This window comes from Microbacterium sp. M3, from assembly GCF_033548675.1.
In the GTDB taxonomy this organism is placed as follows: domain Bacteria; phylum Actinomycetota; class Actinomycetes; order Actinomycetales; family Microbacteriaceae; genus Microbacterium; species Microbacterium arthrosphaerae.
In genome coordinates, this window is sequence record NZ_JAWTZT010000002.1 from 169817 (window position 1) to 225958 (window position 56142).

Genomic DNA, 56142 nt, shown 5'->3' on the forward strand with positions numbered 1-56142 from the left:
CGGCAAGCGGTACAACCGCGACACGCTGGCCGTGCACTACAAGGGCAAGAACATCGCCGAGGTGCTCGAGATGCCGATCGCCGAGGCGGCCGAGTTCTTCGAGCCCATCCAGGCGATCCACCGCTACCTCAAGACGCTCGTCGACGTCGGCCTCGGCTACGTCCGGCTGGGGCAGTCGGCCACGACGCTGTCGGGCGGCGAGGCGCAGCGGGTCAAGCTCGCCACCGAGCTGCAGCGCCGCACCAACGGCCGCTCGATCTACGTCCTCGACGAGCCCACGACGGGCCTCCACTTCGAGGACGTCCGCAAGCTGCTCGAGGTGCTGAACGGCCTCGTCGACAAGGGCAACACGGTGATCGTGATCGAGCACAACCTCGACGTCATCAAGTCGTCCGACTGGGTGATCGATCTCGGGCCCGAGGGCGGCTCGGGCGGCGGTCAGGTCATCGCGACCGGCACCCCGGAACAGGTGGCCCGGGTCGAGGCCAGCCACACCGGCGCGTTCCTCGGCGAGGTGCTGGGCCTGCGGCCCGCCTCGCACACCGTCGCCCACGACGCCGACGACGCCGAGCCGGTCGAAGTGCGCAAGGCCGGCTGAGCGGCATGCCACGGTCGGCTCCCACCGTCCCGTACAAGCCGCGGCCGGGTGAGATCCCGACCAACCCCGGCGTGTACCGGTTCCGCGATGCGAACGGGCGCGTGCTGTACGTCGGCAAGGCGAAGAACCTGCGGGCGCGCCTGTCGAACTACTTCGCGCCGCTGCGCACGCTGCACGAGCGCACGCGGCGGATGGTCACGACGGCCGCGTCGGTGGAGTGGACGGTCGTCGCGACCGACGTCGACTCGCTGCAGCTCGAGTACCAGTGGATCAAGGAGTTCGACCCGCCGTTCAACGTCCGCTACCGCGACGACAAGTCGTATCCCTTCATGGCGATCACCCTCGCCGACGAGGCGCCGCGGGTCATCGTGACCCGCAACCGCCGGATCCCGGGGGCGAAGTACTTCGGGCCGTATCCGAAGGTGTGGGCCGTCCACGACACGATCGACCTGATGATCAAGGTCTTCCCGATCCGCACCTGCAGCGACTCGTCCTACAAGAAGGCGATGGCCAGCGGGCGGCCGTGCTTCCCGGGGCAGATCGGCCGGTGCGGAGGGCCCTGCTCGATGAAGGTGACCATCGAGGAGCATCGCGCGATCGTCGAGGACTTCATCGCCTTCATGGCCGGCGGCGACCAGCGGTTCACGAAGCAGCTGACGGCGCGCATGCGCGAGGCGTCGGCGGCGATGGACTACGAGGCCGCGGCGGTCTACCGCGACCGGCTGCAGGCGATCGACGCGGTGCTGAACAAGAGCGCGCTGGTGCTCGCCGCCGACACCGACGCCGATCTCTTCGGCATCGCCGAGGACGAGCTGGCGGCCGCCGTCCAGCACTTCGTCATCCGCGGCGGCCGGGTGCGGGGCGTGCGCGCGACCACGATCGAGAAGGAGCTCGACATCTCGGGCGGCGACCTCGTCGACCAGGTGCTGCAGCGCACCTACGGCAACGCGGCCGGCGCCGACATCCCGCGACAGGTGCTCGTGCCGGCGATGCCCGACGACGCCGCCGACCTCGAGCAGTGGCTCCGTGATCGCCGAGGCAAGTCGGTGACGATCCAGATCGCCCAGCGCGGGCGCAAGGCCGATCTCATGCGCACGGCCAGCCTCAACGCGCAGCAGGCGCTCATGCTCCACAAGACGCGCCGCACGAGCGACTACGTCGCGCGCACGCAGGCGCTCATCGACCTGCAGGAGGCCCTCGACCTCGCCGAGGCGCCGCTGCGCATCGAGTGCTTCGACGTCTCTCACCTGAGCGGCACGAACGTCGTGGCGTCGATGGTCGTCTTCGAGGACGGTCTGCCGCGCAAGGACCAGTACCGCTCGTTCGGCGTCGCCGAGACCACCGACGACACCGATTCGCTGTACCAGGTGCTCATGCGCCGTCTGGCGTACCTCGATCGTCCGGAAGAGCAGGACGATCCGGTGACGGATGCCGCATCCGCCGCCGCGGCCGACGGTGACGGCGGTCGGCGCGCCGGCACCGACGAGGAGCCCGTCGTCACGACCCGCAAGCGGCCCCGCTTCGCATATCGGCCGCAGCTCCTCGTCGTGGACGGCGGGAAGCCGCAGGTCGAGGCCGCGGCGCGCGCCCTGAGCGACGCCGGCCACGAGGAGATCGCGCTGTGCGGCATCGCCAAGCGCCTCGAGGAGGTGTGGCTGCCGGGGGAGGAGTACCCCGTCATCCTGCCGCGCACGTCCGAGGCCCTTTACCTGCTGCAGCGCCTGCGCGACGAGGCGCACCGCTTCGCGATCACGCACCAGCGCCGGCGCCGGCGCCGCGACATCCAGAGCGTGCTGGCCGAGGTGCCGGGGCTCGGCGAGGCTCGCATCAAGGCGCTCCTCCGCCACTTCGGATCGGTGTCGGCCCTGCGCAAGGCCACCCCGGAGGAGATCACAGAGCTCCCCGGCGTCGGCCCCAAGCTCGCCGCGGCGATCCATGCGCATCTCGCCGGGCCCGCGGGCGCGACCGACCCCTCGGACGACCTCGAACCCGCGTCCGAGCCGCAGCGCGAGCAGGCCGCTGCGTCGAGTGGGTAGGCTGGGCTCGACGGGGGTGGTCATGGCTGAGGCGACGCGTCACGACGTCGGGGAAATGCTGATCGTCACGGGGATGTCGGGCGCCGGCCGATCGACCGCGGCGAACGCGCTGGAAGACCTCGACTGGTACGTCGTCGACAACCTGCCGCCGCAGATGCTCAAGCCGCTGCTCGATCTCACCGAGCTCGGCGGGGGAGTGCTGCCCCGTGTCGCGGTCGTCGTCGACGTGCGCGGCCGCGACCTCTTCTCCGACCTCCCCGAGGCGATGCGGGCGCTCCGCGAGCGCCGGCAGATCCGGCTGCTGTTCCTGGATGCCTCGGACGAGGTGCTCGTGCGCCGCTTCGAGGCGGTCCGCCGCCCGCACCCGCTGCAGGGCGACGGGACGATCCTCGACGGCATCCGTCGTGAGCGCGCGCGCCTCGCGGCCGTCCGCGAGAGCGCGGACATGATCATCGACACGTCGGTGTACAACATCCATCAGCTGGCGACGAAGGTCGCCGACCTGTTCACCGAGGTGGGGGCCGCCCGGCACACGGTCACGCTGCAGAGCTTCGGGTTCAAGTACGGGCTGCCGCCCGACGCCGATGTCGTCGCCGACATGCGGTTCCTCCCGAATCCGTTCTGGGACGAGCGGCTGCGGACGTTCACGGGCGAGGACGCCGAAGTCCGCGACTACGTGCTCGAGCAGCAGGGCGCGCGCGAGTTCCTCGACGCCTACAGTCAGGCGCTCCGGCCCGTCCTCGAGGGGTACCAGCGCGAGAACAAGAGCCACTCGGTGGTGGCGGTGGGCTGCACCGGCGGCAAGCACCGGTCGGTCGTGATGGTCCGCGAGCTCGCGGAGCGGCTCGCCACCGTGCCCGGCGTGGCGGTCCGCGTCAGTCACCGCGACCTCGGCCGGGAGTGAAGGGCTCGACGGCGGAACCGGGCCGGGTAGGCTTGACGGTCGTTCCCGAAACACCTCGTAAGGAGACCCGTGTCGCTGACCGCTGACGTGAAGGCCGAGCTGATCACCGTGCGAGACCCGCGCCCGACGGCGCGGGTGGCCGAGCTCACGTCGCTGCTGCGATTCTCGGGAGGCCTGCACTCGATCGCCAATCGCGTCGCGGTCGAGGCCGAGCTCGACTCCGACATCCTCGCGCGCCGCACCGCGCGCGATCTGGTGGAGCTCTACGGCGTCCGGCCCGAGCTCGTGCACGTGCAGGGCTCGGGCGCCCGCAGCGGCAGCCACTATGCCGTGCGCGTCATCGAGGGCGGCGAGACCCTCGCCCGCCAGACCGGTCTCCTCGACCAGCGGCGCCGTCCCGTGCGCGGCCTCCCGAACAAGCTCACCACCGGCTCCCGCGGCGACCTCGCCGCGATCTGGCGCGGCGCGTTCCTGGCTGCGGGCACCCTCAGCGACCCCGGCCGCTCGGCGGCGCTCGAGATCACCTGCCCGTCGTCCGAGGCGGCGATGGCGCTCGTCGGCGCCGCTCACCGTCTCGGCATCGCGGGCAAGGCGCGCGAGGTCCGCGGCATCCCGCGCGTCGTCGTGCGCGAGGGCGAGGCGATCCGCGCCGCCCTCGCCGCGATGGGCGCCGTCCGTGCCGCCTCCGAGTGGGACCAGATGCGCCAGCGCCGCGAGGTCCGGGCCGGCGTCAACCGCCTCGTGAACTTCGACGACGCCAACCTCCGCCGCTCGGCGCAGGCGGCTGTCGCCGCGTGCGCGCGCGTCGAGCGCGCGCTCGAGATCCTCGGCGACGAGGTGCCGGAGCACCTGCGTCAGGCCGGCGACCTGCGCCTCGCGCACCGCGACGCCAGCCTCGACGAGCTCGGACACCACGCCGACCCGCCGCTCACGAAGGACGCCGTCGCGGGCCGCATCCGCCGGCTGCTGGCGATGGCCGACAAGAAAGCCGAGGCCGAGGGTCTCCCGGGTACCGAGTCGGCCGTTCCGGCCGGTATCGAGGACTGATTCCGGCCGACGGATGCCGCGGCCCCCGGCATCCTTCTTCCATACGTCATATCGGGAAGCAACCCCGTCGCGAGCGCGTTGCCGCTCAGTAGGATGAATCCGTCACCCTCGCTGCGCCGGCGATTCGGCGCGCGCCGACAGGAAGAAGAGAACATGGCGACTTACTCCTTGCCCGACCTCCCCTACGACTACGCCGCGCTCGAGCCGCACATCAGCGGCAAGATCATGGAGCTGCATCACAGCAAGCACCACCAGGCGTACGTCACCGGTGCGAACACCGCTCTGGAGCAGCTCGCCGAGGCGCGCGAGTCCGGCAACCTGGCGAACGTCAACAAGCTCGAGAAGGACCTCGCGTTCAACCTCGGCGGTCACGTCAACCACTCCATCTTCTGGACCAACCTCTCTCCCGAGGGCGGTGGCGAGCCCGAGGGCGAGCTCCGCGCCGCGATCGACGAGTTCTTCGGCGGGTTCGACAAGTTCCAGGCGCACTTCACCGCCGCCGCCACCGGCATCCAGGGCTCCGGCTGGGCCGTCCTCAGCTGGGACCCGATCGGCGAGCAGCTCATCATCCAGCAGCTCTTCGACCAGCAGTCGAACACCGCGCAGGGCACGGTGCCGATCTTCCAGCTCGACATGTGGGAGCACGCCTTCTACCTCGACTACCTCAACGTCAAGGCCGACTACGTCAAGGCCGCGTGGAACATCGCGAACTGGCAGAACGTCGCCCAGCGCCTCGACGCCGCCCGCCAGAAGACCTCGGGCCTGCTGGTACTGTCCTAAGTGAGCGCGGCCGTCCCGGCGGACTGCCCGCCGGGACGCCGTTGTCCACGTTCGAATCGCAACAACCGCGCACTCGCGCACGACACATCTCAGGAGACACTCCGTGGCTGTCAAGATCGGCATCAACGGCTTCGGCCGAATCGGACGCAATTACCTCCGCGCGGCTCTCGCGCAGGGCGCGGACCTCGACATCGTGGCGGTGAACGACCTCACCGACAACAAGACGCTGGCACACCTGCTGAAGTACGACTCGATCCTCGGTCGCCTCGACCAGGAGGTCTCGTACACGGAGGACTCGATCACCGTCGGCGGCAAGACCATCAAGGTCTTCGAGGAGCGCGACCCCGCGAACCTCCCGTGGGGCGAGCTCGGCGTCGACATCGTCATCGAGTCGACCGGCCGCTTCACCAAGGCCGCCGACGCCGGCAAGCACATCGCCGGTGGCGCGAAGAAGGTCCTCATCTCGGCTCCCGCCAGCGGCGAGGACGGCACGTTCGTGATCGGCGCCAACGCCGACACCTACGACCCCGAGACGCAGCACATCATCTCGAACGCGTCCTGCACCACGAACTGCCTCGCGCCGCTCGCCAAGGTGCTGAACGACGAGTTCGGCATCGTCAAGGGCCTCATGACGACGGTCCACGCGTACACCGCCGACCAGAACCTGCAGGACGGCCCGCACAGCGACCTGCGTCGCGCCCGTGCCGCCGCCCTCAACATCGTGCCCACGTCGACCGGTGCCGCCAAGGCGATCGGCCTCGTGCTGCCCGAGCTCAAGGGCAAGCTCGACGGCTTCGCGCTGCGCGTGCCGGTGCCCACCGGCTCCGCCACCGACCTCACGGTCGAGCTCGAGCGCGAGGTGACCGTCGACGAGATCAAGGCCGCCTACAAGGCCGCCGCCGAGGGCCCGCTCAAGGGCATCCTCAAGTACACCGAGGACGAGATCGTCTCGAGCGACATCGTCACCGACGACCACTCCTGCATCTTCGACGCCGGCCTCACGCGCGTCATCGGCAACCAGGTCAAGGTCGTCGGCTGGTACGACAACGAGTGGGGCTACTCGAACCGCCTCGTCGACCTCACCGAGATCGTCGCCTCGAAGCTCTGAGATCCACCATGGCTCTGCGCACCCTCGACACGCTGGGTTCGCTGGCCGGCAAGCGCGTCATCGTCCGTGCTGACCTGAACGTTCCTCTCAAGGACCAGGTCATCACGGACGATGGCCGTGTGCGGGCCACGCTCCCCACGCTCAACGCCCTCATCAACCAGGGCGCCCGCGTCATCGTCTGCTCCCACCTCGGCCGCCCCGACGGCGCGCCCGACGAGAAGTACAGCCTCGCGCCGGTCGCGCAGCGTCTGTCGGAGCTCCTCGGCAAGCCGGTCGCCTTCGCGCGCGACACGGTGGGGGAGTCGGCCCACGAGGCCGTCGCCGCGCTGGCGGACGGTGACGTCGCCATCATCGAGAACCTGCGGTTCAATCCGGGCGAGACCGCGAAGGACGACGCCGCGCGTCGCGCCTTCGCGGAGGAGCTCGCGGCCCTGGGCGACGTCCTGGTGTCGGACGGGTTCGGCGTCGTCCACCGCAAGCAGGCCTCGGTGTACGAGCTCGCCGAGATCCTGCCGTCGGCGGCCGGGTTCCTCATCGAGAAGGAGGTCGACGTGCTCGACCGCCTCACCGAGAACCCCGAGCGTCCGTACGCGGTCGTGCTCGGCGGGTCGAAGGTCAGCGACAAGCTGGGCGTCATCGAGCACCTGCTCCCGCGCGTCGACCGGCTGCTGGTCGGCGGCGGCATGATGTTCACCTTCCTCGCCGCCGAGGGGCACAAGGTCGGCTCGAGCCTGCTCGAGCAGGACCAGCTCGACCGGGTCAAGGGGTATATCGCGACGGCGAAGGAGCGCGGCGTCGAGCTCGTGCTGCCCGTCGACGCGGTCGTCGCCGCCTCGTTCGCCGCCGATGCCGAGCACGTGGTGGCCCCGGCATCCGCCCTCGAAGACACCGCGTTCGGCGCGGCGGGCCTCGGGCTCGACATCGGCCCCGAGACGGCGGCGATCTTCGCCGACGTCATCCGCGGCTCGAAGACGGTGTTCTGGAACGGCCCCATGGGCGTCTTCGAGATGCCGGCGTTCGCCGCCGGCACCAAGGCCGTCGCCCAGGCTCTCACCGAGGCCGACGGACTGACGGTCGTCGGCGGCGGCGACTCGGCCGCTGCCGTGCGCCAGCTCGGATTCGCCGACGACGCCTTCGGTCACATCTCGACCGGCGGCGGCGCCAGCCTCGAGTTCCTCGAGGGCAAGAAGCTCCCCGGACTGGAGGTCCTCGGATGGCAGTGAGCAGCCGTACCCCGCTCATCGCGGGCAACTGGAAGATGAACCTCGACCACCTGCAGGCGGTCGCGTTCGTGCAGAAGCTGCACTGGACCCTGAAGGACGCCAAGCACGAGGACGGCTCCGTCGAGGTCGCGGTGTTCCCGCCGTTCACAGACCTGCGCACGGTGCAGACCCTGCTCGACGCCGACAAGATCCCGTTCGCGCTCGGCGCGCAGGACGTCTCGTCGCACGACTCGGGTGCCTACACCGGCGAGGTCTCGGGCGCGTTCCTCGCGAAGCTCGACAACCGCTACGTCATCATCGGCCACTCGGAGCGTCGTCAGTACCACGCCGAGACCGACGAGGTCGTGGCGGCCAAGGCGAAGGCGGCCCTCAAGCACGGCCTCGCACCGGTGATCTGCGTCGGCGAGACGCTGGAGCAGCGCGAGGAGTCCGGCCCTACCGCGGTGTCGGTCGCTCAGCTGGAGGTGGCGCTGGAGGGCGTGCCCGCGGGTGCCGACTTCGTCGTGGCCTACGAGCCGGTCTGGGCGATCGGAACCGGCCAGGTCGCGTCGCCCGAGCAGGCCCAGGAGGTCTGCGCCGCGCTCCGCGAGGTCATCGCCGACAAGCTCGGCGCGGATGCCGCAGCCCGCACCCGCATCCTGTACGGCGGCTCGGTGAAGGCGGCGAACATCGCCAGCTTCATGCGCGAGCCCGACGTCGACGGTGCGCTGGTCGGCGGCGCGAGCCTCGTCGTCGACGAGTTCGCGGCGATCATCCGCTACCAGAAGCACGTCGGCGTCTGACGGCGTCTCGTCTCGTCCCTCGCTCGACGACCGGGCAGCCGCGTGGTCGGGCGAGGGATGGCGAGTGAAATCGGCGCTACACGTATACTTGTCCCTTGTGCGATCGGTGAATGATCGCCGCGAAAGGCTTTCACGACTGTGCAGATCCTCGAGTTCGTCCTGCAGGTGCTCCTCGGCATCACGAGTCTCCTGCTGACCCTCCTCATCCTGCTCCACAAGGGGCGCGGCGGCGGCCTGTCCGACATGTTCGGCGGCGGCATGACCTCGGCGCTGGGCTCGTCAGGCCTGGCCGAGCGCAACCTCAACCGCTTCACCGTGGTCCTCGCGCTGGTCTGGTTCGCCTCCATCGTGGCCCTCGGGCTCATCACGAAGTTCCAGGCCCTCTGATGGCGACCGGAGGCAACGCGATCCGCGGCACCCGCGTCGGTGCCGGTCCGATGGGCGAGCAGGACCACGGGTTCCACGCCGACCGCATCGCGATCTCGTACTGGGATGCGCTGGGCAACGAGACCGTGCGCTACTTCGCTGCGGGCATCCCCGACGAGGAGATCCCCGAGACCATCGACTCGCCGCACTCGGGCCTTCCGGCCGGGCGCGACAAGGAGAACCCGCCGGCCGTCGCGAAGACCGAGCCCTACAAGACGCACCTCGCGTACGTGAAGGAGCGCCGCACCGAGGAAGAGGCCGAGACCCTCCTCGAAGACGCCCTCAAGCAGCTGCGCGAGCGCCGCGGTCAGGACTGACGCGGACCACGGACACACGAGAAGAGCGGATGCCTCGGCATCCGCTCTTCTCGTCTGTCCGGGGAGTCCGCCCGGCGGGGTTTCGACTCGCTTCGCTCGCTCAACCTTGACCCGACCCGCATCAACGCGGGCTTCGCTCGCATTGATCCGGCCACCGTCGCGGGCGGTTTCGTCTCGCTTCGCTCGCTCAACCTTGACCTGACCCGCATCAACGCGGGCTTCGCTCGCATTGATCCGGCCACCGTCGCGGGCGGTTTCGTCTCGCTTCGCTCGCTCAACCTTGACCCGACCCGCATCAACGCGGGCTTCGCTCGCATTGATCCGGCCGCCGTCGCGGGAGGTTTCGTCTCGCTTCGCTCGCTCAACCTTGACCCGACCCGCATCAACGCGGGCTTCGCTCGCATTGATCCGGCCGCCGTCACGGGAGGTTTCGTCTCGCTTCGCTCGCTCACCCTTGACCCGACCCGCATCAACGCGGGCTTCGCTCGCATTGATCCGGGTCGCGTCAATATTCCCGGTCGATGAGCTCGGGGGGGACCTGCGATGCGGCGGCCTGGTCGACGAAGAACGTCGTGCGCTTGCGCCCCTTGGCGCCGGCGGCGGGAACGCTCGCGTAGCTGGCACCCGCGAGCGCGAGACCGAGGGCTGACGCCTTGTCGCCGCCCGCCAGCACCAGCCAGACGCGCTTCGAGCTGTTGATCACCGGCCGGGTCATCGTGATGCGCTCCGGCGGCGGTTTGGGGGAGTCCCGCACCGCGACCACGGATCGATCGGTGATCTGGATCTCGGGCCGGTCGGGGAAGAGCGAGGCGATGTGCCCGTCGGGGCCCACACCGAGGAAGCAGACGTCGAACGACGGCCAGTCGCCCTCGGCGCCGGGGAAACGTGCCAGTTCCGCGGCGTACGCGGCGGCCGCGGCATCCAGATCCGCACCGTCGTCGCTCGCGAGCGTCGCGTGGATGTTGGCGTCGGGGATGTCGAGGCCGTCCAGGAGCGCCTCGCGCGCCTGACGGTCGTTGCGGTCGGCGTGGCCGCGGGGGACGAACCGCTCGTCGCTCCACCAGAAGTGGACGAGCGACCAGTCGATCTGCGCCGCCCGCGGGTTACGGGCGGCCGCGGCGAGCACGGCCGAGCCCATCGAGCCGCCGGTGAGCGAGATGTGCGCGAGCTTGCCCTCACCCACCCGCTTGGCGACCCGGCTCAGGAAGCGCGGCGCGACCGACTCTGCCAGCGCGGCGGGATCGGGACTGATGAGGACGCGCTTCTCTGCCCAGCCTTCAGGCATCCGCGCCATTCCCGTCCGTCAGCCGCGCCATGCTCATCGGGTCTGCGTCTCCTTCGCCGCCGGGGGGTCGAGCAGCTCCCAACCCTCGGTGATCACTCGACCATACAGGACGTCCGGATCCAGTCGACGGAGCTCCTCGGCGAGGCACTCGCGCAGCGTACGACGAGGGAACGCCAGCTCATGGCTCGGCTGACCGGGCTGCGTGAGGATCGCCGTTCCGGGCGACGGACGCTCCAGCAGCACCTCGCCGCCGGCGCGGACGAGCGCCACCGACTTGATGCCGTGCGGCCACTCCTCGGCATCCAGGTACGCCCAGTCGACGGGCACGTCCAGCGTGAGCCGCAGCCATGCCGCGAGCAGGGCGGTCGACGGCGAATCCGACGCCCCGCGGACACGGACGCCGATCACCGGCTCGTACGGCGGCTGGTCGAGGATCGCCGCCAGCTGCTCGCGCCACCGCGTCAGGCGCGTCCACGCGAGGTCGGTGTCGCCCGGCGCGTACTGCCCGCCGAGGTCGGCGACCCAGGCCGACGGGTCGGACTTGGTCGCGGCATCCGTGATCCGGCGCTGTGCGATCCGGCCGATCGACGTCTTGGAGATGTGGTCGGGCGTGCGGTTCGGCCACCACACCACGACGGGAGCGTCGGGAAGCAGCAGTCCGGTCACGAGGCTCTCGAGGTTCGAGCGTCCCGCATCGCCGAACGCGCGCAGGGTCACGACCTCGCTCGCGCCGGCGTCGCCGCCGACGCGGATCTGCGCGTCCAGACGCGACTCGGCGTCGTAGCCGTCGGGGATCATGAGCACGATGACGCGCATCGGGTGCTCGCGCGAGGCGTCGTTCGCCGCCTCGATGACCTCTTCGACGGCCCCCTCGCGGGTCAGGATCACGAGCGTCAGCACGCGGCCGAGAGCGACCGCGCCGCCCTCCTCGCGCACATTGACCAGTGCGCGGGAGATCTTGCTGACGGTGGTGTCGGGAAGATCGACGATCACGGGCGCCTCCAGGTCCGTCCATCGCGGGCGAGCATCTCGTCCGCCGAATCCGGGCCCCACGACCCGGGGGAGTACTGCTCGAGCGGGCCGCCCTGGGCCTCCCAGAACCGCTCGATCGGGTCGAGGATCTTCCACGACAGCTCGACTTCCTCGTGCCGCGGGAACAGCGGCGGGTCGCCGAGCAGCACATCGAGGATGAGTCGCTCGTAGGCCTCGGGGCTCGCCTCGGTGAAGGCGTGGCCGTAGCCGAAGTCCATCGTCACGTCGCGCACCTGCGCGCCGGCGCCCGGCACCTTCGAGCCGAAGCGGATCGTCACGCCCTCGTCGGGCTGCACGCGGATCACGAGCGCGTTCTGCCCCTGGCCGGAGGTCTGGCTGCGAGAGAACAGCAGCTCGGGCGCGCGCTTGAACACGACCGCGATCTCGGTGACTCGGCGACCCAGGCGCTTGCCGGTGCGGAGGTAGAACGGCACGCCGGCCCAGCGGCGCGTGTTGACCTCGAGCGTGACCGCGGCGTAGGTCTCGGTCGTCGAGCGCGGGTCCATGCCGTCCTCTTCGAGGAAGCCGAGCACCTTCTCGCCGCCCTGCCAGCCGCCGGCGTACTGCCCGCGGGCGGTGGAGCGGCCCAGGTCCTCCGGCAGCGTGACGGCCGCGAGCACCTTCTCCTTCTCGGCGCGGAGGTCCTTCGCGTCGAACGAGATCGGCTCCTCCATGGCGGTGAGCGCCATGAGCTGCAGCAGGTGGTTCTGGATGACGTCGCGGGCGGCGCCGACGCCGTCGTAGTAGCCCGCGCGACCACCCACCCCGATGTCCTCGGCCATCGTGATCTGCACGTGGTCGACGTAGTTGCGGTTCCAGATCGGCTCGTACAGCTCGTTGGCGAAGCGCAGCGCCAGGATGTTCTGGACCGTCTCCTTGCCGAGGTAGTGGTCGATGCGGAAGATCGAGTCCGTCGGGAACGCCGACCGCAGCACGTCGTTGAGCGCCCGCGCCGACTCCTGGTCGTGGCCGAACGGCTTCTCGATGACGACACGGCGCCAGCGGTCGGGCTGGTCGGCGGTGTCGTCCACCAGGCCCGACGACTTCAGCTGCTCGGCGACCAGCGGGAACGCCTTGGGCGGGATCGAGAGGTAGAAAGCGTGGTTGCCCATTGTGCCGCGCTCGGTGTCGAGGCGGTCCACCGTCTCTTTGAGACGGCGGAAGGCGTCGGGGTCGTCGAACTCGCCCGAGACGAACCGGATGCCCTGCAGCAGCTGCTGCCAGGTCTCATCGCGGAACTCGGTGCGGGCGTGCTGCCGCACCGCCTCGTAGACGACCTGGGAGAAGTCCTGGTCGTCCCAGTCGCGCCGTGCGAAGCCGACCAGCGCGAAGCCGGGAGGCAGCAGACCCCGGTTGGCCAGGTCGTAGACGGCGGGCATGAGCTTCTTGCGGGAGAGGTCTCCCGTGACGCCGAAGATGACGAGCGCGCTCGGACCGGCGATGCGGTTGAGGCGACGATCCTCGGGGTCGCGCAGCGGGTTCTGCCCGCGCGAGATCTCGACGGTCATGAGGGGATTGGACTCCTACTGGGCCGCTTCGAAGAGCGACAGCACTTCGATCTGGGGGTCGGTCAGGGTGAGGGTCACCACGGGACGGCCGTGGCCTTGCGCGAGCACGGCCGCGTCGCCGGCGGCCTGCGCCTGGATGAGCTGGCCGAAGGTGAACGGGCGGTCGGGGATCTCGAGGTCGACGTCGGTCTGCTCGAGGATCTGCAGGAACACGCCGTTCGCGGGGCCGCCCTTGTGGTACTGGCCCGTCGAGTGGAGGAACCGCGGGCCCCAGCCGAACGTGGTGGGCCGGCCGGAGTCGGCGGCGACGAGCTCGCGGAGCCCCGACAGCTGCGGCAGCTCGAGGCGGTTGACGTACGCGTGGATCGCCACGTAGCCGTCGGCATCCAGGCGCGACCAGAGGGCGTCGAGCACGCCGGCGACGGTCCCGGAGGCGGCGAGCGACGGGTCCGAGACGCGCACTTCCACGCCCTCGACCGCGAACGCCGGCTCGGTCAGCTCGGGACGCGCCTCGAGCAGCCCGCGGGCGGCGACCTTCGCCGACTCCACGTCGGGCTGGTCGAACGGGTTGATGCCGAGCATGCGTCCGGCGATGGCGGTCGCGTACTCCCACACGACGAACTGCGCGCCGAGCGAGCCGCTGACGAGCACCTCGCCCTCGTGGTGCTCGAACAGGTGGAACTGCTTCGCCTCGTCGACCAGACGCACGATCTGCAGATCGGCGGGCTTCGCGTCGATCTCGGGCGAGACCGGGAGGAGGACGACGGGAAGGATGCCGGTGCCGCCCTTGCCGGTGGACTCGGCGACGAGCTGCTCGATCCAGTCGGGCAGGCCCACGATGTGGGTGCCGTCGGTGACGAGCCCGAGCTTGTCCTTGCGGGGCTCGCCGCCGGCGATCGCCGCGGCCAGCACGAGCGCCGGGTTGTCGGGGCTGTCGATCGCCACCTCGAGCGACGAGGCCTCGGCCTCGTCCAGGAGCTCCGCGATGTCGGCTCCCGCGAGACCGGCGGGAACGAGCCCGAACGCGGTGAGCGCCGAGTAGCGCCCGCCCACGGTGGGGTCGGCGTTGAACACGGTGTAGCCGTCGGCGCGCGCGGCCTCGTCCAGCGGCGAGCCCGGGTCGGTGACGACCACGATGCGCTCCACGGGGTCGATGCCCAGGTCGCGGAATGCGGCCTCGAACGCCCGCTTGGCCGAGTCGGTCTCGACGGTCGATCCCGACTTCGACGAGACCACGAGCGCGGTGCGCGTCAGGTCGCCGCTCTCGGCGTCGCCGTCGATGGCGGCGAGCACCTGGCCGGGAGCGGTCGAGTCGAGGATCACCAGCGGCACGCCGGCGGTCTGCGTGATGACCTCGGGGGCCAGTGACGAGCCGCCCATCCCCGCGAGCACGATCCGCGTGACGCCGCGTGCGGCGAGGCGCTCGCGGAGGGCGAGGATCTCGGGCACCAGCGGTCGCGAGACGCTCACGGCCTCGACCCAGCCGAGGCGCTGAGACGCCTCGGCCTCGGCCGCGGGACCCCACAGGGTCTCGTCACCGGCGGTCACGCCCGACGCCACGAGGCTCGCCACCAGCTGGGGAAGCGTCGCCTCGACGACCGACTTGACGCGACCGCTCAGGTGGATGTCGAAGCTCATCGGGTCGCCTGGAGGGCGTCCTCGAGCGCCGTCTTCACGGTGCCCTGCAGGTCGTGCCACGAGGCGATGAACTTCTCGACGCCCTCGTCCTCCAGCACCTGGGTGACGTCGGCGAAGTCGACGCCGACGGCGGCGAGGTCGGCGAAGACCTTGTGTGCGGCCTCGTACGTGCCGGTGACGGTGTCGCCGGCGATCTGGCCGTGGTCGAAGGTGGCCTGCAGCGTCTTCTCGGGCATCGTGTTCACGGTTCCCGGGGCGACGAGCTCGGTCACGTAGAGCGTGTCGGGGAGGTTCGGGTCCTTGACGCCCGTCGAGGCCCACAGCGGGCGCTGGACGTGAGCGCCGGCCTCCGTCAGCGCCTTCGCGCGGTCGGTCGCGAACTCCTTCTCGAACAGCTCGTACGCCAGACGGGCGTTGGCGACGCCGGCGAGCGACTTGAGGCCCTCGGCCTCGTCGGTGCCGATGGCGACCAGGCGCTTGTCGACCTCGGTGTCCACGCGCGAGACGAAGAACGACGCGACCGAGTGGATCTGCGAGAGGTCGTGACCGTTCGCCTGCGCCTGCTCCAGACCCGCGAGGAACGCCTCGATGACCTCGGCATAGCGCTCGAGGCTGAAGATGAGCGTCACGTTGACCGAGATGCCCTCGGCGAGCACCGCCGTGATCGCCGGCAGGCCCGCCTTCGTGGCGGGGATCTTGATGTGCACGTTCGGGCGGTCGACCGAGGCCCACAGCTGCTTCGCCTGCGCGATGGTGCCCTCGGTGTCGTGGGCGAGGTCGGGGGAGACCTCGATCGACACGCGGCCGTCCACGCCGCCGGTCGCGTCGTAGACCGGACGGAAGATGTCGGCCGCGTCGCGCACGTCGTCGGTGGTCGCCGCGAAGATCGCGTCGTCCACCGAGGCGCCCGCCTTCGCGAGCTCGGCGATCTGGTCGGCGTACGAGTGGCCGCCGCCGCCGATCGCGCCCTGGAAGATCGTCGGGTTCGTCGTGACGCCCGAGACGTTGCGCGTCGAGATGAGCTCGGTCAGGTTGCCCGAGGTGATGCGCTCGCGCGACAGGTCGTCGAGCCAGATGCTCACGCCCTCGGCGACCAGCTTCTCAGTGGGGGTGCTCATGCTGCCTTCTCCTCGTGCTTACTGTGCCGACGCGGCCGCGATGGTCTCGCGGGCAGCCTCGACGACGTGCTCGGCGGTGATGCCGAACTTCTGGAACAGGGTCTTGTAGTCGGCGGACGCGCCGAAGTGGTCGATGGCGACCGAGCGGCCGGCGTCGCCGACGATGCCGCGCCACGTGAGCGCGGAACCGGCCTCGACCGACACCCGGGCCTTGACGGCGGCGGGCAGCACCTTCTCGCGGTACTCCTCGTCCTGCTCGTCGAACCACTCCAGCGACGGAGCCGACACCACCCGGGCGTTCACGCCCTCGCCGGCGAGGGTCTCGCGGGCGGCGACCGCCAGCTGGACCTCGGAGCCGGTCGCGATGAGGATGACGTCGGGCGCGCCGCCCGGGGCCTCGGCGAGGATGTACGCGCCCTTGGCGACGCCGGCCGTCGAAGCGAAGACGTCGCCCGAGGCCTCGCCGTCGCCGCGCTCGAACACCGGGATGTTCTGGCGCGTCAGGGCGATGCCCGACGGCCCGCCCTGGCGGCGGACGATCTCGAGCCACGCGGCGGCGGTCTCGTTCGCGTCGGCCGGGCGCACCACCGTGAAGTTCGGGATGGCGCGCAGCGTCGCCAGCTGCTCGATCGGCTGGTGCGTGGGGCCGTCCTCGCCGAGGGCGACGGAGTCGTGCGTCCACACGAAGATCGACGGGATGTCCATCAGCGCCGCGAGACGCACGGCGGGCCGCATGTAGTCGCTGAAGATCAGGAACGTGCCGCCGAACGGACGCGTCGGCCCGTGCAGCTTGATGCCGTTGACGATCGCACCCATCGCGTGCTCGCGGATGCCGAAGTGCAGCACGCGGCCGTACGGGTCGCCCGACCACTCGTGGGTCGACCACTCCGCCGGGATGAACGACTTCGCGTCCTTGATGGTGGTGAGGTTCGACTCGGCGAGGTCCGCCGAACCGCCCCACAGCTCGGGGAGCTCGGCGGCCAGGGCGTTGATGACCAGGCCCGACGCGGCGCGCGTGGAGACGTCCTTGCCCGCCTCGAACGAGGGGAGGGCGGATGCCACGTCCCCGGGCAGCTCGCCGGCCTCGAGGCGGTCGAGCAGGGCCTTGCGCTCGGGGTTGGCCGCCGCCCACGCGTCGAACGACTCCTGCCACTGGGCACGCGCCTCGGCCGCGCGGTCGGCGAGCGCACGGGTGTGCGCGATGACGTCGTCGGCGACGGCGAAGGACTGCTCGGGGTCGAAGCCGAGCACCTTCTTCGTCGCGGCGAGCTCGTCGGCGCCGAGCGCGGAGCCGTGGATCTTGCCGGTGTTCTGCTTGCCGGGCGAGGGCCAGCCGATGATGGTGCGCAGGATGATGAGCGACGGCTTCGCCGTCTCGCCCTTCGCGGCCTCGATCGCCGCGAACAGCTCGGCGACGTCCTCGACGTACTCGCCGGTCTTCTTCCAGTCCACAACCTGCACGTGCCAGCCGTAGGACTCGTAGCGCTTCGCGACATCCTCGGTGAAGGCGACGTTGGTGTCGTCCTCGATCGAGATCTGGTTCGAGTCGTAGATCGCGACCAGGTTGCCGAGCTCCTGGTGGCCGGCCAGCGACGACGCCTCGGACGTCACGCCCTCCTGCAGGTCGCCGTCGCCGGCGATCACGTAGACGAAGTGGTCGAACGGCGAGGTGCCCGCGGCGGCGTCCGGATCGAACAGCCCGCGCTCGTAGCGCGCCGCGTAGGCGAAGCCGACGGCCGAGGCCAGACCCTGGCCGAGCGGTCCGGTGGTGATCTCGACGCCCTTGGTGTGCCCGTACTCGGGGTGACCCGGCGTCTTCGAGCCCCACGTGCGCAGCGCCTCGAGGTCGTCCAGCTCGAGGCCGAACCCGCCGAGGTAGAGCTGCACGTACTGGGTCAGCGACGAGTGGCCCGCCGAGAGGATGAACCGGTCGCGGCCCAGCCAGTCGGTGTCGGCGGGGTCATGACGCAGCACGCGCTGGTAGAGCAGGTACGCCGCCGGCGCCAGGCTCATCGCGGTGCCGGGGTGGCCGTTGCCGACCTTCTCCACAGCATCCGCCGCGAGCACGCGTGCGGTGTCCACCGCGCGCCGATCGATCTCTTCCCAACGCAGTTCCGACACCGGGCCGCCTTTCACAGAGGAGGTGCGCCCGAGAACGATGCCGGTTCGCGGCCCTTGTCCGGATGGAGAAGGGGGAATCGGCGGCGGGCGCGCGTGGTTTCAGCATAGCGAAGCGGTATGCCGCCGAGGCCATGCGGAGGTCTATGTGACAGAGTCTTGCGAAGCCCCGGTCGCCGTCGGTGACGTGCCGGTGTCGCGGGCGTCACGATCTGCTCACGCGGCCGCCGCCGCCGATGTGATCGGCTCCGGCTCGTCCCGCCGTCTCGCGGCGGCCGGCCGCGACACGCCGATGCCATAGACTTGGGGGGATTCTGTCGGCGGCGATTGCGGGGGCCATGGACATCACGAAGACGGCCGGGGCCGAGGCATCCGTCGACGAATCCCGACGGTCCCGTCAGAGCTTCGGCCGCACCGTCCGCGCCTACGTCGCGCTGATGAAGCCGCGGGTGCTCGAGCTGCTGCTCGTCACCACGGTGCCCGTGATGATCCTCGCGCAGGGCGGCTTCCCGGACGTCTGGCTGGTGATCGCCACCGTCATCGGCGGCACGGCCAGCGCCGGCTCCGCCGCGGCGTTCAACATGTACCTCGACCGCGACATCGACGCGCACATGCAGCGCACCGTGAACCGTCCTCTCGTGACGGGGGAGGTGTCGCCGCGGGGCGCGCTCATCTTCGCGTGGTCGCTCGCGGTCTTCTCGACGGTGTGGCTGTGGGTCACCACGAACTGGCTCGCCGCGACGCTGTCGGCCGCCGCCATCTTCTTCTACGTCGTGATCTACACGATGATCCTCAAGCGCCGCACCGAGCAGAACATCGTGTGGGGCGGCATCGCGGGCTGCTTCCCGGTGCTGATCGGCTGGACCGCCGTCACGGGCGCGCTCGCCTGGCCGCCGGTGATCCTCTTCGCCCTCGTGTTCCTGTGGACCCCGCCGCACTACTGGCCGCTGTCGATGAAGTACAAGGACCAGTACGAAGGGGTCGACGTGCCGATGCTCGGCGCGACCCGCGAGGGCTCGCAGGTGGGCCTCCAAGTCATCCTCTACGCGTGGGCCACGGTCGTGTGCTCGCTGCTGCTCATCCCCGTCGCCGGGATGGGGCTCGTGTACACGGTGTCGGCGGTCGTGTTCGGCGGCTGGTTCATCTACGAGTCGCACGTGCTCTACAACCGCGCGGTGCGCGGCACCGAGCCGCGGCCGATGCGTGTGTTCCACGCGTCGATCACCTACCTCACGCTGCTGTTCGTCGCGATCGCGGTCGACCCGCTGCTGCCCTTCTGAGCTCGCTGGCGGCGTTGGGCTGGCGCGCCACAAGGTCGGAGATCGACGCGGGCTCGGGCGCTCCGCGCCGCTTCCCTCCGACTTTGTGGAGATCTCCGACGTTGTGGCGCGTCGGTGAGGCTCCTCCACAGGCCGTGCGCTGAAGCGGTGCGGCACAGCGGGGAGCCCGAACTCGGCGGCTGGCGCGCCACGAGGTCGGAGATCGACGCGGGCTCGGGCGCTCCGGCGCTTTCCGCTCCGACATCGTGGAGATCTCCGACGTTGTGGCGCGTCGGTGAGCCTCCTCCACAGCGCCTAGGCCGACGCGACATTGCACAATGTGCCCGCCCGAGCCACGGCGGCATCGCGCCGCGGACCATTCTGAGGCGGTGTCGGATGACCGGAGCAGACGAGCGGCCGAGCGCGGGGAGCGCTCCGAGCGCGAGATCACCCTCGCGGTGCGAGCACGCGGCGGCGTGGCCCGCGCGTCGACGCTGCAGCGCGACGGGCACTCCCGTCACTATGTGCGACGCGCCCTCGAGCGGGGATCCCTCGTGCGGGTGGCGCGCGACTGGGTGGCGGTTTCGGATGCCGATGCCGATGTCGTCGCGGCGGCACGCGGCGGGGTGCTCCTCACGTGTGTGACTGCGGCGCGCCGCTTGGGGCTCTGGGTCCTCGCTGAGGATCGGCCCCACGTCGCGGTCAGCCCTCACGCGCGTGGGGGCCGGCCGGCCACGATGACGGTGCATTGGGCGGAACCGCTCGTGCCGCGGCATCCGGACGCCCTCGTCGACCCGATCGAGAACGTCCTCTCGCTCGTCGCCGGCTGTCAGCCGCGGGAGGCGGCGCTCGCGATCTGGGAGTCGGCGCTGCGGAAGGACCTGGTCGATCGGGACGAGCTCGCCCGCCTGCCGCTCGGCCCCGCGGCGCGGGCGCTGCGCGACCAGGCGCAGTCGTTCGCGGACTCGGGCCTCGAGACGATCTTCGCGGACCGACTGCGCTGGCTCGGCGTGCGGATCCTGGCCCAGGTGTGGATCCTCGGGCGACCCGTGGACCATCTCATCGGCGACCGGCTCGTGGTGCAGATCGACGGCGGGCACCACGTGGGTGCGCAGCGCGAGTCCGACATCGCCCACGACGCGCTGCTGCGGCTGCGCGGCTACACGGTGTTCCGCTTCGGCTACCACCAGCTGCTGTCGGACTGGCCGTTCGTGCAGTCCGTCATCATGCAGGCGGTCGCACAGGGGCTGCACCGTGCGTGATGACGCGTGGTCCGCACTGCCCTGCACGCCACGAAGTCGGAGATCTCCCGGGGGTCGGTGCGCAGGCGCTGCGGCGCTCCGATCGGCGGTCGATCTCCGACTTCGTGGCGGTGGATCGCGGTCAGCGGGCGGCGTCGGGCCGCTCGCTCGAGGCGGCGGCCGGCGCGGGGGTGTCGCTCGCGACCTCGATGTCGGGGTTCTCGGACTGCGCGGTGGGCTCGGCGGCGACGGCGGACGCCGCGGCGGCCGGAGAGGCCACGGCCGGGGCGGCCACGGCCGGAGCGGCGACGGCGTCGCGCTCGTCGGCGTCGGCGGCCCAGTCGATGGGCTCGACGACCTCGACCGGCGCGTGCGGACGGAGCGTCGAGAGGGCGGCGACAGCGAGGGTCAGCAGCACACCGAGGATGCCGGCGCCGATGAGGATCGAGCCGAGCTGGGCGATCGACTGGCCGACGTACACGTCGACACCGGTCGCGCTGCCGTCGGTCAGCGTCGTCGTCATGGTGCCGAGCTTGTCGGTGGTGATGTACCAGCCACCGGCGATCGTCGCCAGCGAGACGACGAGAAGGCCCCAGAACGGGATGCTGCTGATAAGGCGGGGACGGGTGGGCATGTGTGGATCACTCCTCCGGATGCGCGACCCGGGTGGTCGCGGCATCCACCCTCGCACCAGACCCCGTGCGGCGCCAATCCGGTTGCTATGGATCAGCTGTGCGCGACGCGCTCCGTCGCGACAGCGACCGGCGCCTTCAGCTGCAGCACCACGACGGTCATGGTGGCGGCCGCGAGGGCGGCGAGCACCATGTGCACGCCCACCGCGAGCTCGGGCAGGCCGTTGCGCGCCTGGTACAGGCCCACCGCGATCTGCACCAGCTCGACGGCGAGCAGGATCAGCGTCCAGCGCAGCAGGGCGGGTGCGGCCGCGCGGGCGCGCCAGCCCGCGATCAGCAGCACCACGGTGAGGGCGAAGAGGGCATACCCCGGCCACGCGTGGACGTGCTCGAGAACCCCGGCGTTGAACCCGTTGCGGCCCGCCTCGGCGTCGCCCGAGTGCGGGCCGGCGCCGGTGGTCAGCACGCCGAACGCGATGGTCAGCGCCATCGCGAGGCTCGTGACGTGGACGAGCACGGCGTGCCAGCGCGGCACGAGGAGTGCACAGGGCCCGGCAGGCTGCGACATCCGCACGAGGAACGCCGCGGTGACGCAGACCAGCGCCAGCGACGAGACGTAGTGGAACCCGACGATGAACGGGTTGAGCCCCGTGAGCACCGTGATGCCGCCCACGATCGCCTGCGCGGCGACACCGCCCACCACGACGACGGAGAGGACGTAGAGATCGCGCCGCTCCTTGCGGAGCTTCAGCACGAGGATCCACACCGCGAGCGCGATGAGGCCCACGACCCCGGTCATGAGCCGGTTGCCGAACTCGATGAGGGAGTGGATGCCCTCGTCGATCCCGGGAGTGGGCACCAGGGATTCGGGGGTGCACAGCGGCCAGGTCGGGCAGCCGAGACCGGAGCCCGTGAGCCGCACGGCGCCGCCGGTGCCGATGATCGTCACCTCGGCGATGAACGACAGCCATGCGAAGACGCGGATCCGCCGGTCGACGTGATCGGGCAGCCACGCCCAGAAGCGCTGCCAGACGCTCGCGTCGGTGGTCGTGGTCTGTTGCGCGGACATGCGGGTCTTCGCCTCCTGGCAGAGGCTCCGAGCGCCGCATATGACGGACGCGGCGCGCCCGTGCCGGGGTGGAACCTGTAGAATCGAGGGGTCGGTTGCGCGCGCACTCACGCGCTGCGCACCACTGACATTCTAGGCGCGATGGTCGGCGCCGCTTGAGAGGGCCCGAGAAGCGGCATCCCCCCTCCGGTATCTCCACCGGAGAATTCGGATGCCGGGACGGATCACACCGCCAGGACCCGGAGGAGAACGTGACGATGTCTGATGTGCTGATCGATCGCCCGGAGCTGGAAGGCCTGGGTGTCTACGAGTTCGGCTGGCACGATGCCGACGCCGCAGGTGCGAGCGCGAAGCGGGGTCTCAGCGACGCCGTGGTGCGCGACATCTCGGCGCTGAAGGCCGAGCCGGAATGGATGCTGAAGACGCGGCTGAAGGGCCTGCAGCTCTTCGAGCGCAAGCCGATGCCCACGTGGGGCGCCGATCTCAGCGAGATCGACTTCGACAACATCAAGTACTTCGTGCGGTCGACGGAGAAGCAGGCCGGCTCCTGGGAAGAGCTGCCCGAAGACATCCGCAACACGTACGAGAAGCTCGGCATCCCCGAGGCCGAGCGCCAGCGTCTGGTCGCGGGCGTCGCCGCGCAGTACGAGTCCGAGGTCGTGTACCACCAAATCCGCGAGGATCTGGAGCAGCAGGGCGTCATCTTCATGGACACCGACACCGCGCTGCGCGAGCACCCCGAGTTCTTCGAGGAGTACTTCGGCACCGTGATCCCCGCCGGCGACAACAAGTTCGCCGCGCTCAACACGGCGGTGTGGTCGGGCGGCTCGTTCGTCTACGTCCCGAAGGGCGTGCACGTCGAGATCCCGCTGCAGGCGTACTTCCGCATCAACACCGAGAACATGGGGCAGTTCGAGCGGACGCTGATCATCGCCGACGAGGACTCGTACGTCCACTACATCGAGGGCTGCACGGCGCCGATCTACAAGAGCGACTCGCTGCACTCGGCCGTCGTCGAGATCATCGTGAAGAAGAACGCCCGCGTGCGCTACACGACGATCCAGAACTGGTCGAACAACGTCTACAACCTCGTCACCAAGCGCGCCGTGGCGCACGAGGGCGCGACGATGGAGTGGATCGACGGCAACATCGGCTCGAAGGTCACGATGAAGTACCCGTCGATCTTCCTGATGGGCGAGCACGCCAAGGGCGAGACGCTCTCGGTCGCCTTCGCCGGTCCGGGCCAGCACCAGGACGCCGGCGCGAAGATGATCCACATGGCGCCGTACACGCAGTCGTCGATCGTCTCGAAGTCGATCGCCCGCGGCGGCGGTCGGGCCGGCTATCGCGGCGAGGTCCGCGTCGACGCCAACGCGCACCACTCCGCCAACACGGTCCGCTGTGACGCGCTGCTGGTCGACACAATCTCGCGCTCCGACACGTACCCGGCGATCGACATCCGCGTCGACGACGTGCAGCTCGGCCACGAGGCCACGGTCTCCAAGGTCAGCGAGGAGCAGCTCTTCTATCTGATGAGCCGCGGCCTCCCCGAGGACGAGGCCATGGCCATGATCGTGCGCGGCTTCATCGAGCCCATCGCCCGCGAGCTGCCCATGGAGTACGCGCTCGAACTCAACAAGCTCATCGAGATGGGCATGGAAGGATCCGTCGGCTAGATGAGCCCCACCACCGAGGCCCCCACCATTCCCGGCGCGAAGGGCCACTCCGATGGCGCCGGTGCATTCGTGCCCGTGCAGACCCGCTCCGAGCGTTCCTGGTCGTTCGACCCCGCCGCCTTCGAGGCGCCGACCGGCCGCGAGGTCAACTGGAAGCACACGCCCATCGCGAAGCTCCAGCCCCTCTTCGCCGACGAGGCCGGCCCCCACGGCGTGATCGAGGTCGACGTCGACGCGCCCGACAGCCTCGTGCAGGAGCGCCTCACCGCCGGCTCGGCGCCGCGCGGCGAGGTCTTCCGGCCCGAGGACCTGCCGAGCGCCATCGCCTGGAAGCAGGAGTCCGAGGCGCCGCTGCTGCGCATCCCGGCCGGCGTCGAGTACGCCGAGCCGATCGTCGTCTCGCTCACCGGCACCGGCGGCCTGGCGCACGCGCACGTGGTCGTCGAGGCGCAGCCGAACTCGCACGCGACGATCGTCTTCCGCCACACCGGCACGGCGCACCACGCGCAGAACGTCGAGATCATCGTGCGCGAGGGCGCCCATCTCACGCTCGTGTCGGTGCAGGAGTGGGACGACGACGCCGTGCACGCGGCATCCCATCAGGCACGCGTCGAGCGCGACGCGACCCTGCGGCACGTCGTGGTCAGCTTCGGCGGGGGAGTGGTCCGCGTCAACCCGAGCGTCGAGCTCGCGGGCACCGGATCGCGCGCCGAGCTCTACGGCCTCAGCTACTCCGATTCGGGTCAGCACCTCGAGAGCCAGGTGTACCTGCACCACAAGGGCGCCGAGACCTCCGGCGACGTTCTCTACAAGGGCGCCCTGCAGGGCGAGGCCGCGCGGAGCGTCTGGATCGGCGACGTCCTCATCGGACCGGATGCCGTGGGCACCGACTCGTACGAGGCCAACCGCAATCTCGTGCTCACCGACGGTGCGCGCGCCGAGTCGATCCCGAACCTCGAGATCGAGACGGGCGACATCCGAGGCGCCGGTCACGCGAGCGCGACCGGGCGCTTCGACGACGAGCAGCTGTTCTACCTGCAGGCGCGCGGCATCCGCGAGGATGAGGCGCGACGCCTCGTGGTCCTCGGCTTCCTGGCCGAGATCGTGCAGAAGATCGGTGTGGATGCCCTCGAGGCGGAGCTGTTCGCCGCGATCGAGGAAGAACTGGCGAAGGAGACCGGCCGATGACCGCGGAGCGTGTGTGCGCCCTGAGCGACCTCGTGCAGGACGAGGCCCGGCGGGTCGAGGTGGACGGCGTCGCGATCGCCGTCGTGCTCGACTCGAACGGCGAGGTCCATGCGATCGGCGACGTCTGCACGCACGGCGACATCTCGCTCTCGGAGGGCTTCGTCGACGGCGAGTCGCTCGAGTGCTGGGCGCACGGCTCGGCGTTCTCCCTCCGCACCGGCAAGCCCCTCAACCTCCCCGCGTACGAGCCGGTTCCGGTGTTCGCGGTCACCGTCGACGGCGATGACGTGCTCATCGACCCGGCCGTCAAGCTCGAAGTGAACTGAAGAAGGTACTGAACACATGTCTGTCCTCGAGATCCGCGACCTCCACGTGACGGTCGAGACGGATGCCGGCACCACCCCGATCCTCAACGGTGTGACGCTCACGATCCGCACCGGCGAGACCCACGCCATCATGGGCCCCAACGGCTCGGGCAAGTCGACGCTGGCGTACACGATCGCCGGTCACCCGAAGTACACCGTGACGAGCGGCTCCATCACCCTCGACGGTGAGGACGTCCTCGAGATGTCGGTCGACGAGCGGGCGCGCGCGGGACTCTTCCTCGCGATGCAGTACCCGGTCGAGATCCCCGGCGTCACGGTGACGAACTTCCTGCGCACCGCCAAGACCGCCGTCGACGGCGAGGCGCCCTCGATCCGCACCTGGACCAAGGACGTCAAGTCCTCGATGAAGAACCTGCGCATGGACCCGAAGTTCGCGCAGCGCAACGTCAACGAGGGCTTCTCGGGCGGCGAGAAGAAGCGCCACGAGATCCTGCAGCTCGAGCTGCTCAAGCCGCAGATCGCCGTGCTCGACGAGACCGACTCGGGCCTGGACGTCGACGCGCTGAAGATCGTGTCGGAGGGCGTCAACCGCGCCAAGGCCGAGACCGACCTCGGTGTGCTCCTCATCACGCACTACACCCGCATCCTGCGCTACATCGCGCCGGACTTCGTTCACGTGATGGTGAACGGGCGCATCGTCGAGGAGGGCGGCCCGGAGCTCGCCGACCGCCTCGAGGACGAGGGGTACGACCGCTTCCTGCCCGAGGGCGAAGAGGAGCCGGCCGACGCCCCCGTGGGCAGCGAAGCGTAGGATCGGCGTATGACGGCGACGCTCACCCCCGAGAAGTACGACGAGGTGACCGAGGCTCTCAAGGACGTCATGGACCCGGAGCTCGGGATCAACGTCGTCGACCTCGGCCTCATCTACGACCTCGCGTGGGACGACGAGAACGACGCGCTGGTCATCCACATGACCCTCACCTCCGCGGGGTGCCCGCTCACCGACGTGCTCGAGGAGCAGACCGCGCAGGCGCTGGACGAGGTCGTGGAGCGGTTCCGCATCAACTGGGTGTGGATGCCGCCGTGGGGTCCGGAGCGGATCACCGACGACGGGCGCGACATGATGCGCGCCCTCGGCTTCGCCATCTGACGCTTCATACGGGGACGCACAACGGCAGCGGCGCGACCTCGCTCGTTAGGCTTCTCGGGTGAGCGTCACCGTCACCCCGCTGCAGGCCCTTTCCATCGACGAGCTGCGTCAGCGTACGAGCACGAAGTGGCGGAAGTACGGGGAGGACGTCCTGCCCTTCTTCGTCGCCGAGACGGACTACGCGCTGGCGCCCGCGGTCACCCGCGTGCTGACGCGCGCGGTCGAGCTCGGCGACACCGGCTACACGCCGCCCGACCCGGGCGTGCGCGAGGCCTTCGTCGGCTTCGCGGGGCGGCGGTGGGGCTGGACCGTCGACCCGTCGCACGTGTCGTGGACCGGGGACGTGATGATGGGCGTCGTCGAGATCCTGCGGCGCGTCATCGAGCCCGGCGAACGCGTCGTGGTGATGCCCCCGGTGTACCCGCCGTTCTACGACACCGTGGAGGAGGCCGGCGGCGTCGTCGAGCGGGTGCCCCTCGTCGCGAGCGAGGCGGGCTGGGAGATCGACCTCCTCGGCGTGGAGGCGGCCCTCGCCGGCGGCGCCCGCGCGGTGCTGCTGTGCAATCCGCACAACCCGACCGGCACCGTGCACTCGGCCGAGACGCTCGCCGCGCTGGCAGACATCGCGCAGCGCTTCGAGGCCACCGTCGTCAGCGACGAGATCCACGGACCGCTCGCCTACGGGCAGACGCCGTTCACGCCGTTTCTCGCCGCCTCGGAATCCGCGCGACGCGTCGGATACGCGGTGACGAGCGCGAGCAAGACGTTCAACCTGGCCGGACTCAAGTGCGCGGTCATGGTCGGCGGTGGCGAGGCGCAGGCGAAGGTGCTGCGGGCACTGCCGGCGGAGGTCGAGTGGCGCACGGGGCTGTTCGGCGCACTGTCGAACGTCGCCGCCTACTCGCCGGAGAGCGACGAATGGCTCGAGAGCCTGCTGGCCGCCCTCGACGCCAACCGCCTTCTCCTGGCCGATCTGCTCGCCGAGCACGTGCCGCAGGCGCGCTATCTCCCGCCCGACGCGGGCTTCCTCGCGTGGGTCGACCTCTCCGCGTACGGGTGGGGCGACAATCCGGCCGTCAAGGTCCTGCGAGAGGCGAAGGTGGCGCTGCACCACGGACCGCTGTTCGGCACGGAGGGCCGCGGACACGTCCGCATCAACTTCGGCTGCGATCCCGGACTGCTGCGCGAGGCCGTGGAGCGGATCGGCGCTCTCGCCGGCGGCTGACCGCGCGAGCGCTGTCCGACGCCCTGACGACCTGCGGACGGGTTAGCCTGGCCGGATGACCTCCCGGAGCGCCGTCGACGCAGAAGCCTCGGGCGTCTGGGGAGCGCGGTTCGTCTGGGTGACGGTGGGCGCCGTCGCGCTCATCTTCCTCGCCGCGATCCAGTCGCTCGCCGTCACGACGGTGATGCCGGTCGTCAGCGCCGACCTCGACGGCGATCGCCTCTACGCGGTGGCCTTCGCCGGGACGCTGGCGACCAGCGTCATCGGCATGGTCGCGGTGGGGGCGTGGTGCGACCGTGGTGGAGTGCTCGCCCCGTTGACGACGTCGGTGGTGCTCTTCGTGGCCGGGCTGCTGATCGCCGGGCTCGCCCTCACCATGCCGATGCTGGTCGCGGGGCGGCTGGTGCAGGGGCTCGGCACCGGCGGCCAGACGGTGGCGCTGTACGTCGTGGTCGCACGGGTGTACCCGAGTGCGCTCCACGGGCGCGTGTTCGCCGCGTTCTCGGCCGCGTGGGTCGTGCCCTCGCTCATCGGGCCGTTCCTCGCCGGGGCGGTCACGGAGTTCCTGCACTGGCGCTGGGTCTTTCTCGGCGTGGCCGCGCTCACCGTGGTCGCGTTCGCCCTCGTGATCGCGCGACTCCACGGGCTGCCGCTGCGCACCGACGAGCCGGCCACGACGCGGATCGCCCCGCGCCTGGCGTGCGCGGTCGCCGTCGCGGTCGGCGCACTCGGCCTCAGCCTCGCCGGCGAGCTCGAGGGCTGGGCGTGGGCGGCGGTCGCGGCATCCGTCGTCGTCATCGCCCTCGCGTCGCGACCGCTGCTGCCGCGCGGCACGCTGCGGGCGGCGCGCGGCCTGCCGAGCGTCGTGCTGATGCGCGGTCTCATCGCCGGCGCACTGTTCGGAGCCGAGATCTACGTGCCGTACCTCCTGATCGACGGGTACGGGTTCTCGCCGACCTGGGCGGGACTCGGCCTCACTGCAGCTGCGCTCGCGTGGGCGGCCGCCGCCGACGTGCAGGGGCGCTACGGGGATCGCATCGGCAACACCCGCATCACGCTCGCAGGCACGGCGCTGCTGGTCGGGGCGCTCGTCGCGGCCGCCGCGACCGCGCTGCTCGGACTGCACCCGGCGGTGCTCGTCGCCGGGTGGGGGCTCGCGGGCGGCGGCATGGGCCTGATGTACCCGCGGCTCACCGTGCTCACCCTCGCGTACTCGACCCCGCAGAACCAGGGCTTCAACTCCTCGGCGCTGTCGATCTCGGACGCGGTCGGGTCGGCGTCGTCGATCGCGGTGATGGGGCTCGTCTTCACGGCCCTGGTGGGGACGGATGCCGGATTCCCGGCCGTGTTCGGCATCGCTGTGCTGCTGGCGGTCGGTGCCCTGATCCCCGGGCTGCGGCTCGGCCACGCGCACGAGGCGCCGCGAACGGAGCGGCAGGGGAGCGTCACACAATGACGGTCCCGATTTTGGGTCGACTGCGAGGTAAGCCTATCCTTACTGGGTGACCTCCTCGAGTGCCGTCAGCACGCGTCCCGCGTACCGCCCCTATGCCGCGACAGTGGCGGACGTGCACCGGCTCTCGCCCCACTTCGTGCGGGTCGCGTTCACCGGCCCCGACTTCGAGGTCTTCGGCACGGCCGGCCTCGACCAGCGACTCAAGCTCATCCTGCCGCTGGCGGATGGGACGCTCAGCGACATCGGCCAGCACGATCCCGATCGCATCGACGCCGGCGACTGGTACACGGCATGGCGAGAGATCCCGAGCGAGATCCGCAGCCCCCTGCGCACGTACACCGTCCGTCGCGTGGACCCGGCGGCGCGCCGCCTGCTGGTCGACTTCGTGGTCCACCACGACGCCGGACCGGCGGGCAGCTGGGCCGAGCGCGCAGCCGTGGGCCAGGAGATCGTCATCGTGGGACCGGACCAGCGCAGCGAGGGCTACCGACTCGGGCTCGACTGGCACCCCGGCACCGCCGGGCGCGTCATGCTCGCCGGTGACGAGACCGCCGCGCCGGCGATCGGGTCGATCCTGGAGTCGCTGGACGAGTCCTACGACGTGGACGCGTTCATCGAGGTGCCCACGGGCGCCGACGCCCTGGCGCTCGACGTGCCCGACTCGTTCCGGGTGACCTGGCTGCCGCGCGACGACCGCGACCACGGTGCTGCGCTCACCGAAGCGGTGACGGCGTGGACGGCGACCGCCGGCGACGTGCTGGCCCGCGCCGCGGCGCCCCGGCGCCAGGAGCTGAGCGACGTCGACGTCGACACCGATCTGCTGTGGGACAGCCCCGACGACTCGGAGGGGGAGTTCTACGCGTGGATCGCCGGTGAGGCGGCCACGATCAAGGGCCTGCGCCGCCACCTCGTGCAGGGTTGCGGGGTCGACCGCAAGCGCGTGGCCTTCATGGGGTACTGGCGGCTCGGTCAGTCCGAGCGACAGGAATGAGCACCGCTCGCGACCGGCGCGGGCTCCTCCTGATGCTCATCGCGATCGCGCTGCTGCTGATCATGGTCGTCGTGAGCCTCATGATCGGCGCGCGGCCGGTCGCTCCCGGGGTGGTGATCGAGGCGCTGCTGCGTCCGGACATGTCGCTCGCCGACCACAGCGTCGTCCTCACCCAGCGCATCCCGCGCACCGTCATCGGCATCCTCGCGGGGGCGTCGCTCGCGCTCGCGGGCACCCTCATGCAGGGCCTGACGCGCAACCCGCTCGCCGATCCCGGACTGCTCGGGGTCAACGCCGGCGCGTCGGTGGCGGTGCTCGCCGCCATCACACTGTGGGGCATCACCTCGCCGTCGGGCTTCGTGTGGTTCGCCTTCGCCGGTGCGGCGATCGCCTCGATCGTGGTGGCCGTGATCGGCACCCGGGGCCCCGACGGCTCGAGCCCGGCGAAGCTCGCCCTCACCGGAGCCGCGGTGACCGCCGGCCTCACGGCGGTCACGACCCTCGTGCTGACCACCTCCATCACCGCCTTCGACGTGTTCCGGTACTGGCAGGTGGGCGGCCTCACCACGCGCGGTCTCGACACCGTCGCCGTCGTCGTGCTGCCGATCGCCATCGGCGCCGTGATCGCCTTCGGCTCCGCCCGCGGCCTCGACCTCATCGCGCTCGGCGACGAGACGGCCACCGGCCTCGGCCACAGCGTGGCCCGCACGCGCACGCTCGGCATCGTCGCCACGGTGCTGCTCTGCGGCAGCGCCACCGCGATCGCCGGGCCGATCGTGTTCCTCGGCCTGCTCGTGCCCCACGCGCTCCGTGCGATCGTGGGCGGCGACTACCGCTGGCTCCTCGCCATCGGTGCGCCGGCCGGAGCGGTCGTGCTGCTCGCGGCCGACGTCCTCGGCCGTGTGATCGCCCCGCCCGGCGAGGTGCAGGCGGGTCTCGTCGTCGCGTTCGTCGGCGCCCCCGTGCTCATCTCGCTCGTCCTGCGGCCGGGGAGGGTGACGCTGTGACGGCTTCCGTGCTCGAGATCCGTGCGCGCGTGCGCCGCCGGCGGACCGTCGTCATCGCGGCGGTGCTGCTGGCGCTCGCGCTGATCGCGACGGTGTCGCTCTCGGTCGGGGACTACCCGATCGCGCCCGCAGACCTGTGGAACACCCTCTGGGGCGGCGGAGACCGGCTGCAGTCGTACGTCGTGTTCCAGGTGCGCGCACCGCGCCTGGTGATGGCCCTCGTCGTCGGTGCCGCACTCGGCGCGGCCGGCGCCCTGCTGCAGTCGCTGCTCGGCAATCCGCTGGCGAGCCCCGACCTGCTCGGCATCAGCGGCGGCGCGGGCGCTGCCGCCGTGTTCGGCATCCTCGTCCTGGGGATCGGCGGTCCGCTGCTGGCTGTCGCCGCGTTCGCGGGCGGGATCGTCGTCGCGGCCTTCCTGCTTCTGGCGGGGCGGCACCGTGCCGACGGCGGGTACCGGCTGATCCTCGCCGGCGTCGGGGTCGCCTTCCTCACGGTGGCGATCACGAACTACCTGATGGTCCGCGCCCAGGTGGAGCTCGCGCAGGCGGCGCTCATCTGGCTCACTGGCAGCCTCTCCTCGACGCCGTGGTGGAACGTCGCGACCGTCCTGGCGGTGGTGCTGCTCGCGGTCCCCGCGGTCGTCGTGTGCGCGCGCTGGCTCCCCATCACGCAGATGGGGGCGCAGACCGCGGCCTCGCTCGGTGTGCGCGCCTCGACCGTCCGCCTCGTCACCGTGCTCACCGCGGTCGTCCTGACCGCCGTCACCTGCGCGTTCGTCGGTCCGATCGCGTTCATCGCCCTCTGCGCACCGGCGATCGCGCGACCGCTGCTCGGGCATGGCGCGATCGGCGTGGGCACCAGTGCAGCGATCGGCGCCGCGCTGTTGGCCGCGGCGGACCTGATCGCCCAGTTCGCCATCCCCGGCATCTCCGTGCCCGTCGGCGTGGTGACCGGCGCCATCGGCGCGGTGTTCCTGCTGTGGCTCCTCGCGACGTCGAAAGGACGAAACCTGTGACCTCCGCACCCGCACCGCGGCTGAGCGCACGCGGACTCGCCGCCGGCTATCCCGGTCGCCGCGTCATCGAGGACCTCGACCTCGACTTCGCGCCGGGCCGCATCACGATGATCATCGGCGCCAACGCGTGCGGCAAGTCCACGCTGCTGAGCGTTCTCGCGCGCGTGAACGCCCCGCTGGCCGGGACCGTCGAGCTCGACGGCGTCGACGTCACGACGCTGCCCCGCAGGCGCTTCGCGCAGAGCGTGGGCCTGCTGCCGCAGCATCCCACCGCGCCCGACGGGCTGACCGTCGCCGAGCTGGTCTCACGCGGCCGTCACCCGCACCGCAGCGTCTTCCAGCGCTGGAGCGCCGCCGACACGGCGCGCGTGGACGACGCCATGGCCAAGACCGGCGTGGTCGCACTCGCCGATCGCGCGGTCGGCGACCTCTCCGGTGGGCAGCGCCAGCGCGTCTGGATCGCGATGGCGCTCGCCCAGGAGCCGCGGGTGCTGCTGCTGGACGAGCCCACGACGTTCCTCGACCTCAGCCACCAGATCGAGGTCCTCGACCTGCTGCGCACGCTCAACCGCACCGACGGCACCACGATCGTCGTCGTGCTCCACGAGCTCAACCTGGCGGCCCGCTACGCCGACGACCTCATCGTGATGAGCGGCGGCCGCGTGGTCGCCCACGGTGCACCCGCCGAGGTGCTGACCCGCGAGGTCGTCTCGCAGGCGTTCGACCTCGACGCGCTCGTCATGCCCGACCCCCTCACCTCCACCCCCCTCGTCATCCCCGTGCCCGGTGGCGCCCACGCCGCCGCGGACGAGGCCTGACGCGACCGAAAGGAAGACCCATGCCCGTTCCCACGTCCCGCCTCGGCGCCCTCGCCGCGCTCGCGGTCGCCGGAGGCCTCGTGCTGTCCGGCTGCGCCGGCACGCCGGCACCGGCATCGTCCGACGCGGCGGATGCCGCCACCGCTTCGTCCGACGCGTTCCCCGTCACGTTCGAGCACATCTACGGTGAGACCACGATCGAGGAGGCGCCGGAGCGCGTCGCGACGTGGGGCTGGGGTGCCACGGACGCCGTGCTCGCGCTCGGCATCGTGCCCGTGGCCATTCCGTCGTCGGAGTACGGCGGCGGCGACAACCTCATCACGCCGTGGGTCGAGGAGGCCCTCGACGAGCTCGGCGGCGAAGAGCCCGTGCTGCTGGACAACTCCAGCTTCGAGCTCTCGGTCGAAGAGCTCCTCGCCACCGACCCCGACGTCCTCGTGGCCTCGTACTCGGGCCTCACCCAGGAGGAGTACGACGCCGTCACGGGTGCCGGCATCCCCGTCGTCGCCCCCGAGGAGGCGCTCTGGTCGACGCCGTGGCGCGACGTCATCTCCGACACCGGCAAGGCGCTCGGCCTGGAGGCCGAGGCGGAGCAGATCCTCACCGATCTCGACCAGCAGATCGCGGACGCGGCCACCGAGCACCCCGAGTTCGAGGGCACATCCATCGCGTTCGCCGATGACGACGTGGACACCTTCTACCTCTACCTGCCCGCCGACCCCCGGGTCGAGATCCTCGAGGACCTCGGCTTCGTCAGCGCCGAGTCGGTGACCGCCCTCGACACCGGCGAGTCGACGTTCTACACGACGGTCAGCAGCGAGAGCCTCGACAAGGTCGACGCCGACGTGCTGTTCACGCAGGCCGAGCTGCAGTCCGACCTCGACGAGTTCCTCGCGTCCGATCGCGCCCAGCTCATCCCCGCCGTCCAGTCGGGTGCCGTGGCGCCGATCGTCGGCGAGGAGAACGTCGCGGCCATCTCGCCGACCGCGCTGACCCTCCCGTGGATCCTGCCCGAGATCGTCTCCCAGCTCGCCACCGCGACGGCGGCCGCCCAGGGCTGAGACCCTTCCACGCATGCGAAAGCCCCGGCCGTCCGGCCGGGGCTTTCGTCGATTCCGGATGCCTCGTCCCGAGGCATCCGCTCACCTCTTGCTCTGGTCGGCCTTCCGCACGAGCGCCCACGCGCCCGGGATGATCGCGGCGGCGATGCCCGCCTTGATCAGACCGCCCACGATGAACGGGAGGAGGCCCGCCTCGAGCACCGCGGCGAAGGAGTAGTCCAGACCCATCACGACGTTGAGGATGAACGCCATGTAGGGGATGCCGAAGAGGAACGGCACGGCGCTCGCGGCCGCGAAGCCGAGGAAGGCCAGGGCCGGGCGGCGGTCCCACGCGCGCTCGGCGAACCAGCCGGCGACGAACGCCGAGACGATGAAGCCGATCACGAAGCCGAAGCTGGGCTTGCCCACCGCGGCGATCGTGCCGGTGAACCCGGCGAAGACGGGGAGCCCCGCCAGACCCGCCAGCATGTACGTGGTGAGGGCGGCAGCGCCGCGCCACGCGCCGAGCGCGGCGCCGACGACGATGACGCCGAGGGTCTGGCCCGTGATGGGGACCGGCCACAGCGGGATCTCGACCTGGGCGAGGAGCGCGACGACGGCGGCTCCGGCGATGACGAGACCGGCATCGAGGGCGAAGGCGCGTGCGCGGCTGGACGGGCGGGCGATGACGTCGGCGAGCACGCGACGGTGGCCTGCGGTGGCTGACGGGGCGGCGGCGATGGATGACATGGCACTCAGCCTAGGGGGCGTCGTGACGGCCTACTTGGACGGCGTCCACCAATGATCTCGTCTTCGGCTGTTCGAGTCCGCCAACGCCGCGCCCACCAGAGGGGTGTGCGGAGCGGCCGTTCACGCGAGGGCGGGGGCGGCGAGCGAGTGCGAGCCGGGGCGCGGGTGCGGGAGCGGCGTGCGCGCCAGGCGGAGCGCGACGGCGAACGCGGTCACCGCTGCCACGGCGGTCACCGGGGAGGTGCCCACCACGAGCAGCAGCGCCACGCCCGCGGTGCCCGTCGTGACCGCGACGGCCACCCGCGTCGTCGACGAGGTCCCGGCCGGCGCCGGCCGCGCCTCGATGCGCGAGAGCGGCACCGCGACCGCCGCCGTGGCCGCCAGCGCGAGCGCGAGCCAGAGCGGGCGACTGACCCACCACCCGGCGCCGTTCACCTCGGGCAGCGGCATCCCGGCCAGCATCGATGCCGCAGCCGAGAGCCCGGCCAGCGCGAGCAGCACCGGCATGTGCCACAGGTACACCGTCATCGCCCGGGGCGTCGCGAAGTCGACCAGGCGCGCCGGGCCCGGCCGCGCGGCCAGGCGCTCGAGCGGGGCGCGCACGAGCGAGAAGAGTGCGACGTGGACCACGCCGACGAGCAGCAGCGCCGTGGTGGGCGGGTTGATGTTGGCGACGAGATCGGGGGAGTGGAGGCCGCTCGCGAACGAGACGGCCAGCAGCGCCACCGCCGCGGCCGCCGCCCCGGCGCGGGAGCGGCGCGAGAGGGCGTCGATCCGGCCGTCGGCGAGGAAGAAGCCGACCTGCTGCAGTGTCAGCCACACGAAGGCGAGGTTGAGGAAGCCGATCCCGTCGATGCCGGTCGCGAGGCGTACGACGTCGACGGCACCCGCCAGGAGCGCCAGCACGCCCAGTGTGCGCAGCGGTGCGCGCTCGTGGCACCGCAGCAGCGCCGGGAGGAGCGCCTGGCAGACGAGGAAGACGCCCAGGAACCACAGCGGCTGCGCGAACCGGAACCCGGCGAGCGCGACGAGATCCGCCGGGATCCCCGCGGCGGCGAGCAGCCCCAGCAGCGCTCCGGCCACGCCGACCGTGACCGCTGCGGGGAGCAGGAGCCGATGGACCCGCCCCGCGACGAACCGGGCAGCGGCGCCGCCTCGCGCGCGGGAGCGGCGGAACGCGGTGGCGCCGGCGAAGCCGCCGACGATGAAGAAGAGGGGCATCACCTGCAGCGCCCAGCTCACCGGCACGATCCAGGCGGTGCCGTCGCTCGCGTTCACGAACGAGGGTCCGGACCCGGTGACGGTCACGCCGACCATGATCGCGTGCAGCACGACCACGCCGATGACGCAGAACACGCGGACGAGATCGACGGCGCGGTCGCGGCCGGGTGAGCGGGTCGGGGATGCCGCGGCTGCGGCGACGACGGCGGTCATGGGTCCTCCTCGGGGTCGGTCCCCGGAAGGCTATGGACGCGCTGCGTGCGAGAGCATCGCCCCGTGGGGTGGTCGTGGACTCACCCCGTGGAGGGATCAGGCGGCCGGCTCGACCAGTCCGGCGTCGTACGCGAAGATGACCGCCTGCACGCGATCGCGGGCGCCGAGCTTGGCGAGCACTTTGCCGACGTGCGTCTTGACGGTCTGCTCCGAGATGAACAGCTCGGCCGCGATCTCGGCATTGGACCGGCCACGTCCGATGAGCGTGAGCACCTCGCGCTCGCGCTCGGTGAGCTCGCGGAGCACCGCCGTCGCCCGGCCGGCGCGCGGGCGGCGGGCGGCGAAGTGCTCGATCATGCGGCGGGTGACGCTCGGTGCGAGCAGCGCGTCGCCGGCGGCCACGACGCGCACCGCGTGCACGAGGTCGTCGGGGAGGGCGTCCTTGAGGAGGAAGCCGCTCGCACCCGCCTCGAGCGCGTCGTAGACGTAGTCGTCGATGTCGAACGTGGTGAGCATCAGGATGCGCGGCAGGTGTGCGGCCGGATAGCTCGGCCCGAGGATGCGGCGGGTCGCGGCGATGCCGTCGAGTTCCGGCATGCGCACGTCCATGAGGACGACGTCGGGGTTCAGGCGCGCCGAGAGCGCCACCGCTTCGGCGCCGTCGGACGCCTGCCCGACGACGCGGACGTCGTCCTGCGCGTCCAGCAGCGCGGCGAATCCGGCGCGCACCATGGCCTGATCGTCGGCGACGAGGACGCTGATCGTCATGCTGCTGCTCCACGGGAGTCGGGGCCGGTGACCGGCGGCGCGTCGGGGCCGTCCGGCACCAGCGGCAGCACGGCCTGAACCGTCCACCCGCCGTCGGAGTCGGGTCCCGCGCTCACGGTACCGCCCACGAGCGCGGCGCGCTCGCGCATGCCGAGAAGCCCGTGGCCGCGCGAAGCCGTCGGGGCCGCGGTGGGAGATGAGGACGCGGCGTTGCGGATCCGCAGGCGCAGCGCGTCGCCGTCCCGCTCGACGACGAGCGTCACGGGTGCCTGCGGGGCGTGGCGCGCCGCGTTGCTCAGCGACTCCTGGACGATGCGGAACGCCGTGACGTCGACGGCGGCCGGCACGTCCTCAGACCGAGTGAGAAGCTGCGCGTGGATGTCGGCCCCGGCGCGGCGCATCGCCTCGACGAGGTCGCCGATGTCGCGGACGCCCTGCTGTGGCGCCAGATCGGCCTCGTGGTCATCGGTGCGCAGCACGCCCAGCAGGCGCCGCATCTCGGTGAGACCCGTGCGGGCGGTCTGCGCGATCTCGTCGAACTCGTGGAGGGTCTCGGCGGAGAGCCCGGGAACGCGGTAGCGCGCGGTCGACGCCTGCACCTGGATGAGCGACATGCCGTGCGCCACGACGTCGTGCAGCTCCCGCGCGATGCGCGCACGCTCCTCGATCAGCACGCGCCGGGACTGCTCGAGCGCGGTGAGCTCGCGCTCGCGCGTGAGCTCGGCCCCGATCCGCAGCCGGCTCGCGAGCAGCACGGCGACAAGGAGTGCCGCACCGGAGATCGACGTGACGATGACGAGGTTCACGATGCCGGCGGCGACCGGCACCGTCGGCGCGAGCACGATCACCACGGCGAGCGTCACGACGATGCCGAGGAGCCAGGCGACGATCGCGATGCGCCAGCCGTGCAGCACGGCCAGTACGCCCACCAGCAGGATGAAGACGATCATCGCCGGGACCGACCACGGCCACGGCCACACGGTGCCGGCGGTGAGCAGGGCCGGCAGGGGGAGAGCGGCGGCGGACCCGACGAAGATCGCCGTCGCCCACCGGGGGTACCGCACGGCCACCACCGGGGCCGCGCACAGCAGCGCGCCGAACAGGAAGGCGAAGGCCGGGGGCTGCGCGTACAGCGCGATCAGCACCGGCACGAGCACCGAGAAGAGCACGACCGCCGCGAGCGCGAGCGCGGCGAACGCGACCGTGTGCGTGCTCGGCCGGCGCCGCGACGTCACAGCGGGCGGGGGCGGGGCGGTGTCGTGCACGATGTCATCCTGTCAGGCGAGGGCGAGTCGGGGGATGCCGAGGCCCGGCGTGCGCGCAAGGCCACGACGCGGTCGATCACGAGCCCGATCGACAGGGCGAGCACGATGCCGAGGCCCGCGCTCAGCAGCGGCTGGTCCTTCAGCCACGCACCGGCGAGGACGCCGATCGCGATGCTGTAGACGGCCCAGCAGATGCCGGCCGCGACGCTGAGCCCGGCGAACCGGCGCCACGGGTAGCCGAGCGCGCCGGCCGACAGGTTGACGGCCACGCGCCCGACGGGCACGAACCGCGCGCCCATCACGAGGCCCGCGCCCCGCCGTTCCAGCGCGCCGCCCGCCCAGTCGAAGGCACCGGCGACGCGCGGCCGGCGCATCCATGCGAACCGGTCGGTTCCGGTGCGGCGACCGAGCGCGAAGGCGATGTTGTCGCCCACGGCGGCGCCCACGGCGGCGGCCGCCCCGAGCACCGCGAGGTTCGGCTCCCCGGTGGATGCCGCCACCGCCGCCGCGGCGACCAGCACCGTCTCGCTGGGGACGGGCGGGAAGAAGCCGTCGACGATCGCCACGGCGAGCATCACGAGGTAGAGCCAGGGTGAGGCGATCGCCTGCATCAGGACGTCGGTGAGGAGTTCCACCCGGGAACGGTATGCGCGGCGTGCGGGCCGCGGCATCCCTCCGCAGTATCGATCGCCTCCCTCTGCGGGACTATTCGCCGGCCGCGAGCGGGGGAGCCCGCCACGTATACTGGGTGGCTGGCCACTCGGCCACCACCCCCATACGCCATCGACGGAACGGACATCCGCTGTGCTCGCCGTGCACGATCTCGAGATCCGCGTGGGCGCCCGCGTGCTCATGTCGGACGTCTCCTTCCGCGTGTCCGACGGCGACAAGATCGGGCTTGTCGGCCGCAACGGTGCCGGCAAGACGACGCTGACGAAGGTGCTCGCGGGCGATCTCATCCCCGCCGACGGCAAGGTGGAGCGATCGGGCGAGCTGGGCTACCTCCCGCAGGACCCGCGTTCGGGGGATCCCGAGATGCTCGCACGAACCCGGATCCTCGACGCCCGCGGGCTCGGCACGCTCGCCATCGGCATGCACGACGCGTCGCTCGCGATGGGTGACGCCGACGAGGCCGCCGCGGCGAAGGCCATGCGAAAGTACGCGAACCTCACCGAGCGCTTCGAGGCGCTCGGCGGCTACGCGGCCGAGGCCGAAGCAGCCTCGATCGCGCACAACCTGTCGCTTCCCGACCGCATCCTCGACCAGCCGCTGAAGACGCTCTCGGGCGGTCAGCGCCGGCGCATCGAGCTGGCCCGCATCCTCTTCTCGGACGCCCAGACGATGATCCTCGACGAGCCCACCAACCACCTCGACGCCGACAGCGTCGTGTGGCTGCGCGAGTTCCTGAAGGGCTACAAGGGCGGGCTCATCGTGATCTCGCACGACGTGGAGCTCGTCGGTGAGACCGTCAACCGCGTGTTCTACCTCGACGCGAACCGCCAGGTGATCGACGTCTACAACATGAACTGGAAGAACTACCTGCGCCAGCGGGTGGCCGACGAGGAGCGCCGCAAGAAGGAGCGCGCCAACGTCGAGAAGAAGGCGACCGTCCTGCAGCAGCAGGCGGCACGCTTCGGCGCGAAGGCCTCCAAGGCCGCCGCGGCGCACCAGATGGTGGCGCGCGCGGAGAAGATGCTCGCCGGCCTCGACGAGGTGCGCCAGGAGGAGCGCGTGGCCAAGCTGCGGTTCCCCAAGCCCGCGCCGTGCGGCAAGACGCCCCTGATGGCGTCGGGACTGTCGAAGTCCTACGGCTCGCTCGAGATCTTCACCGACGTCGATCTCGCGATCGACCGCGGCTCGAAGGTGGTGATCCTCGGCCTCAACGGCGCCGGCAAGACGACGCTGCTGCGGATCCTCGCCGGTGTCGACCAGCCCGACACCGGTCAGCTGGAGCCCGGCCACGGGCTCAAGATCGGCTACTACGCCCAGGAGCACGAGAACCTCGACGTGTCGCGCTCGGTGCTGGAGAACATGATGTCGGCCGCCCCCGACATCACGGCGACCGAGGCGCGCAAGGTGCTCGGGTCGTTCCTCTTCACGGGCGACGACGTGCTGAAGCCCGCCGGCGTGCTGTCGGGCGGCGAGAAGACCCGGCTGTCGCTGGCGACGCTCGTGGTGTCGTCGGCGAACATGCTGCTGCTCGACGAGCCCACGAACAACCTCGACCCCGCGTCGCGCGAGGAGATCCTCGGAGCGCTCGCGCACTACGAGGGCGCCGTCGTGCTCGTCTCGCACGACGAGGGCGCGGTCGAGGCGCTCAACCCCGAGCGCGTCCTCATCCTGCCCGACGGCGTCGAGGACATCTGGGGCCGCGACTACGCGGATCTCGTCACGCTCGCGTGACGAGATCTCCCGGCGGTTGAGCAGCCGCGGCTTCAGCCGCGGCGTATCGAAACCGGTCACGCTTGCGTGACGAGATCTCCCGGCGCGGGGTCAGCGCGCGGCGGCGTCGATGAGGGCGTCCTCGTCCTCCGCGTCCCGGTCGCGGCGACGCCGCGCGGGCGGGCGGGGGAGGGCCGCGGCATCCGTCGACGCTGCGGCATCCGTCGACTCCGCGGCGGCGCGGGCGTCCTCCGCGTCTTCGCGGCGATGCCGGCGCTCGGTGCGGATCACGTAGGCGATGAACACGAACCCCATGATCGCGAAGAGGATCCACTGGATCGCGTACGACAGGTGGGGCCCGGGATCCTCCGACGGCGCCTTCAGCGCGCTGGGTGCGGCCGCCGGCGCGGGATCCTCGCTCACCATGATCCCGTAGGCGCTGCGCTCCAGCGCCGCAGCGGCCGCGGGTGAGATCGACTCCGCGACGAGGCCGGGGTTGATCGTCGGCACCTGCCCCTCGGGCGCGGAGCGCCCCGACGACGGCACCGGCTCGGCCGGTCGCAGCCGCACCACCACGGTCGCCTCACCGGAGGGGGGAGCGGGCACCGCGTCGGGCTCGGGCTGGTCGTCGCCGGGCGGCACCCAGCCGCGGTCGACCAGGAGCACACGCCCGTCGTCGAGCCGGAAAGGCACGAGCACTTCGAACGCGGAGGTGCCGCCGTGGGGACGGTTGCGCACGAGCAGCTGGTCGTCGGCGAGGTACTCGCCCTCCAGCACGACCGGCCGCCACTCGTCCTGCGGGTCGAGGTCGGTTCCGGCGGTCATGACGTCGGCGAGGGCGACGGGCTCGGCGTCGTAGTTCTGCTCGACCAGCGCGAGCTGCGCCGACCGGTCCTCGTTGCGGGTGAACTGCCAGTTCGACAGGAACGCGCAGGCGATGGCGAACACCACAGCGAGCGAGATGTAGATGGCCCACCGCCCGGCGCGAGGCAGCCGCTGCATGCTCACAGAGCGCCCGCTCATCGGGTCGCCTCCTCGGCGGCCAGCGGCGCGACCGACACCGGGAAATCGCGCGCCGCCAGGAATTCGCGCAGATAGCCGACGTGCTCGTCGCACGCGACCCAGGTCTTGCGGCGGTCGGCGGAGTGGATCTTCGGGTTGCGCCAGTCGATGCGCCACAGCGCGGTTGCGCGGCATCCTGCCCGCGAGCAGATCGCGTCGGCGACCTGACCGCTCGCGTCGTCGCTCATGCGTCCTCGTCCGGCCGGCGGTCGAGCGAAGGTCGCGTCTCTTCGAGGCGGATCACGGTGGTCTCAGGAGCCGGGGGAGCGACGGGCGTCGAAGGTGCGCTCGGGAGGGCCCGCTCGGGGTCCACGCGGCGCCCGGCTCGCGCGTCCTGCCCGACATTCGCCGACACCACGGCGATGTACGGCAGGAAGATCGCGGCGGCGCCCAGCACCCACGTGTACCAGCCGTACGGCGTGATCGCGACCATGAGGATGAAGCACAGGATGCGGATCCCCATCATCACCAGGTAGCGGCGAGAGCGCGCGACGGCGTCGTCGCGCGGGGCACGCGGCAGGGACGTCGCCGAAGGGGCGTGGTGGGAACTCTTCACGGTGCTTCCAGGGTACGCCGGTTGCACCGCGGCGGCGCCCCGGGAGCGTGTCCCGGGGCGGCCGGTTCAGGAGTAGTAGCCGTACGGGACGGCCGACCAGAAGGCGGCGAAGGCCACGATGATGAGGATGATCCCCAGCAGGGAGAGGCCGAGCCCCACCCAGCCCACGATCGTGCCGGCGAGAGCCATGCCGCGACCCTGCTCGCCGCTCGTCTTGAGCTGCTTGAGGGACATGTGGCCGGTGATGACGCCCACGACGGCACCGATGAAGGGGAGGATCACGAAGCTCGAGATCGAGGCGATGAGCGACACGATCGCGAGGGTGTTGGTCTTGGCGGGCGCGCCGTAGCCGTAGCCGGGTGCCGCACCGTACGCGGGGGCGGCGCCGTAGGCGGGGGCCGCGCCGTACGCCGGAGCGCTGCCGTACGCGGGCGGAGCGCCGTAGGCGGGCGGGGCGGGCTCAGCGGGCGCGGCCCCGTACGCGGGCGGCGCATAGGCGCCCTGCGCCGGCGGCGGGTAGGCGCCCTGAGCGGGCGATGCGGGCGGGGTGGCGGGGGCCGGCGGAACAGGCGGGTACGCGCCCTGTTCCGGCGCGGGATTCTGGGGGGTGGTGTCGCTCACGGCGGCCCTTTCGTCGATGTCTGGCTACAGCGTCCCAGCGCCGCACGAGGCTGTCAAACCCCGGCGAAGGACGGCGACGCGGGCGCCGCTAGGCTGGTGCGGATCCACCACACACCACCGGGAGTGTCACTCATGTCCACCGATCGCGTCGTCCTCGTCACCGGCGGCAACCGCGGCATCGGCCGCGCCATCGCGGAGCGCTTCGTCGCCGCGGGATACAGGGTCGCCGTGACCGCACGCTCGGGCGAGGGCCCGGCGGGCACGCTCACCGTGCGTGCCGATGTGACGGATGCCGCAGCCGTCGACGCGGCCTTCACCGAGGTCGAGAACGCCCTGGGCCCCGTGGAGATCGTCGTGGCGAACGCCGGCATCACCAAGGACACGCTCCTGCTGCGGATGACCGAGGACGACTTCGACAGCGTGGTGGCCACGAACCTCGGTGGCGCCTTCCGTGTCGTCAAGCGCGCGTCCAAGGGCATGCTCCGTGCCAAGTGGGGCCGGGTCGTGCTGATCTCGAGCGTCGTCGGACTCTACGGGTCGGCCGGCCAGATCAACTACGCCGCGTCCAAGAGCGCCCTCGTCGGCTTCGCGCGTTCGCTCACCCGCGAGCTCGGCGGGCGGGGCATCACCGCGAACGTGGTCGCCCCCGGCTTCATCGAGACCGACATGACGGCGGAGCTGTCGGCCGACACGCAGGCCGAGTACAAGAAGAACATCCCGGCCGGGCGCTTCGCGACCGCCGACGAGGTCGCCGGCGTGGTCGCGTGGATCGCGTCCGACGACGCCGCCTACATCTCCGGCGCCGTCATCCCGGTCGACGGCGGCCTCGGCATGGGGCACTGACCAGCTCACGACCGGCACTGCACGGCGCCGCGACCGCTGCCTGCGGTCGCGCCGCCCGTGCCCGGACGACGCGTCAGCCGATCGTGGCCAGGATCGCCTCGGCGACCGCGCCAGGGCGCGAGAACTGCGGCCAATGACCGGTCGCATCGCCCTCCGAGCCGAGTTCGACGATGTCGAGCTGCTCGAGCGCGGCGAGTTCGGCGGCCCACGGCGGCGCCTTCTCGATGATCTCGCGGATCTGCGCCGCCGACACGGTGCCCGTGATGATCGTGGCCGGGACGGCGCGGCGCCGCTCATCGGTCAGCCGGATGGGATCGGTCGGCACCCGCTCGGGCACCGAGCGCGCCCGCGACTGCGCATCCGTGCGGGTCTGCGGGTCGAGATCGGCGACGTCCGATTCGTCGAAGAAGTCCCACCCCGGGAACGGCACCACGCCGTCCACCACGGGGAACTCGGAGATCGACCCGCCCTCGCCCGGGGGAAAGGTGTCGAGGAAGACGATCCGCTGCACGCGATCGGGCCGGGCGTCGAGCGCGCCGTAGGCGACGTTCCCGCCGCCGGAATGCCCGACCAGCACGACCGGTCCGTCGAGCCGGTCGATCTCGGCGACGGCGGCGGCGACCCACTCGGCGATTCCGATCGCGGCGGATTCGGCACCGGAGACGCCGACGCCGGGCATCGTCAGCGGGTGCGTGCGATGGCCTCCCGTCTCCAGCGCCGGGGTCACCTCACCCCAGGAGGATGCATCCAGCCAGAGTCCGGGAATGAGGATGATGTGCATGCCCCGACGCTACGCCCGGCCGCCGACACTCTCGACCCTCAGGGGAGCAGGGCGATGACCTCGGCGAGATCCACCGGTCCCACGACGACGTCCGCGCGTTCGCGCACGGCCGGCTTGGCGTTGAAGGCCACGCCCAGGCCCGCGGCCGCCATCATCTCGAGGTCGTTCGCCCCGTCGCCGATCGCGATGGTGCGCGCGAGCGGCACGTCGCGCTCCGCCGCCCATTCGCCCAGCGCCGCGGCCTTGCCCGCGGCATCCACGATCACACCGTCGACGGAACCGCTCAGCGCGCCTTCGGCGGTCGCCAGGCGGTTCGCGCGCCAGACGTCGACGCCGAGGTCGGGGGCGACGGTGTCGAGGATCTCGTGGAATCCGCCCGACACCACGCCGACCGCACCGCCGCGCGCGTGCACCTCGTCGATCAGCTCGCGGACCCCGGGCGTCGGCTCGATGCGCGACAGCACGCGCGCGAAGGCGGCGACGGGCACGCCCCGCAGCGCCTCGACGCGCGAGCGCAGGCTGGTCGCGAAATCCACCTCGCCGCGCATGGCGGCCTCGGTGGCGGCCGCGACCTCGGCCCCGCGCCCGGCCTCGTCGGCGATCAGCTCGATGACCTCGTTGCGGATCAGCGTGGAGTCGGCGTCGAGCACGACGAGGAAGCGGGCAGGCGCGGGCATGCCTCCACGCTAGCCGGACGCGGCGGCCGCGCCCGACCGTGCGTCACCGTTCGACGCGGAACCCCTTGCCGACGACCGTGATGCCGCTGTCGGTGACGGTGAAGCCGCGCGCGAGGTCCTTCTCGCGGTCGACGCCGACGGTCGCGCCGTCCTCGAGGACGACGTTCTTGTCGAGGATGGCCCGGTGCACCCGCGCCCCGGCGCCGACGTGGACGTAGTCGAAGAGCACCGAGTCGGTGATCGTCGAGCCGCCGCCGGCGAGCGTCCAGGGCCCCACCACGCTCCGCTCGAGATGCGTGCCCGACAGCACCGAGCCGAGCGACACGATGGAGTCGATCGCGTTGCCGATGCGGCCCACCGAGTCGCGCACGAACTTCGCGGGCGGCGAGTTGACCGCCTGCGAGTGGATCGGCCAGTCGGTGTTGTACAGGTTGAAGATCGGCAGGGTCGAGATGAGATCGCGGTGGGCGTCGAAGAACGAGTCGATCGTCCCGACGTCGCGCCAGTAGTACCGGTCGCGGTCGGTCGACCCGGGGACGTCGTTGCGGTTCATGTCGTAGACGCCCGCCTCGCCGCGCCCGACGAAGTACGGCACGATGTCGCCGCCCATGTCGTGGTTCGAGGTGGGCAGCTCGCCGTCGGACTCGACGGCCTCGATCAGCGCCTCCGCGTCGAAGATGTAGTTGCCCATCGATGCCAGCACCTGGTCGGGTGCGTCGGCGAGTCCCGTGGCGTTCTGCGGCTTCTCCAGGAACTCGCGGATGCGCGTCGGGTCGTCGGGGTCGACGTCGATCACCCCGAACTGGTTGGCCAGCGAGATGGGCTGACGGATGCCGGCGACCGTGGCCCGCGCGCCGGACTCGATGTGCGCGGCGAGCATCTGCCGGAAGTCCATGCGGTAGACGTGGTCGGCGCCGATCACGACGACGATGTCGGGCTGCTCGTCGTTGATCAGGTTGAGGCTCTGCAGGATCGCGTCGGCGGACCCCGAGAACCACCGCTTGCCCAGGCGCTGCTGGGCGGGAACGGAGGCCACGTACGAGTCCAGCAGCGCCGACATCCGCCACGTCTGGGAGATGTGGCGGTCGAGGCTGTGGGACTTGTACTGCGTCAGCACGACGATCTGCCGCAGCCCCGAGTTGATGAGGTTGGAGATCGCGAAGTCGATGAGCCGGTATTGACCGCCGAAGGGCACCGCGGGCTTGGCGCGATCCGCGGTCAGGGGCATCAGCCGCTTCCCTTCGCCGCCGGCGAGGATGATTCCGAAGACCTTGGGGGCTGCTGGCATGGCACCCACCCTAGGGCCGCCGGTGGATTACGGGTACCCGCTACACGCGGACGCCTGCGTGTAATAGGTTTCGTGCCATGCGCGTCGACATCGTGACCAAGGAGTATCCGCCCGAGATCTACGGTGGGGCCGGTGTGCACGTGACCGAGCTGGTGAAGGCGCTGCGGTCCTCGATGGACGTGCGGGTGCGGGCCTTCGGCGCCGACCGCGACGAGGAGGGCACGACGTCGTACGGGGTGCCCTCCGAGCTCGCCGCAGCCAACGCCGCGGTGCAGACGCTCGGGACCGACCTCGAGATCGTGTCGGACGTCGCGGGCGCCGACGTGGTGCACAGCCACACCTGGTACGCGAACTTCGCCGGGCATCTCGCATCGCTGCTGCACGGCATCCCGCACATCGTCACGGCTCACAGCCTCGAGCCGCTGCGCCCCTGGAAGGCTGAGCAGCTGGGCGGCGGGTACGCCGTGTCGAGCTGGATCGAGAAGACCGCCTACGAGAGCGCGGCGGCGATCGTGGCGGTGAGCGACGGCATGCGCACCGACATCCTGCGGAGCTATCCCGCGCTCGATCCGGAGCGCGTCCGCGTGATCTACAACGGCATCGACGCCGAGGCCTGGCATCCCGTCGACGACCCGGAGCTGCTCGCCGAGCTCGGGATCGACCCGGCCAGGCCGTCGGTCGTCTTCGTCGGGCGCATCACCCGCCAGAAGGGCCTGCCCTACTTCCTGCGCGCGGCCGAGCGACTGCCCGCCGACGTGCAGGTGATCCTCGCCGCAGGAGCTCCCGACACGCCGCAGATCATGGCCGAGGTCGAGGGTCTGGTGCGCGGCCTGCAGGAGAGCCGCGCGGGCGTCGTGTGGCTCGACCGCATGCTCTCGCGCCACGAGCTGTGCACCATCCTGAGCGCCGCGACGACGTTCGTCTGCCCATCGGTGTACGAGCCGCTCGGCATCGTGAACCTCGAGGCGATGGCGTGCGGCGCTGCCGTCGTCGGCACGGCGACGGGCGGCATCCCCGAGGTCGTGGTCGACGGGGTCACAGGGCGCCTGGTGCCGATCGAGCAGGTGCAGGACGGCACGGGCACGCCCACCGACCCCGAGCGCTTCGTCGCCGACCTCGCCGCCGTGCTGACCGAGGTCGTGAGCGATCCGGCCCGCGCGCGGGAGTACGGCGAGGCCGGGCGCCGGCGCGCGACGGAGGACTTCAGCTGGCAGCGCATCGCCGACCAGACGGCCGCGCTCTACGCGGAGGTGGCCGCCGGCGGCCGATAGGCTGTCGGCATGCCCCAGGTGCTCGAGTTCTCCGACGTCGTCGTCCGCCGAAACGCCCGGAACATCGTCGATCACCTGGACTGGACCGTCAGCGACGACGAGCGCTGGGTCGTCCTCGGCCCGAACGGGGCCGGCAAGACCACGGTGCTCCAGATGGCCGACACGCTGCTGCACCCCACCGCCGGGGCGGTGACGATCCTCGGGGAGCGGCTCGGTCGCACCGACGTCTTCGAGCTGCGTCCGCGGATCGGGTTCGCCTCGTCGGCGATGGCGCGGCGCGTCCCGCCGGAGGAGACCGTCCTCAACGTCGTGCTGACGGCCGCCTACTCCGTGCTCGGCCGCTGGCGCGAGGACTACGAGGACATCGACGAGCGTCGCGCGCTCCGCGTGCTCGCCGAGTGGAAGCTCGACCACCTCGCCGACCGCACGTTCGGCACGCTGAGCGACGGCGAGCAGAAGCGCGTCCAGATCGCCCGGGCCGTGATGACCGACCCCGAGCTGCTCCTGCTGGACGAGCCGACCGCGAGCCTCGACCTCGGCGCACGCGAGGAGCTGCTGATCCTCCTCGGCGGCTACGCGCAGGCTCCCACCACGCCCGCGATGATCATGGTGACCCATCACGTCGAGGAGATCCCCGTCGGCTTCACGCACGTGCTGCTGCTGCGGGACGGCCAGGCCGTGGCATCCGGTCCCATCCGCGAGACGCTCACCGCCGAGGCGCTGACCGACACCTTCGGCGTGCCGATCCGCCTCACCGAGGACGGCGGCCGCTTCGCGGCGCGCGCCGCCCACTGAGCTGGGACGATTCCGCGACGGCGCCACGGCCTGATAGAATCGACCTTTGGTGCGTTCGCACCCCAGACTTTGACCGTCCTGGCAAAATCCAGGGCACCATCCTCAAAGGACCATCATGAAGACTGACATCCACCCGGACTACCAGGCCGTCGTGTTCCGCGACCTCGGCTCGGGCGAGACCTTCCTCACCCGTTCGACGGTGACCAGCGACAAGACCGTCGAGCTCGACGGCGTCGAGTACCCCGTCATCGACGTCGAGATCTCGTCCGCCTCGCACCCGTTCTACACGGGCAAGCAGCGCATCATGGACTCGGCCGGTCGCGTCGAGAAGTTCAACCAGCGCTTCAAGAACTTCGGCGGCAGCTCCAACTGAGCCCGTACGCTTCGACGGCGCTTCGCCGCGTCCGTCCCGGAAGGCCCCGCTTCGGCGGGGCCTTCCGCGTCTCCGGAATCGCCGCGGGCCGGTTCAGCGGATCGGCCAGCGTCCGTCCAGGCGGTCGTCGGGATCGAGCCTGCCGATCCCGACGAAGTACTCGGTGAGGCTCGCGGCCTGGGCGCGGGCCCAGCCGATCTGCCGCGTGTGGAGTTCGTGCACGGTCGGGGGCAGCCAGGGGGCGAAGCGCTCGGCGAGCGCCTGGGCCACACGGCCTGCGGCCACGGCGTCGGCGGAGGCCTGATGCGCGGCGTCCAGGCGCACGGCGTAGTGCGCTGCCACCACCTCGAGGGTGCGCTTGCCCTTCCGCCAGCGGTCGTAGGCCTTGTCGACGACGAGCGGGTCGATCACCGGCGAGGGGTTCTCGATCGGTGGGATCCCATGCCGAAGCGACTCGTACTTCAGCATCGAGAAGTCGAACGGCGCGTTGTACGCGACGACCGGGATCCCGGCATCGAGCAGCCCCCGCACCGCCTCGACCACCTCGGCCACGACGTCGCGGGCAGGACGACCGTTGCGGCGTGCATGCTCGGTCGTGATGCCGTGGATGGCGCTGGCGCCGTCGGGGATCGGCACGCCGGGGTCGGCGAGCCAGTCGCGCGCGCGGATGACGTCGCCCGCGGCATCGAGCAGTCCGACGTGCGCCGTCACGATGCGGTCGTCCGCGACATCGACGCCCGTGGTCTCGAGGTCGAACACGCCCACGACGCGCACCCACTCGGGGACGTCCCACAGCGGCAGCTGGGCGGGGTGGGGACGTGTCATGCCGCTCACGGTATGCGTCTCCTCCGACATCGCGGCGCAGGCACTCCGCCCGCGGGCAGACCCCGGTCCGGCCTCGTAGACTCGACGGGTGACCGCGCCCAATCCCTACGCCTCCCGTCTCGACCGGATCCCGGTCGAGCGGCGCGAGGCCGAGGTGCTCGGCGGCGTCACGGCGTACTGGGTCTACGGACCGGAGGATGCCGCCACGACGGTCGTCGCGGTGCACGGCTTCCGCGGCGAGCACCACGGGCTCGAGCCGGTCGTGGCGCACCTCCCCGAGGTGCGCGTCATCTCACCCGACCTGCCGGGGTTCGGCGAGACGGCACCGATCCCGGGTCGCCGGCACGATCTCGCGCTGTACGCGGACTGGCTGCGCGCCTTCTCCGCGGCCGTCGCCCCCGGCGCCGTGATCCTCGGCCACTCGTTCGGCTCCATCGTCGTCTCGGCCGCGGTGGCGGACGGGCTCGCGACGCCCCGCATGATCCTCGTGAACCCGATCGGCGCGCCCGCCCTGGAAGGGCCGCGCGGCATCCTCACGCGGCTCGCGGTCTTCTACTACTGGCTCGGGGCCCGGCTGCCGGAGCGCCTGGGGGAGGCGCTGCTGCGCAACGGGCTGATCGTGCGCGTGATGAGCGTGTCGATGGCGAAGACCTCGGACCGCGGCATCCGTCGATTCGTCCACGATCAGCACGACACCTACTTCTCGCGGTTCTCGGACCGCGACGTGCTGCACGACGCCTTCGTCGCGTCGGTGTCGAACGACGTCCGCGCCTTCGCGCCGCGCATCGCGCAGTCGACGCTGCTGGTCGCGGCGGTGCGCGACGACATCACGCCCATCGAGGCCGAGCGGGAGCTCGCCACGATGTTCCCCGACGTGCAACTGGTCGAGATCCCCGACGTCGGCCACCTGATCCACTACGAGACGCCGGCGGCCGCCGCGGAGGCGATCACGCGCTTTCTCGGGCCTTCCGGCGACGGTACGCGTTGACGTTCATGCGGTTGCCGCAGTTGCCGGTGTCGCAGTAGCGCTTCGAGCCGTTCTTCGAGAAGTCGACGTAGACGCCCTCGCAGTCGTCGGCCGCGCACACGCGCACCCGCTCGTACTCGTCGGCGCGGATCACGTCGACGAAGGCCAGGGCCGCCTCCACCAGCACACGGGTGGCCAGCGGTGCGTCGTCGCTCGTGGCGTGGATGTGCCAGTCGAAGCCGTCGTGGATGACCAGGCGGGGAAGCGCCCGTCCGTCGCGGAGCATCTCGTTCACGAGCGGCACCGCGGCGTCGCGGTCGACTTCCCAGAGCTCGCGCAGCCGCGGGCGGATCGCGCGCAGGGCCGAGAGCTCGGTCTCGTCGCGGCGGATCACCCCGGTGTACGGGTTGACGCGCAGGTAGTCCTCGAGGTCGTCGAGGGTCGTCAGGGCGTCCTCGCCGTCGTAGCCGGGGAGCGTGTTCACCAGGTACGAGGCGGCCCGGAGGTTCTGCTCCGTGTCATGAATGAAAACCACATTGACTCCTGACACAGCCGTCCGCTACTGTCACCAGTGTAAGCACGCTTCACCCCTGACAGTCGGATGTCGCCCATGACCGCCTCCACCGCGTCCCTCCCCATCATCACCGGTGCGGTCTCGCTCGGGAATGCACGCCGGCGCACCACCGGCCTGGTCATGGGGGTCGCCTCGGCGCTGGCGTTCTCATCGAGCGGACCCTTCGTCAAGCCGCTGCTCGAAGCGGGCTGGTCGCTCGGCGCCGCACTGCTCGTGCGCATGGCGGTGGCCGGCCTGGTGCTCTCGCCGGCGCTGTTCCTCGCGATCCGGCGACAGCGCGGCTTCCTGCGGCGCCACTGGCGTCTCATCGTGGGCTTCGGGCTCATGCCGGTGCTCGGATGTCAGCTGTTCTTCTTCTCGGCGATGCAGCGGATGCCGGTGGCCGTGGCCCTGCTCATCCAGTACCTGGCGCCGGTGATGCTGGTGGCGGCGGTGTGGGTGCGCACGCGCAAGGCGCCGTCGGCCCTCGTGCTGTGGGGGTCGGCCGTCGCGATGATCGGACTCGTGCTCGTCGTCGACATCTCGGGTGCGTCGTTCGACCTCATCGGCACGCTCCTGGCTCTCGCGGCGGCGGTGTGCGTGTGCGCCTACTTCGTCATCTCGGAGCGGGCCGGCGACGACCTCCCTCCGCTCGCGCTGGCGGCGAGCGGCCTGCTGACGGGCGCGCTCGTCATGGGCGTCCTGTGCCTGTCCGGCATCCTGCCGTTCCAGGCGCCGGCGGTGACGGTCGTGCTCGCCGGCGCGGAGGTGCCGTGGTGGATGCCGCTCCTCTGGGTGGCGGCGATCGCCACGACGCTCGGCTACGCGTTCGGCGTGATGGCGGTGCCGCGCATCGGCTCCCGCGTCGCGTCGTTCGTCGGCCTGTCGGAGGTGCTGTTCGCGCTCATGTTCGCGTGGATCTTCCTCAGCGAGGTGCCCGCCCCGATCCAGTTCGTCGGCGGCGCGCTGATCCTCGTCGGGGTGGTGCTGGTGAGGGCGGATGCCGCGTCGACCGGCAACCCGAAGGGCCCTGCGGCGGCGACGCCGGTCGTGCCGGCCCCCTGAGCTCGGTCACTCCCGGCGCGCGAGCTCCATGAGCGGCGTCACGCGGTGCGCGATGACCTCGCCCATGACGAGCGAGGTCTCGGTGCGCTCGACACCTTCGATCGCGAGGATGCGGGCGTCGGTGTCGAAAAGGTGCTGGGTGTCGCGGCAGGCGACGCGGACGAGCAGATCCACCTGACCCGACAGTCCGTGCGCCTGCACGACCTCGGGCACGCGGGCCAGCTCGACGGCGATGCGGGGGAGGTCGGCCTGGCGCACGATGACGCTGATGAAGGCCTCGATCGGGAACCCGAGCGAGGCGGACGAGATCGCCCGCTCGTACGACAGGAACACACCCGCGCGCTCGAGTCGCGCCATGCGCGCCTGGACCGTGTTGCGCGACAGCCCGAGTCGTTCGGCGAGTGCGACGACGGTCGCGCGGGGGTCGGCCGACAGGGCGGCCAGCAGCTCCAGGTCGACATGATCGAGGGCACTCATAGTGCGAAACGTTAGCACGGTGTGAGGGTGTCGTATTTGTCAACATGCTCAAGCAGAGCTCGAATGCTTGAGCGAGGTGCGATGCGGACGTAGCCTCGAAGCAGTCGGCGACGAGGCCGGCGCACGTGAAGCGGCCCCTCACGAGGGGGCCCGCAACGAGGAGTGATGACGATGACGCACACCCTGACCCCCACAGCGGATCTCGCCACCGACATCGACGATGTCGCGCGACTGCTGAGCCCCGAAGGCGAGCGGATCGCCGACCCCGAACTGGACCGCTGGGTGGCCGACGTCGACGCCGCGGCGCTGCGGGGCCTGTATCGCGACATGGTGCTGCTGCGCCGCATCGACACCGAGGGCGTCGCGCTGCAGCGCCAGGGCCAGCTCGGTCTGTGGCCGCCGTGCCAGGGGCAGGAGGCCACGCAGATCGGCACCGCCCGCGCGCTCCGCGCCGACGACTTCGCCTTCCCGAGCTACCGCGAGACCGGCGTGGTGTACGCCCGCGGCGGCAAGCCCGCCGACTTCGTGCTCGCGTGGCGCGGCGAGGAGCACTCGACCTACAACCCCTACGACATCAACACCGCGACGCAGCAGATCATCATCGGCGCGCAGTCGCTGCACGCGGTCGGCTACGCGATGGGCATCCAGCGCGACGGCACCGACCAGGTCTCGGCCGCCTACTTCGGCGACGGCGCCTCCAGCCAGGGCGACGTCAACGAGGCCATGGTGTTCGCCTCGTCGTTCGGCGCCCCGGTGGTGTTCGTGTGCACGAACAACCAGTGGGCGATCTCGGAGCCGGTGAGCGTCCAGGCGAAGTTCCCGATCGCCGGCCGCGCGCCGGGATTCGGCATCCCGAGCATGCGGGTCGACGGCAACGACGTCCTCGCCTGCCTCGCCGCCATGCGCTGGGCGATCGACAACGCCCGCCGCGGCAACGGCCCGGCCTTCATCGAGGCGGTGACGTACCGCATGGGCCCGCACACGACGTCCGACGACCCCACGCGCTACCGCGACAAGGGCGAGGTCGAGGCGTGGCGCCGGCGCGACCCGATCGCGCGTGTGGAGGCCCTCCTCCGCTCGCTCGGCGAGTTCGACGACGCGTTCACGGCGAGTGTCGAGGCGGATGCCGACGCCCTCGCGGCGGGCGTCCGCGAGGCGGCGATGACCGCGACGACGCGCGATCCGCGCACCGTGCTCGACAACGTCTACGCCGAGCCCCACTCGGGCATCGACGAGCAGCGCGAGTGGTTCTCGGCATATCTCGACGGGTTCGCGGCCGAGGAGGCAGGGCGATGACGCAGCTCACGATGGCCAAGGCCATCAACGAGGGTCTCCGCCGCGCGATGGCCGACGACGACAAGGTGCTCGTCATGGGCGAGGACATCGGCAAGCTCGGCGGCGTGTTCCGCATCACCGACGGGTTGCAGGCCGAGTTCGGCGCCCAGCGCGTCGTCGACACGCCGCTGGCCGAGGCCGGGATCATGGGCACCGCGGTGGGCCTGGCCTTCCGCGGGTACCGCCCCGTGATCGAGATCCAGTTCGACGGATTCGTGTACCCGGCCTTCGACCAGATCGTCTGCCAGGTCGCCAAGCTCCACTACCGCACGCGCGGCAACGTCAAGATGCCCCTCACGATCCGCATCCCGTGGGCCGGCGGCGTCGGCGCCGCCGAGCACCACTCCGAGTCGCCCGAGGCCTACTTCGTGCACACCTCGGGCCTCCGGGTGATCGCGGTGTCGAACCCCCAGGACGCGTACGTCATGCTGCGTCAGGCGATCGCGTCCGACGATCCCGTGGTCTACTTCGAGCCCAAGCGGCTCTACCACACCAAGGGCGAGGTCGACCTCGACGTCCAGCTCGCCGACGCACCGCCGATGGGTCTCGCCCGGGTGGCCCGCGAGGGGAGCGACGTCACGCTGCTCACCTATGGCGCGCAGGTGGCGACGGCGATGGATGCCGCGACCGCCGCCGAGGACGACGGCGTCTCGATCGAGGTCATCGACCTGCGCTCGATCTCGCCGGTGGACTACCGCACCGTCACCGCGTCCGTCCGCAAGACGGGGCGCGTCGTGGTCACGCACGAGGCGGCCCGCGAGGCAGGTGTGGGGGCGGAGCTGATCGCCAGCGTCACCGAGCGCTGCTTCCACTACCTCGAGGCGGCGCCGCAGCGCGTGACAGGGCACGACATCCCGTACCCGCCGGCGAAGCTCGAGAAGCACCACCTGCCCGACCTCGACCGCATCCTCGACGCCGTCGACCGCGTCATGGACAAGCCGAACAGCCTGACGGGGGTCTTCGAGTGAGCCAGGACTTCCGACTCCCGGACCTCGGCGAGGGCCTGCCCGAAGCCGAGCTCGTCCAGTGGATGGTCGCCGTGGGCGACACCGTCACCCTCAACCAGACGATCGCCGAGGTCGAGACGGCGAAGGCCGTCGTCGAGCTCCCGTCGCCGCACGCCGGCACGGTGACGGCGCTGCACGCGCAGGCGGGCGACGTCGTCGCGGTCGGCTCGGTGCTGATCTCGTTCGACACCGGACAGACGGATGCCGCACCCCGGCCCGCTGCGGCCGCCCCGGCGCAGACCGCGGCCGCAGCACCCGCGGCCGAGGCATCCGAACCCGGCGACCAGGCCCGGGGCGAGCAGGCCCAGCCAAACCTCGTCGGGTACGGTGCCGCCCCGCGCGGCGCGGCCCGACCGCAGCGCCGGGCGCGCGTGGCGGGCACCGTGGCCGCGGCATCCGACACCGCGGTGCTCGAAGCCGCCCCGCACGACGCGATCCAGCTCGGCGACGTCGAGCGGCCGGTCGAGCGGCCGCGCTCCACGCCGCCGGTGCGCAAGTTCGCGAAGCAGCTCGGCATCGACCTCGCCCTCGTCGAGGCGACGGGCGCGTCGGGCGTGATCACGCGCGCCGACGTGGAGGCGTACGCGGCGCGCACCGGTGCGATGGCTGCCGCCCTCGCCCCGGCCGAGCCGGCGGAGGAGTTCGAGATGCCCCGCACGGGCGCCGCGGGCGACCGCACCACGCGCACGCCCATCCGCGGGGTGCGCCGGCTCACCGCCGAGGCGATGGTGCGCAGCGCCTTCACCGCGCCGCACGTCACGACCTTCCTCACCGTCGACGTCACCGCCACGAACGAGCTGATCGCGTCGCTCAAGGCGGACCGCGGACTGCAGGAGCACCGGATCGGGATCATGGCGGTCGCCGCCAAGGCCGTCTGCCTCGCCCTCGGGCGCCACCCCGGGCTCAACTCGAAGTGGGACGACGACGCGGGGGAGATCGTCGAGCATCACTACGTCAACCTCGGGATCGCGGCGGCGACCGGGCGCGGCCTCGTGGTGCCGAACATCCGCGACGCCCAGGAGCTCACGCTGGT

At 71.3% G+C, this 56142-nt stretch carries 57 protein-coding genes (2 of these 57 only partly in view); 34 read left to right on the plus strand and 23 right to left on the minus strand.

Going from position 1 to position 56142, the window contains the following annotated elements:
* From uvrA to R8Z57_RS06125, 10 genes are all read left to right on the plus strand, one after another.
* A protein-coding gene (uvrA, locus tag R8Z57_RS06080) for an excinuclease ABC subunit UvrA (RefSeq protein ID WP_378722572.1) crosses the window boundary here: on the plus strand, positions 1 to 598 show its end. 2372 nt of this gene lie to the left of the window's left edge; 598 of the gene's 2970 nt are visible here — the last part of the coding sequence; the start codon falls outside the window, past its left edge; its stop codon occupies positions 596 to 598.
* Between the two features lie 5 nt (positions 599 to 603).
* A complete protein-coding gene (gene uvrC, locus R8Z57_RS06085; protein WP_318352888.1) occupies positions 604 to 2634 on the plus strand; it encodes an excinuclease ABC subunit UvrC in 2031 nt (676 codons plus the stop codon).
* Between the two features lie 22 nt (positions 2635 to 2656).
* Positions 2657 to 3538 carry an RNase adapter RapZ gene (gene rapZ, locus R8Z57_RS06090; protein ID WP_318352889.1) on the plus strand — a complete coding sequence of 294 codons (882 nt, stop codon included), beginning with the start codon at positions 2657 to 2659 and terminating at the stop codon, positions 3536 to 3538.
* 69 nt (positions 3539 to 3607) lie between these two features.
* A complete protein-coding gene (gene whiA / locus R8Z57_RS06095) occupies positions 3608 to 4585 on the plus strand; it encodes a DNA-binding protein WhiA (protein WP_318352890.1) in 978 nt (325 codons plus the stop codon).
* Between the two features lie 153 nt (positions 4586 to 4738).
* Positions 4739 to 5365 (plus strand): superoxide dismutase, encoded by a 627-nt coding sequence (locus R8Z57_RS06100; protein WP_318352891.1) that lies wholly within the window; start codon positions 4739 to 4741, stop codon positions 5363 to 5365.
* A gap of 103 nt (positions 5366 to 5468) precedes the next feature.
* The gene (gene gap, locus R8Z57_RS06105; protein ID WP_318352892.1) at positions 5469 to 6473 is read left to right on the plus strand and encodes a type I glyceraldehyde-3-phosphate dehydrogenase; all 1005 of its coding nucleotides are present in this window, start codon (positions 5469 to 5471) and stop codon (positions 6471 to 6473) included.
* Positions 6474 to 6481: 8 nt separating this feature from the next.
* Positions 6482 to 7696: a phosphoglycerate kinase gene (locus tag R8Z57_RS06110; protein WP_318352893.1), complete on the plus strand. Its 1215-nt coding sequence runs from the start codon at positions 6482 to 6484 to the stop codon at positions 7694 to 7696.
* Positions 7687 to 8478: a triose-phosphate isomerase gene (gene tpiA / locus R8Z57_RS06115; RefSeq protein ID WP_318352894.1), complete on the plus strand. Its 792-nt coding sequence runs from the start codon at positions 7687 to 7689 to the stop codon at positions 8476 to 8478. Before R8Z57_RS06110 ends, tpiA begins: the two co-directional genes overlap by 10 nt.
* A 138-nt stretch (positions 8479 to 8616) precedes the next feature.
* Positions 8617 to 8865 carry a preprotein translocase subunit SecG gene (secG, locus tag R8Z57_RS06120; RefSeq protein WP_045298839.1) on the plus strand — a complete coding sequence of 83 codons (249 nt, stop codon included), beginning with the start codon at positions 8617 to 8619 and terminating at the stop codon, positions 8863 to 8865.
* Positions 8865 to 9221 (plus strand): RNA polymerase-binding protein RbpA, encoded by a 357-nt coding sequence (locus R8Z57_RS06125; protein ID WP_318352895.1) that lies wholly within the window; start codon positions 8865 to 8867, stop codon positions 9219 to 9221. Before secG ends, R8Z57_RS06125 begins: the two co-directional genes overlap by 1 nt.
* A gap of 505 nt (positions 9222 to 9726) precedes the next feature.
* Here R8Z57_RS06125 and pgl read toward each other — a convergent pair.
* The 6 genes from pgl to tkt are packed head-to-tail and all read right to left on the minus strand — an operon-like array spanning position 9727 to position 17923.
* The gene (gene pgl, locus R8Z57_RS06130) at positions 9727 to 10506 is read right to left on the minus strand and encodes a 6-phosphogluconolactonase (protein WP_318352896.1); all 780 of its coding nucleotides are present in this window, start codon (positions 10504 to 10506) and stop codon (positions 9727 to 9729) included.
* A gap of 33 nt (positions 10507 to 10539) precedes the next feature.
* The gene (locus tag R8Z57_RS06135; protein WP_318352897.1) at positions 10540 to 11499 is read right to left on the minus strand and encodes a glucose-6-phosphate dehydrogenase assembly protein OpcA; all 960 of its coding nucleotides are present in this window, start codon (positions 11497 to 11499) and stop codon (positions 10540 to 10542) included.
* Positions 11496 to 13046 carry a glucose-6-phosphate dehydrogenase gene (gene zwf, locus R8Z57_RS06140; protein ID WP_318352898.1) on the minus strand — a complete coding sequence of 517 codons (1551 nt, stop codon included), beginning with the start codon at positions 13044 to 13046 and terminating at the stop codon, positions 11496 to 11498. The genes R8Z57_RS06135 and zwf overlap by 4 nt, the downstream gene beginning before the upstream one ends.
* A 15-nt stretch (positions 13047 to 13061) precedes the next feature.
* A complete protein-coding gene (locus tag R8Z57_RS06145) occupies positions 13062 to 14684 on the minus strand; it encodes a glucose-6-phosphate isomerase (protein WP_318352899.1) in 1623 nt (540 codons plus the stop codon).
* Positions 14681 to 15802 (minus strand): transaldolase, encoded by a 1122-nt coding sequence (gene tal / locus R8Z57_RS06150; protein WP_318352900.1) that lies wholly within the window; start codon positions 15800 to 15802, stop codon positions 14681 to 14683. Before tal ends, R8Z57_RS06145 begins: the two co-directional genes overlap by 4 nt.
* A gap of 18 nt (positions 15803 to 15820) precedes the next feature.
* A complete protein-coding gene (gene tkt / locus R8Z57_RS06155) occupies positions 15821 to 17923 on the minus strand; it encodes a transketolase (RefSeq protein ID WP_318352901.1) in 2103 nt (700 codons plus the stop codon).
* A 335-nt stretch (positions 17924 to 18258) separates the two neighbouring features.
* On the opposite strand from tkt, the gene R8Z57_RS06160 reads away from it, so the two are divergent.
* The gene (locus R8Z57_RS06160) at positions 18259 to 19200 is read left to right on the plus strand and encodes a heme o synthase (protein WP_318352902.1); all 942 of its coding nucleotides are present in this window, start codon (positions 18259 to 18261) and stop codon (positions 19198 to 19200) included.
* 368 nt (positions 19201 to 19568) lie between these two features.
* Complete coding sequence (locus R8Z57_RS06165) at positions 19569 to 20441, plus strand: endonuclease domain-containing protein (RefSeq protein WP_318352903.1); 873 nt, start codon at positions 19569 to 19571, stop codon at positions 20439 to 20441.
* A 121-nt stretch (positions 20442 to 20562) separates the two neighbouring features.
* On the opposite strand, the gene R8Z57_RS06170 is transcribed toward R8Z57_RS06165, so the two are convergent.
* Together R8Z57_RS06170 and R8Z57_RS06175 are read right to left on the minus strand one after the other, a co-directional pair.
* Positions 20563 to 21054 (minus strand): hypothetical protein, encoded by a 492-nt coding sequence (locus R8Z57_RS06170; protein WP_318352904.1) that lies wholly within the window; start codon positions 21052 to 21054, stop codon positions 20563 to 20565.
* A gap of 92 nt (positions 21055 to 21146) precedes the next feature.
* Entirely contained in the window at positions 21147 to 22121 is a 975-nt protein-coding gene (locus tag R8Z57_RS06175; RefSeq protein ID WP_318352905.1) for a COX15/CtaA family protein, read from the minus strand.
* Between the two features lie 257 nt (positions 22122 to 22378).
* Here R8Z57_RS06175 and sufB point away from each other — a divergent pair, with 257 nt between their 5' ends.
* From sufB to R8Z57_RS06235, 12 genes are read left to right on the plus strand one after another with little or no spacing between them, the layout of a single operon-like run.
* A complete protein-coding gene (sufB, locus tag R8Z57_RS06180; RefSeq protein WP_318352906.1) occupies positions 22379 to 23797 on the plus strand; it encodes a Fe-S cluster assembly protein SufB in 1419 nt (472 codons plus the stop codon).
* The gene (gene sufD, locus R8Z57_RS06185) at positions 23798 to 24985 is read left to right on the plus strand and encodes a Fe-S cluster assembly protein SufD (protein ID WP_318352907.1); all 1188 of its coding nucleotides are present in this window, start codon (positions 23798 to 23800) and stop codon (positions 24983 to 24985) included. It begins immediately after the preceding gene.
* A complete protein-coding gene (locus R8Z57_RS06190) occupies positions 24982 to 25311 on the plus strand; it encodes a non-heme iron oxygenase ferredoxin subunit (protein WP_318352908.1) in 330 nt (109 codons plus the stop codon). The genes sufD and R8Z57_RS06190 overlap by 4 nt, the downstream gene beginning before the upstream one ends.
* 16 nt (positions 25312 to 25327) lie before the next feature.
* Positions 25328 to 26122, plus strand: coding sequence for a Fe-S cluster assembly ATPase SufC (sufC, locus tag R8Z57_RS06195; protein WP_318352909.1), 795 nt, complete (start codon positions 25328 to 25330; stop codon positions 26120 to 26122).
* A 9-nt stretch (positions 26123 to 26131) separates the two neighbouring features.
* Positions 26132 to 26461, plus strand: a complete 330-nt coding sequence (locus R8Z57_RS06200; RefSeq protein WP_318352910.1) for a metal-sulfur cluster assembly factor — start codon at positions 26132 to 26134, stop codon at positions 26459 to 26461.
* A gap of 58 nt (positions 26462 to 26519) precedes the next feature.
* Positions 26520 to 27686, plus strand: a complete 1167-nt coding sequence (locus R8Z57_RS06205) for a MalY/PatB family protein (protein WP_318352911.1) — start codon at positions 26520 to 26522, stop codon at positions 27684 to 27686.
* Between the two features lie 55 nt (positions 27687 to 27741).
* The gene (locus R8Z57_RS06210; protein ID WP_318352912.1) at positions 27742 to 29142 is read left to right on the plus strand and encodes an MFS transporter; all 1401 of its coding nucleotides are present in this window, start codon (positions 27742 to 27744) and stop codon (positions 29140 to 29142) included.
* 46 nt (positions 29143 to 29188) lie between these two features.
* Positions 29189 to 30133, plus strand: coding sequence for a siderophore-interacting protein (locus R8Z57_RS06215; protein WP_318352913.1), 945 nt, complete (start codon positions 29189 to 29191; stop codon positions 30131 to 30133).
* Positions 30130 to 31140, plus strand: a complete 1011-nt coding sequence (locus R8Z57_RS06220; RefSeq protein WP_318352914.1) for a FecCD family ABC transporter permease — start codon at positions 30130 to 30132, stop codon at positions 31138 to 31140. Before R8Z57_RS06215 ends, R8Z57_RS06220 begins: the two co-directional genes overlap by 4 nt.
* Complete coding sequence (locus R8Z57_RS06225; RefSeq protein ID WP_318352915.1) at positions 31137 to 32156, plus strand: FecCD family ABC transporter permease; 1020 nt, start codon at positions 31137 to 31139, stop codon at positions 32154 to 32156. The genes R8Z57_RS06220 and R8Z57_RS06225 overlap by 4 nt, the downstream gene beginning before the upstream one ends.
* A complete protein-coding gene (locus tag R8Z57_RS06230) occupies positions 32153 to 32974 on the plus strand; it encodes an ABC transporter ATP-binding protein (RefSeq protein WP_318352916.1) in 822 nt (273 codons plus the stop codon). Before R8Z57_RS06225 ends, R8Z57_RS06230 begins: the two co-directional genes overlap by 4 nt.
* A 20-nt stretch (positions 32975 to 32994) precedes the next feature.
* On the plus strand, positions 32995 to 34035 hold the full coding sequence (locus tag R8Z57_RS06235) for an iron-siderophore ABC transporter substrate-binding protein (RefSeq protein ID WP_318352917.1): 1041 nt from the start codon (positions 32995 to 32997) through the stop codon (positions 34033 to 34035).
* A gap of 81 nt (positions 34036 to 34116) precedes the next feature.
* Here R8Z57_RS06235 and R8Z57_RS06240 read toward each other — a convergent pair whose 3' ends face one another.
* The 5 genes from R8Z57_RS06240 to R8Z57_RS06260 form a co-directional block, all read right to left on the minus strand.
* Entirely contained in the window at positions 34117 to 34764 is a 648-nt protein-coding gene (locus R8Z57_RS06240; RefSeq protein ID WP_318352918.1) for a biotin transporter BioY, read from the minus strand.
* A gap of 120 nt (positions 34765 to 34884) precedes the next feature.
* Complete coding sequence (locus tag R8Z57_RS06245; RefSeq protein WP_318352919.1) at positions 34885 to 36198, minus strand: acyltransferase; 1314 nt, start codon at positions 36196 to 36198, stop codon at positions 34885 to 34887.
* Positions 36199 to 36294: 96 nt separating this feature from the next.
* On the minus strand, positions 36295 to 36966 hold the full coding sequence (locus R8Z57_RS06250) for a response regulator transcription factor (protein WP_318352920.1): 672 nt from the start codon (positions 36964 to 36966) through the stop codon (positions 36295 to 36297).
* Positions 36963 to 38231, minus strand: a complete 1269-nt coding sequence (locus R8Z57_RS06255; RefSeq protein WP_318352921.1) for a sensor histidine kinase — start codon at positions 38229 to 38231, stop codon at positions 36963 to 36965. The genes R8Z57_RS06250 and R8Z57_RS06255 overlap by 4 nt, the downstream gene beginning before the upstream one ends.
* On the minus strand, positions 38198 to 38866 hold the full coding sequence (locus tag R8Z57_RS06260) for a DedA family protein (protein ID WP_318352922.1): 669 nt from the start codon (positions 38864 to 38866) through the stop codon (positions 38198 to 38200). The genes R8Z57_RS06255 and R8Z57_RS06260 overlap by 34 nt, the downstream gene beginning before the upstream one ends.
* A 169-nt stretch (positions 38867 to 39035) precedes the next feature.
* On the opposite strand from R8Z57_RS06260, the gene R8Z57_RS06265 reads away from it, so the two are divergent.
* The gene (locus R8Z57_RS06265; protein ID WP_318352923.1) at positions 39036 to 40634 is read left to right on the plus strand and encodes an ABC-F family ATP-binding cassette domain-containing protein; all 1599 of its coding nucleotides are present in this window, start codon (positions 39036 to 39038) and stop codon (positions 40632 to 40634) included.
* Positions 40635 to 40724: 90 nt separating this feature from the next.
* On the opposite strand, the gene R8Z57_RS06270 is transcribed toward R8Z57_RS06265, so the two are convergent.
* The 4 genes from R8Z57_RS06270 to R8Z57_RS06285 form a co-directional block, all read right to left on the minus strand.
* Complete coding sequence (locus tag R8Z57_RS06270) at positions 40725 to 41636, minus strand: SURF1 family protein (RefSeq protein ID WP_318352924.1); 912 nt, start codon at positions 41634 to 41636, stop codon at positions 40725 to 40727.
* The gene (locus R8Z57_RS06275) at positions 41633 to 41863 is read right to left on the minus strand and encodes a hypothetical protein (protein ID WP_318352925.1); all 231 of its coding nucleotides are present in this window, start codon (positions 41861 to 41863) and stop codon (positions 41633 to 41635) included. The genes R8Z57_RS06270 and R8Z57_RS06275 overlap by 4 nt, the downstream gene beginning before the upstream one ends.
* The gene (locus R8Z57_RS06280) at positions 41860 to 42231 is read right to left on the minus strand and encodes a DUF3099 domain-containing protein (RefSeq protein WP_318352926.1); all 372 of its coding nucleotides are present in this window, start codon (positions 42229 to 42231) and stop codon (positions 41860 to 41862) included. Before R8Z57_RS06280 ends, R8Z57_RS06275 begins: the two co-directional genes overlap by 4 nt.
* A 66-nt stretch (positions 42232 to 42297) precedes the next feature.
* Entirely contained in the window at positions 42298 to 42852 is a 555-nt protein-coding gene (locus tag R8Z57_RS06285) for a DUF4190 domain-containing protein (protein WP_318352927.1), read from the minus strand.
* Positions 42853 to 42984: 132 nt separating this feature from the next.
* Here R8Z57_RS06285 and fabG point away from each other — a divergent pair, with 132 nt between their 5' ends.
* On the plus strand, positions 42985 to 43695 hold the full coding sequence (gene fabG, locus R8Z57_RS06290) for a 3-oxoacyl-ACP reductase FabG (RefSeq protein ID WP_318352928.1): 711 nt from the start codon (positions 42985 to 42987) through the stop codon (positions 43693 to 43695).
* Positions 43696 to 43768: 73 nt separating this feature from the next.
* On the opposite strand, the gene R8Z57_RS06295 is transcribed toward fabG, so the two are convergent.
* From R8Z57_RS06295 to R8Z57_RS06305, 3 genes are read right to left on the minus strand one after another with little or no spacing between them, the layout of a single operon-like run.
* Entirely contained in the window at positions 43769 to 44476 is a 708-nt protein-coding gene (locus tag R8Z57_RS06295) for an alpha/beta hydrolase (protein ID WP_318352929.1), read from the minus strand.
* A gap of 38 nt (positions 44477 to 44514) precedes the next feature.
* Positions 44515 to 45153, minus strand: a complete 639-nt coding sequence (serB, locus tag R8Z57_RS06300) for a phosphoserine phosphatase SerB (RefSeq protein WP_318352930.1) — start codon at positions 45151 to 45153, stop codon at positions 44515 to 44517.
* A gap of 43 nt (positions 45154 to 45196) precedes the next feature.
* The gene (locus R8Z57_RS06305; RefSeq protein WP_318352931.1) at positions 45197 to 46441 is read right to left on the minus strand and encodes a glucose-1-phosphate adenylyltransferase; all 1245 of its coding nucleotides are present in this window, start codon (positions 46439 to 46441) and stop codon (positions 45197 to 45199) included.
* Between the two features lie 77 nt (positions 46442 to 46518).
* Here R8Z57_RS06305 and glgA point away from each other — a divergent pair, with 77 nt between their 5' ends.
* The 3 genes from glgA to R8Z57_RS06320 all read left to right on the plus strand — a co-directional run bounded on the left by glgA (position 46519) and on the right by R8Z57_RS06320 (position 48880).
* Positions 46519 to 47712, plus strand: a complete 1194-nt coding sequence (gene glgA / locus R8Z57_RS06310) for a glycogen synthase (RefSeq protein WP_318352932.1) — start codon at positions 46519 to 46521, stop codon at positions 47710 to 47712.
* A gap of 9 nt (positions 47713 to 47721) precedes the next feature.
* On the plus strand, positions 47722 to 48507 hold the full coding sequence (locus R8Z57_RS06315) for an ABC transporter ATP-binding protein (protein WP_318352933.1): 786 nt from the start codon (positions 47722 to 47724) through the stop codon (positions 48505 to 48507).
* A gap of 115 nt (positions 48508 to 48622) precedes the next feature.
* Entirely contained in the window at positions 48623 to 48880 is a 258-nt protein-coding gene (locus R8Z57_RS06320; RefSeq protein WP_318352934.1) for a type B 50S ribosomal protein L31, read from the plus strand.
* Between the two features lie 93 nt (positions 48881 to 48973).
* On the opposite strand, the gene R8Z57_RS06325 is transcribed toward R8Z57_RS06320, so the two are convergent.
* On the minus strand, positions 48974 to 49705 hold the full coding sequence (locus R8Z57_RS06325) for an exonuclease domain-containing protein (RefSeq protein WP_318352935.1): 732 nt from the start codon (positions 49703 to 49705) through the stop codon (positions 48974 to 48976).
* A gap of 88 nt (positions 49706 to 49793) precedes the next feature.
* On the opposite strand from R8Z57_RS06325, the gene R8Z57_RS06330 reads away from it, so the two are divergent.
* Positions 49794 to 50693 carry an alpha/beta hydrolase gene (locus R8Z57_RS06330; RefSeq protein ID WP_318352936.1) on the plus strand — a complete coding sequence of 300 codons (900 nt, stop codon included), beginning with the start codon at positions 49794 to 49796 and terminating at the stop codon, positions 50691 to 50693.
* On the opposite strand, the gene R8Z57_RS06335 is transcribed toward R8Z57_RS06330, so the two are convergent.
* Positions 50653 to 51207, minus strand: coding sequence for a CGNR zinc finger domain-containing protein (locus R8Z57_RS06335; protein ID WP_318352937.1), 555 nt, complete (start codon positions 51205 to 51207; stop codon positions 50653 to 50655). The genes R8Z57_RS06330 and R8Z57_RS06335 overlap by 41 nt on opposite strands.
* Before the next feature lie 75 nt (positions 51208 to 51282).
* Between R8Z57_RS06335 and R8Z57_RS06340 the strand changes: the two genes are divergently transcribed.
* The gene (locus R8Z57_RS06340) at positions 51283 to 52290 is read left to right on the plus strand and encodes a DMT family transporter (RefSeq protein ID WP_318352938.1); all 1008 of its coding nucleotides are present in this window, start codon (positions 51283 to 51285) and stop codon (positions 52288 to 52290) included.
* Positions 52291 to 52296: 6 nt separating this feature from the next.
* Here the strand turns inward: R8Z57_RS06340 and R8Z57_RS06345 are convergent, their stop codons facing one another.
* Complete coding sequence (locus R8Z57_RS06345) at positions 52297 to 52767, minus strand: Lrp/AsnC family transcriptional regulator (protein WP_318352939.1); 471 nt, start codon at positions 52765 to 52767, stop codon at positions 52297 to 52299.
* 165 nt (positions 52768 to 52932) lie between these two features.
* Here R8Z57_RS06345 and pdhA point away from each other — a divergent pair, with 165 nt between their 5' ends.
* The 3 genes in view from pdhA to R8Z57_RS06360 are tightly spaced (each overlapping or abutting the next) and all read left to right on the plus strand, a layout consistent with a single transcriptional unit that may run on beyond the window.
* Entirely contained in the window at positions 52933 to 54063 is a 1131-nt protein-coding gene (gene pdhA, locus R8Z57_RS06350) for a pyruvate dehydrogenase (acetyl-transferring) E1 component subunit alpha (protein ID WP_318352940.1), read from the plus strand.
* Positions 54060 to 55070: an alpha-ketoacid dehydrogenase subunit beta gene (locus tag R8Z57_RS06355; RefSeq protein ID WP_318352941.1), complete on the plus strand. Its 1011-nt coding sequence runs from the start codon at positions 54060 to 54062 to the stop codon at positions 55068 to 55070. The genes pdhA and R8Z57_RS06355 overlap by 4 nt, the downstream gene beginning before the upstream one ends.
* Positions 55067 to 56142, plus strand: partial view of a dihydrolipoamide acetyltransferase family protein gene (locus tag R8Z57_RS06360; RefSeq protein WP_318352942.1) — the 5' portion only. 340 nt of this gene lie beyond the right edge of the window; the window shows 1076 of its 1416 coding nt (coding positions 1-1076); its start codon is at positions 55067 to 55069; its stop codon lies beyond the right edge, outside the window. Before R8Z57_RS06355 ends, R8Z57_RS06360 begins: the two co-directional genes overlap by 4 nt.

Bases quoted from the DNA above. Each gene is read 5' to 3' on its own strand.
- uvrC (WP_318352888.1), top strand. From the start codon at position 604: ATGCCACGGTCGGCTCCCACCGTCCCGTACAAGCCGCGGCCGGGTGAG.
- rapZ (WP_318352889.1), top strand. From the start codon at position 2,657: ATGGCTGAGGCGACGCGTCACGACGTCGGGGAAATGCTGATCGTCACG.
- R8Z57_RS06100 (WP_318352891.1), top strand. From the start codon at position 4,739: ATGGCGACTTACTCCTTGCCCGACCTCCCCTACGACTACGCCGCGCTC.
- R8Z57_RS06110 (WP_318352893.1), top strand. From the start codon at position 6,482: ATGGCTCTGCGCACCCTCGACACGCTGGGTTCGCTGGCCGGCAAGCGC.
- tpiA (WP_318352894.1), top strand. From the start codon at position 7,687: ATGGCAGTGAGCAGCCGTACCCCGCTCATCGCGGGCAACTGGAAGATG.
- R8Z57_RS06125 (WP_318352895.1), top strand. From the start codon at position 8,865: ATGGCGACCGGAGGCAACGCGATCCGCGGCACCCGCGTCGGTGCCGGT.
- pgl (WP_318352896.1), bottom strand. From the start codon at position 10,506: ATGCCTGAAGGCTGGGCAGAGAAGCGCGTCCTCATCAGTCCCGATCCC.
- zwf (WP_318352898.1), bottom strand. From the start codon at position 13,046: ATGACCGTCGAGATCTCGCGCGGGCAGAACCCGCTGCGCGACCCCGAG.
- R8Z57_RS06145 (WP_318352899.1), bottom strand. From the start codon at position 14,684: ATGAGCTTCGACATCCACCTGAGCGGTCGCGTCAAGTCGGTCGTCGAG.
- tal (WP_318352900.1), bottom strand. From the start codon at position 15,802: ATGAGCACCCCCACTGAGAAGCTGGTCGCCGAGGGCGTGAGCATCTGG.
- R8Z57_RS06160 (WP_318352902.1), top strand. From the start codon at position 18,259: ATGGACATCACGAAGACGGCCGGGGCCGAGGCATCCGTCGACGAATCC.
- R8Z57_RS06170 (WP_318352904.1), bottom strand. From the start codon at position 21,054: ATGCCCACCCGTCCCCGCCTTATCAGCAGCATCCCGTTCTGGGGCCTT.
- R8Z57_RS06175 (WP_318352905.1), bottom strand. From the start codon at position 22,121: ATGTCCGCGCAACAGACCACGACCACCGACGCGAGCGTCTGGCAGCGC.
- sufB (WP_318352906.1), top strand. From the start codon at position 22,379: ATGTCTGATGTGCTGATCGATCGCCCGGAGCTGGAAGGCCTGGGTGTC.
- sufD (WP_318352907.1), top strand. From the start codon at position 23,798: ATGAGCCCCACCACCGAGGCCCCCACCATTCCCGGCGCGAAGGGCCAC.
- R8Z57_RS06190 (WP_318352908.1), top strand. From the start codon at position 24,982: ATGACCGCGGAGCGTGTGTGCGCCCTGAGCGACCTCGTGCAGGACGAG.
- sufC (WP_318352909.1), top strand. From the start codon at position 25,328: ATGTCTGTCCTCGAGATCCGCGACCTCCACGTGACGGTCGAGACGGAT.
- R8Z57_RS06200 (WP_318352910.1), top strand. From the start codon at position 26,132: ATGACGGCGACGCTCACCCCCGAGAAGTACGACGAGGTGACCGAGGCT.
- R8Z57_RS06210 (WP_318352912.1), top strand. From the start codon at position 27,742: ATGACCTCCCGGAGCGCCGTCGACGCAGAAGCCTCGGGCGTCTGGGGA.
- R8Z57_RS06220 (WP_318352914.1), top strand. From the start codon at position 30,130: ATGAGCACCGCTCGCGACCGGCGCGGGCTCCTCCTGATGCTCATCGCG.
- R8Z57_RS06235 (WP_318352917.1), top strand. From the start codon at position 32,995: ATGCCCGTTCCCACGTCCCGCCTCGGCGCCCTCGCCGCGCTCGCGGTC.
- R8Z57_RS06240 (WP_318352918.1), bottom strand. From the start codon at position 34,764: ATGTCATCCATCGCCGCCGCCCCGTCAGCCACCGCAGGCCACCGTCGC.
- R8Z57_RS06245 (WP_318352919.1), bottom strand. From the start codon at position 36,198: ATGACCGCCGTCGTCGCCGCAGCCGCGGCATCCCCGACCCGCTCACCC.
- R8Z57_RS06250 (WP_318352920.1), bottom strand. From the start codon at position 36,966: ATGACGATCAGCGTCCTCGTCGCCGACGATCAGGCCATGGTGCGCGCC.
- R8Z57_RS06270 (WP_318352924.1), bottom strand. From the start codon at position 41,636: ATGAGCGGGCGCTCTGTGAGCATGCAGCGGCTGCCTCGCGCCGGGCGG.
- R8Z57_RS06275 (WP_318352925.1), bottom strand. From the start codon at position 41,863: ATGAGCGACGACGCGAGCGGTCAGGTCGCCGACGCGATCTGCTCGCGG.
- fabG (WP_318352928.1), top strand. From the start codon at position 42,985: ATGTCCACCGATCGCGTCGTCCTCGTCACCGGCGGCAACCGCGGCATC.
- R8Z57_RS06295 (WP_318352929.1), bottom strand. From the start codon at position 44,476: ATGCACATCATCCTCATTCCCGGACTCTGGCTGGATGCATCCTCCTGG.
- serB (WP_318352930.1), bottom strand. From the start codon at position 45,153: ATGCCCGCGCCTGCCCGCTTCCTCGTCGTGCTCGACGCCGACTCCACG.
- R8Z57_RS06305 (WP_318352931.1), bottom strand. From the start codon at position 46,441: ATGCCAGCAGCCCCCAAGGTCTTCGGAATCATCCTCGCCGGCGGCGAA.
- glgA (WP_318352932.1), top strand. From the start codon at position 46,519: ATGCGCGTCGACATCGTGACCAAGGAGTATCCGCCCGAGATCTACGGT.
- R8Z57_RS06315 (WP_318352933.1), top strand. From the start codon at position 47,722: ATGCCCCAGGTGCTCGAGTTCTCCGACGTCGTCGTCCGCCGAAACGCC.
- R8Z57_RS06320 (WP_318352934.1), top strand. From the start codon at position 48,623: ATGAAGACTGACATCCACCCGGACTACCAGGCCGTCGTGTTCCGCGAC.
- R8Z57_RS06325 (WP_318352935.1), bottom strand. From the start codon at position 49,705: ATGACACGTCCCCACCCCGCCCAGCTGCCGCTGTGGGACGTCCCCGAG.
- R8Z57_RS06340 (WP_318352938.1), top strand. From the start codon at position 51,283: ATGACCGCCTCCACCGCGTCCCTCCCCATCATCACCGGTGCGGTCTCG.
- R8Z57_RS06345 (WP_318352939.1), bottom strand. From the start codon at position 52,767: ATGAGTGCCCTCGATCATGTCGACCTGGAGCTGCTGGCCGCCCTGTCG.
- pdhA (WP_318352940.1), top strand. From the start codon at position 52,933: ATGACGATGACGCACACCCTGACCCCCACAGCGGATCTCGCCACCGAC.
- R8Z57_RS06355 (WP_318352941.1), top strand. From the start codon at position 54,060: ATGACGCAGCTCACGATGGCCAAGGCCATCAACGAGGGTCTCCGCCGC.